Here is a 56,901-nt window from a genome sequence, read left to right as displayed (position 1 = left end):
GTCCAGCCATACCGTGAGTTCGCCTTCCAGTACGAAACAGCCCTGCTCGGAACGGTCACTCAGGTACGCCTCGCCACTGGTGGCGCCTGGTTCGAGGTGGCTGTCGAGCATGGCGAAGGCACCGGCGATGGTGGGCGAAGCCAGCACATCGGTAATGCCCGACTCCAGGTACAGCGTGCGCCGCTCGTGGGGGCGCGTGACCCAACCAATGCTGCGGGGCTTGCTGAGGTTGTAGAAGTACGCGGTCGACACGCCGAGCGCTTCGCTGATGGCGGTGAGGTCCGCCACGGTAGGGCGCGAAACACCGCGTTCGACCTGAGAGAGGAAGCCGACCGAGCGGTTGATGCGCTCGGCCAGCTCGCCCAGGGTCAGGTTCTTGAATTTGCGCAGGTCGTGAATAAGGATCGCGAGGGCTTCAACCTCTTCGTGCATCTTCATCGATTGGGCTGCCGTGAAATTTTTAGAGTTATTTTTCATGAAAAAATACAGTAAATTTTTCACGAGTCAAGCAGGACGATGGAAATGCGCAGCAGCGAACCGATGCCCTGCGGCCCAGGGATCTGGGTTGATAAAGGTGGGCCGGGTTTCTTTAACGGTGCTCAGGGAGTAGCCTGCGCGGTGAATCTTCCCAGCCCGGCCATTGCCATCGTCATGCCAAACGGTTTCCCTGAACTGCCCCCGCTTAACGCGCTACGCGTGTTTGAAGTGGTTGCCCGCCACCTGAACTTCCGCCTGGCTGCCGAGGAACTGGGTGTGACCCAGGCGGCAGTTGCTCAACAGATACGTGGGCTGGAAGCGCACCTGAAGCTTCGTTTGTTCGAGCGCCTCCCGCGGGGCCTGGCGCTGACCGATGCGGGCCTGGGCTACAGCGCCAGCATCCGCAGCGCCTTGGCAATGATTGATGAAGCAACCCGGCTGCTCCGGCCACAGGCGGCTCACTTGACCGTCAGCGTTACCCCGACGTTTGCCTCAAAGTGGCTTATCCCCAGGCTGGGCAACTTTGCGCAAAAACACCCGGATATCGATCTGCGTGTGCTGGCCACGGACCGGCTGTCGCACTTCAGCACCGATGGCGTGGATATCGCAGTGCGCTACGGCAAGCCTGAAATCGGCGCGGGCTTGAACAGCGAACTGCTGATGGATCAGCGCATTGTCGCCGTGGCCAGCCCAACGCTTTTTGAGGGCACCCGTGTGCCCGCCAGCTTTGCGCAGCTTCAAGATTTCATCATGCTTCACGATGCCCATGATTTCTGGCCTCAATACCTGGCCGCAGTGTTCCCGCAACACGCGCAACCGACGGCCAAGAACCTGCGGTTCAATCAGACCTCGTTGGCTATTGATGCGGCCGTCAGTGGTCAGGGCATTGCGTTGGCCAGCCTGGCGTTCGTCAGCGATGAAATCGTTGCGGGCAGGCTGGTCCAGGTCTTCGCTCAGCAGCTAGGGCTCGACAAGTCGTTCTATCTGGTGTGGCCACGCAAGCTGCAGCAGCCTGAATCGCTAGGCGTTGTGCGGCGCTGGCTCAAGCAACAGGCTGACAATAGTTAATCTACTGCCACGGTAAAGTTTGGCTGCCTCCCTCCCCGCTGGGGCTACTGCTAAGGTGATTGCACCTAAGCAATCAGCCGTTCACGTTGGAGGCAGCATGTCAGTAGAAAAAGTTGCGATTATCACAGCCGGTGGCAGCGGCATGGGCGCGGCACGCCTGGCCGCTGACGGCTTCAAGGTGGGCATCCTTTCCTCTTCGGGCAAGGGCGAAGCACTGGCTGCCGAACTTGGCGGCATTGGCGTAACCGGCAGCAACCAGTCGGTTGAAGACCTGAAACGCCTGGTAGATGCCGTGGTAGAAAAGTGGGGCCGCATCGACGTGCTGGTCAATAGCGCTGGCCATGGCCCGCGCGCGCCGATCCTGGAGATCAGCGACGAGGACTGGCACAAGGGCATGGACACCTACCTGCTCAATGTCATCCGCCCTACGCGCCTGGTAACGCCTTACATGCAACGCCAGAAAGGGGGGGTGATCATCAACATTTCCACGGCGTGGGCGTTCGAGCCGAGTGAGTTGTTCCCGACCTCTGCTGTTTTCCGCTCGGGCCTGGCCGCCTTCACCAAGATCTTCGCCGACAATTTTGCCGGGGATAACGTGCGCATCAACAACGTTCTCCCCGGCTGGATCGACAGCCTGCCGGCCACCGAACAACGCCGCGACAGCGTGCCGCTCAAACGCTATGGCACCCGCGAGGAAATCGCAGCCACCATCGCGTTTCTCGCCAGCGAAGGCGCTGCCTACATCACCGGGCAAAACATCAAGGTTGACGGCGGCCTGACCCGCAGCGTGTGATTGGGTATGGCCGCAGTCTGCGCTGCTGCGGCCTTCGGTTTCTGCAACAGGGGTGCTCGCGTGCTCGACGCGCTCCCCCGCAAGCCAGCCAGTCGTGGCCGTTTGACCTTCAAGGTTAATAGTTCTCGTAAGCCAATATGAATTGAGCCAAGGCCATGTCACTGATAGCTATGTCTGGATGGGAGTGCCGAAATTTATCCATCGCAGCTTCAAGGTAGACCCCCTTGATGTTGCCATCGCTCGCAACATAGCTGCTGGCATCATCTCGCGTTGCGGCTATCAGCTTTTTATCCCGCGAGGTCAAGTAGGTGGTTGCAGTGCTCGTGCTGGAGATGAGGGTTTCGGCCCAGAAATCATTCATCGCCATCGCAGGGCTGGAAAAAACCAAAAAACAATAAGTGGACAAGGAAAATATAAAGCGCATTAATAAACCTGAATAAAGAACACCCGAAGCAGCGTTAAAGCCGTTATACCATCACTTCAGCAGACCCGTCAGCGAGCCCTTTACTGGCATCACTCAACAAAATGGCTCCGCTTCATCCGCATCGCCGCCTTATTCGCGCGCTTCAAGCGCGCAGTGCGCTGGGCTTTATTATAATCGTCACGCCCCTGCATGACACCGCCCGCCACTTCAACCCAATCACTCGCGGTACAACCGGAAACCAGAAAGGAAAATAAAAGCGGACACATACACATCAATGACTTCATTAAACGCCCCGTTGACCACCGATCAATATAACAATGTAACTACCTTTCTTCCCCTGAAACCCTGCGCAGCCGCTCCTGCGCTTGCTCCAGTTTCCCCTTGTATCTTTCAACCATTCTGGAAGACCCGGACGCTATCGCAGCTTCCAGCTGGTCCTCCCTCCGGTGAACGTCTTTCAGTGCGCGAGACACTTGTTCGCCTGGTTCGCTCGGTTCATCATCACGGCAATACCGCTGAACCCGAGACAACGCAGCTTCCAATCCTCTCTGCTGGTATATATTCCCATACCGTATTGCCTGATCCCTTTCGTGAGCAATCTCGTCTCTGCGCTGTTCACAGCGCTTAACATCTCCTGCCAAAGACAGGTCACACACTGCAAACACAGCGAATACAACCAGTAAAAAAGGCGCTGCCCCCACGCTACGAATACCGAGCGCGTGCTTCCTGTACGGATACCCTGCTAACTGCTTACCCACAACACGTCGACCCTGCATACCTGAAAGCCTTGTAAAACCATCGAGCACCATGCTCAACCTGGGCAGCACAGTACCTCGCGATGACGCGACCGGCTTTACGTCGACCTTACTTGGCCTTACTTAACCACCTCAACAGGCGCCTGACCCTTACTTTTTCTTACCAAACGCCTGTACACCGCCTACCCTGCCCTGATAACCGCATCCCCCGGGCAGCGGACGAGCGCCTACTCAAACAGCGCAATATTCACTAACGCGGCACGTGGCACACCCCTACCACCAGGTTATTCACATTGAAATAGTACTCAAAATCCGAGAAAGCATTGAAGGTCATGATGCCGCCCTGAAAACCACGGGCCATGAATGGAATATGACTTCCCGCCGTATCGCCATCGAATGTTGAAATAGAACGTGTCTTGAAGAGATATCGCGAGGTGTCCAGGTGCGTCAGCGACAACTCGAAGCGTCTGTCATACACATATTTTACACCGCGCGGGCTTATCACATGATAATAGGCATAGATCGCACCCTCATTGGGGTCGATCGTCATATCTCCGACGCCGCGCCAAAGCCCCTCTCCCTCCTCCACATGAACAAAGTCAATGGAGGCGCTGCACGGGGCCCGAGGACTATCTCGGTAGACCGATATCAGGTAATTGCTTATCAAGCCCGCAAAAATAAAAACCGAGAGAAGTGACGTAAACCCAATCACTTTTTTCCAACGCGAAGATAATTTACGCACAATGCCTCCCCGTGGCTTTCTGGCTTTACACAACTTACCAGCAACTGACTGAGAGGCTTGCGCACATAATAGTTGCTGTCTTTCAAGACCAACGCCGGCTCGAACCCGGCCATCGCCGCCAATACATCATCCTTAGACATATTTTCACTCTGTTCGGCGTACAGCGTTGCCCCATCACGCTCCCAGACACGTTTCCACGCTTCCAGGTCCGGCGGCTTGTGAAACATCAGGTAGGCATAAATAACGGGGAGCGACGCGCCTAGAAAAGCGAGAGCCGGTAAAAACAAGTGACTATTTCTTCTTATCCATCCGTCACGCAATGGAAGGGGGGCCATGACAGCGTTTTGCCTTTCTTCAGCGAGCTCCGCCTTGCCAGCTACAGTCTCACTCGAGCCGCTCCGTTTGCTGTCATTGCCGACGGGTTGCTCATTGGCGCCCGATGATGCCCGAGGCCTGTCTTGCTCGAGGTGCAATGGCATGTCACGTTCAACTGCAACGTCCGCGGAAACCATGGTGATTTCACACAGCAGTATCAAACCTCGCTTAGGCAATGTTTTCAAACTGTCTCGAGGCACACCAACATCAACCAGCTTCGAACGAAGCGCATGCACTGTTTTATAATAACTACTGTCAGAGACAACCAAGCCCCGAGCACCCCATACTTGAGAGATTATCGCCTCTTTATCAGTAATGCCTGCTATCAGGGCAAGCAACAGATCGCTTTCGTTACTGCCTAACGTTGTCGATAAGTTAGCACGACTCAGTGTCATCCGTTCAGCGTCGTAACAAACCTCCATCAATCCCCTCCACTGCCAATGACTTGCGCCAGCACGATGACAACCTTCCGGCTAGCCAACTGCTGCTTCAGCACAGTGCCGCTGCGTCACGCATACTATCATTTTGCGGGGCCTGACCTGCCCCAAGGGAGCGAAGGCTTACTTGCTGGCGACCGATTGATTGGGCAGCGCACAGCTCTGGGCGTTAAGAAAGCGCGATTTCTTCAGCCAGTCTTGCTGAGGATAATAGGCAAATACGTAACTGCCGCGTTGCAGCGTCTCGATCAGCTTGCCGGCAATTGCTGGACGAACGGCCGGGCAGCCCTGGCTGCGCCCCAGGCGCCCGAGACCCGGTACTACCTTGGGGTCGGCATACGCAGCAGCATGCATAACGATCGCCCGCGACATGCTGTTGTCGTTGAACCCCGGTTCCAGCCCCTGCAGGCGCAGCGAGCGGCCGTGCTTGCCACTGTAGGTCTGCCCGGTCTCATACAGGCCGATGGAGGACTGGAAGCTGTTAGGCGCATTGGAGAACGTGGTCGGCACATCCGCGCCGCTGTTCTTGCCATGGGCCACCCACTCCTCAAACAATAGTTTCCTGGCGCGCAGGTCGAACACCCACAGGCGTTTGTCACGCGAGGCTTTGGAATAATCGATCACCGTCAGCAGCTTGTCCGCGTTGCTATGACTCGCGCAGGTATAGGCGCTGAGTGCCAGTGCCAAGGTCGAGAGACTGGCGTTTGGCGCCAACTGCTGCAGCTCGGCCGCACTCGGCAGGGGTTGCGCATCGGCGGCATGCCCGGTGCTGAGAAAACACAGGCCAATACCGGCCACCGAAAGCCGTAAGGCCCCCCGCAATAATTGGAAAATCGACATGGAATACCCTGTGAAAAACTGGCTTTTCTTGCCTTGATTGCAGCCAAAATTGGCTACTTTGCTTGATTATCTCAGCAATGCCGATCACTTCTTGACCAATGGTTTGGATGCTTCACTGCCTTCGGTGCTGATCACCGTGAATTTTCCGTCGCTGCGGGTATCCCGGGTCGATGCCCAGTCCGTAATCACCAGCATCGTGCCAACGTCCATCGCCGCACGTAAATGGCGGCGGAACGCCGGGTTGATGTTCAATTGCCCCAGTTGTTCATAGGGCGTATTCCCGTACTCCGGGTTGCTCAGGCCCACCACTGACCAACGCAGGGGCAGCCCGTCATCGAGGGCAAGGGTGGATGGCTTTTGCAGCAGGGAATACACCGCCATGCCGCTACGATGCTGACGGCTTTCAAGCGAAAGTGCAGGTGCCGAACCGATCAGTTGCCCACCGCGATACACGTAGGCGCGCATATCGGCGCGGCTGATCAGGATCGACAGTGGCCCTGCCGTCGGGTCTGGGTCGTCCCAGAATTGCTGGTTGCTCAGCACCAGCGGGCCCTGGGCCTTGCCATCACTGACCGTCGGCGCCAGCACGCCGGGGTGGTAAACCTCCACCGGGGCACTGTTGGTATCGGAAACGATGACTGTGGTTGAGCTGAAACCGGTGACTTCATACAGCTTCTTTGCAAAATCCATCGGCAGTCGAACACATCCATGCGAGGCAGGGTACCCCGGTAGATGGCCAGCGTGCAGGGCGATGCCATCCCACGTCAGGCGCTCCATGTAGGGCATCGGTGCGCTGTTGTAGAGGCTGGACTTGTGCTCGACCTTCTTCTGCAAAATGCTGAATACCCCGGTGGGGGTTTCCCGGCCGGCCTTGCCGCTGCTGACGGTGCTGACGCCAATGGCGATGCCATTGCGATAGACGTAGGCTCGTTGCTCGGTAAGGCTGACCACAACGGTCACCGGCCCCACCGGCGAGACCTGCGGGTACCAGAGAAACTGGCCAGGCTTGAGGCTTTCAAGCTGGCTCCTGAGTGCGGCCGGCGTGGGCACCTGAAAGGGAGCCGCTTCGACCATGGCGGCGGCGAGCAACAGACTCAGCCCAAGCGGTACACGCAACATCCAATAGCCCCCATATATCCCTGCCCCCAGCTTAGTCGGAACATCATCCGCAAAGCCACCCGCTCAATACACCGGGTAAAAGCTGCCGGCCCGGCGCACGGCCAGCCGTGGTGCGAGTGGTAACAACCTTACCCAAAAAATGTGCACAAAATTCCCAATTACAGCCTTGGATCACCTGCTGACTATGCCGAATGAAGGCTATAAAGCAGTGGGAGCCACCGAACGCATGGGTTGGTACGAATCTTGTTTGTATACAAGACCAAAAATAAAAGTACACAACCATCATGGAGTTCCGATGGCGTCGATTTCACGTTCCGATGTTGACCAGCGCGATGCTCTCCCGGCCGATACGGCTGGGCCCAGTCAGCTGGCGTTGAGCCCGCGCCTGTACAGTGCCGACCTTGCCCCGACACGCGCGGCAAATCGCACTTGGGGGCGCTACAGCCTGTTTGCGCTGTGGACCAACGATGTGCATAACATCGCCAACTATTCCTTCGCCATCGGCCTCTTTGCCTTGGGCATGAGCGGCGCTCAGATCCTCGCCGCCTTCGCGCTCGGCGCGATGGTGATCTACGGCCTGATGAACCTGTCCGGCTACATGGGCCAGAAGACCGGCCTGCCCTACCCCGTGTTGTGCCGGATCAGCTTCGGCATTCATGGGGCGCAGATTCCGGCACTGATCCGTGCGGTGATCGCCATCGCCTGGTTCGGCATCCAGACCTACCTCGCCTCGGTCGTGCTGCGCGTGCTGCTGACCGCCATCGCTCCGGACCTCAAGGCCTACGACCAGAATTCGATCCTCGGCCTGTCGACCCTGGGCTGGCTCACCTTCCTTGGTATCTGGTGTGTGCAGGTGGCGATCTTCGCCTACGGCATGGAGATGGTGCGCCGCTTCGAGTCGATCACCGGGCCGATCATTCTGGTCGCGTTCGCCTGCCTGGCGGGGTGGATGTACTGGCGCAGTGGCCTGTCGATAGCCTGGTCCAGCGGCAACGCGCCAACCGGCTCCAGCCAGTGGCTGAAGGTGCTCGGCGCCGCTGCGTTGTGGGTTTCGCTGTATGGCACCATGATTCTCAACTTCTGCGACTTTACCCGTAACTGCCCGGATCGGCGCACCATCAGCGTGGGCAACTTCTGGGGCCTGCCGGTGAACATGCTCGGCTTCGCGCTGATCGCCGTGGTGCTGGCCGGTGCGCAGTTCAGCATTGACGGCAAGCTGGTGCAGGGCCCGACCGACATTGTCGCCGCCATCCCGAACACTGCCGGCCTGGTGCTGGCCTGCCTGGCCTTCCTGATCGTCACCGTGGCGGTGAACATCATGGCCAACTTCGTCGCGCCGGCCTACGTGCTCGCCAACCTGGCGCCGAACCTGCTGAACTTCCGCCGCGCTGGCTTGCTCAGTGCCGCAATCGCGGTAGTGATCCTGCCCTGGCACCTGTACAACAGCCCATCCGTGATCGTGTATTTCCTCGGCGGCCTGGGCGCCCTGCTCGGCCCACTGTACGGCATCATCGTCACCGACTATTACCTGGTACGTCGCAGCCGGGTGAACCTGCCGCAGTTGTATAGCGAAAGCACAGAAGCCGCCTATCACTACAGCGGCGGGGTCAACCTGCGCGCCGTGGCCGCCTTTATCCCGGCTTCGCTGATCGCCATCGTGCTGGCGCTTGTGCCGGCGTTCGAGACGCTGTCGCAGTTCTCCTGGTTCTTCGGTGCAGGCCTGGGCGCGTTGATCCACTACGCCATCGCCAATCGCAGCATCAAGCACCTGGAAGTTTGCGGCGAAAGCATTGCGGTAGAGAGCGCGCAGCACTGACCGGCGCATTTTTGAATCGGCGCATTTCGCCGGTCACGATGGACCAGCCCTCAGCTCCGCTGAATAGTCCTGAAACCAAGGCCAGCGGCATGCCGCCCCTTCTCATGGGTATCCTGTGTTGCGGGTCGGCCGTTCACGGGCCTTTATCGCCTGTCGGCGCAAGGCCTGGATGATGAGCTCATCAGCCAGGCCGGCCAGCGACCTGGCGGCACGGCTGACAGTAACCAGCAAGCGTCGCCCAGCCGATTGGCGCAGGCTTGCAACGCCTCATCGAGCCGCGTGAACGGCTCACCCGCGCAGATCTCCCAATCCCAGCGCCAGTGCGCAGGGTTTCACTTTACCGAGCTGAAGCAGCGTCGCATGCCGTGCTGACGGTGTTCGCCCAGAGCATGATGGGTACCGTTGAATCCACCTAACCTGCCACCTGGCCAAAGGGGTAATCCTTGAAAATCAAGTACCCGATCCCATGGGAGCACCGCACATGCTTATCGACTTCAGACCCGCTCATGCCTCGGATGCGCAAGATATTGCGCGCTTCTTTCAACTGACATCGGAGGGCATGGCCGATTACATATGGAGCAAGCTTGCAACACCTGGAGAAGCATTGCTGAGTGTCGGCACGTCTCGCTATGCCAGGGAACAGGGCGACTTTTCCTACAAGAACTGCCTGATGGCCATTTTCGAAGGGCGCGTCATCGGCATGATGCATAGCTATGCTTTGCGCGAGACCCCTGACAGGCCTGTCGAGACCGACCCGGTCCTCGCGCCGTATTCCGACATGGAGATACCCGACACCTTATACATATCCAGCTTGGCCCTGGATGAAGCCTGGCGCAGCCAAGGGCTGGGCGTCCAGTTTCTTCGCCACGCTCAGCAACGCGCTGAGGACGCTGGCCTTGATGGGCTATGCCTGATTGATTATGCCGAAAACCACGGTGCACGCCGCTTCTACGAACGTCACGGCTTTCAAATTGTTAAAACCTGCCAGATCGTTCCGCACCCGATGCTGAACGTAACCGGTGAAGCCTATTTGATGTATCGCCCTACCCACAACGTGCTCGAGAAAAAACCATGAACAAGAAGCTGACCGTATTCCGCGAACTGGATATCCAACCGGTGCGCGACCTTCCCTTTTTCGAAGCGGTCGTGGAAGGCACGCCTCATACGCTGACGTCCAAGTATTATCACGATGAACAACAAGGTCGCATTTCCGGAGAATGGGAAGCCAGCACCGGCGCGTGGCGCATCGACTATAAAGTCTGGGAGTTCTGCCATGTCCTGAGTGGATGCTGCGTCATCGAGCTTGAGGGTTGCGCCCCCATCACACTGGCCGCTGGCGACACGTTCATTATCGAACCGGGCGCCAAGGGCAAATGGACCGTACTGGAAGACATGAAAAAGAACTTTGTGATCCTCTTGCCCGCGAACTAGGCATGGGGTGGCGGTTCATCGAGCGCAAGGCCGCTTTGCATGCTTGCCTGCTGGCCGCGCTCGAATGTTCTTCGGCAGGCCACAGCAGCCCTCTACCTCATGGCTGCGCTGTCGCGCATACAACCAGGCGTTCGGCGAAGCAACCTATCAACCGAGACTTACATCTAGCCCTCTTCCGTCCACTCCAAAGTGCCAGGGAACCTCGCTATGAAGCGCGTGCCGTCCTCAGGCGTAGAGGTTACCGATAGCGTCCCGTTGTGACCCGCTACGATCTGAGATGCGATATACAAACCGAGCCCCAGCCCCTCCCCGCGCCCCCCTGCCGCTCTTTTGAACGGCTGAAACAGTAGCGGTAACAAAACGTCGGGGATTTCTGGGCCATGGTTCATCACTGACAGCACTATATGATTTTCTTGCATGCTTGCGCTCACGTCTATCGGACAATCACGCGCCCCATGAGCAACGGCATTGCCCAACAGGTTTGAAAGCAATTGCCCCATTCTCCCAGCATCACAGAACACCCCAGGTGAAATGACCACCTCTTGACGGATTGTGACGTTGGGATGACTCATCATGATTTCATTGATGACGGCAGTAAAAACGTCACCCAGGTTATCCACTAAAGTCCGTTTGACCGGAATGCCTCCCCCCAACTTTGCTCGAGAAAAATCCAGGACATCCTCAATCAAGTGATTCATCCGCTGCGAGCTTTGTCGTATTGCAATGGCAAGCTGCTGCTCGCGACCGGCGGGAAGCTTGGCCTCCAGTAGATCAGCGCTCATTCTGATAGCGCTCAGTGGCGAACGGAGGTCATGCCCCAGTACGGCAATGAACTGCTCACGGACAATGCCGGTCTCGGCTGCATTGGCCAGTTCAATCGTTTTGGCCTCAAGGTCCGCCAAAACGTCGAGTTGAACAGCTATCAACTGGGCGAAAAGCGTTAGTGTTTTGCACACCGCATCTTCATCAAAACGTGCTGGAACCTCATCAATAGCACAGAGCGTTCCGAAAAAATCCCCGTTTGTCCTGATGATAGGTATGGAGACATAGCTTTCTAAGCCGTATGTCCTAGGGGTGTGGTGGGCTGAATACACCGGGTGCTCACTGGCATGCTTGAATATAACGGGTTTGTGGTGCTGACGAATTTCGTGGCAAATCGTCGTTTCCAGCACCAACTCGCCGCCCGGCATGAGCCCAAAATCAATAGAATCATCGACGGCGCAAGCCACCCATCTCGTCTCGGTGACACGCGCAATTGCCGCAAAGCGCATGCCGGTGACATGCTTCACCATATTGAGAATGAGCGGGACGGCCTCGACCTTGGCAATCGTACTGATGTCATATGAAAGGTCAGACGGATAAGGCATCAAGTCGCCGATTGTTTGAATGGTAAATTGGCATTAAAGCGTATGCTCCAGCGTTTGACAACGAACCCGTGCAGGGTATGCGGCCGTCAATCCGGGCATGTGGTTTCGATCAATACAGGTGGCTGACGGGCAGTTCCAGTTATGGGGAAGGCGTTGGTCAAGTCAGGTGATTTGAGCGTTCCGAAGGGATGCTCCACCGTCTGCCGGCGAACCTTCATCTTTCTGGGTCGTGCTCCAATCGGATCTGCACGGCTTCGACTGTAATAGCCTCGGCTTCAATGTCCTTGAGCTTCGTCATCTGCTGTTTCACTTTTTCTATTTTTTCGCTCAGCCGTTCAGCCTTTGCCCCGGCGACCTCGAGCGCTGCCCGATCCGCCGAACCCATCGCCGCAAGAGAGCGGTCAATGCTCTGCTCGATCTGCTGCATGCGCGCCTTGATCTTGCCCTGGGTAAAGTTGCGGTCGCGGTTATTTACGGCTTTGAATTTGCTGCCGTCGATGGCAATGATCGACTGGGATAACAGATTGAGGTTGCGGCAAAGCACTACGAATTGCCGGCAGATGCTGCGAATGGCTTTGCCGTTGTCTCGGCGAAAGCCGGCAATCGTTTTGGATTCAGGAACCAACCGGCCCGTTAACCACATCAGCTCGACATTGCGCTCTGCTTCGCGCTCAAGCCGGCGGCTGGACTGAATCCGGTTGAGGTAGCCATAGATGCAGATTTTCAGCAGGACTGCTGGATGGTAGGCCGGACGACCCGTTGCCGCAGGATCGACACCCTCGAAGCCGAGTGCTCCAAGGTCGAGTTCATCGACAAAAACGTCGACTACCCGAACTGGGTGTTTTTTGGTGATGTAGTCGTCCAGGCACTCCGGCAGCAACGTAACTTGTGTCCGAGACTCACCTTCAGTGAATCGCTTCATGATCGTCCCCGCCACGATCTCGACGATCAAAAGGTTGGACAATTGCAGGCGTTTTCACACAGCCGGGGTCGTAAGCTGCCACACGCGGACGGCAGCTATCGACCCATAGCTGCCCTCCGCGAAAGGCAGCTACCGGCCAATAGCGGCCGTTCTGGAATGGCAGGAAACGACCGATAACGGCCTTCGATACGCGACTTTCGCCCGCCAGCGGCTCGATTGTAAGAATATGGCGGAGAGCTGCAAAACCGCCTACGCTTATAGAATGATTCCTCGAACGCCTTGCCCATCTGGTGGTATAGAACCGAGAGATCTGACTTCCTTTGACCGTCCGCTTAACACCCACCCGGACCACCCGCGCCTATCGCCAGCAACTGCCCCCTGAGTCCGGTCCACACGACCAGCAGTACGGCGCAACGGGTAAAAGCCAGACCCAGTCCCCCCACTGCCGTTCAAAAGCGACCGATGCCGCAGCACCTCTGGAAACGGGGGCGCTGTTCACGTTCTGCCATGAGGTCAATCCGTATGTATCGGCCGAGCACGATTCCTTACCAGAAGCATCGAGGGTTCAGCCGAACCTTCACTCAGGGGCATTTGAGCCTTGGATTATTCTTTCCCATGGAGGCGTTCGACGGGGACACTCCGAGCATGCTCAGCCAGGTCACACTGGCTAAACAAGCCGAGGCGCTGGGCTTCTGCGCGCTCTGGTTTCGCGACGTGCCGCTTCGCGACCCTGGCTTCGGCGATGTCGGCCAAGTCTTCGACCCCTGGGTTTACCTGGGTTATATGGCCGCCCATACCTCGGAGATTGCACTTGGCACCGCCTCCATCGCCATCCCGCTGCACCATCCCCTGCACACGGCCAAGGCGTCAGCCAGCGTAGATCAGTTGAGCACTGGTCGCTTGATTCTGGGGGTTGCTTCGGGAGATCGGCCAGTGGAGTTTTCGGCGTTTGGCGTCGATCCAGAAAGGCGTGGAGAGATCTTTCGAGAACACTACGAAGTGATTCGCCGCGCCCACAGCACCAGTTTTGAGCCCATCCACTGGAGCACTGGTGAAATGCAAGGTGCAGACCTGATTCCGAAACCGACCACCCAATTCATTCCAATGCTCGTGACCGGCAACAGTCGCCAGTCACTGGATTGGATCGCGCGTGAGAGCAACGGATGGATCAACTATCCACGCATTCCGAACATGCAGCGGCTGGTCGTGGAAGATTGGCGACTGGAGGTCACGAAACAATGTGGTTCTGTGTATAAGCCCTTTACTCAGTCGCTGTACATCGATCTCGATGAGAATCCGTCAACGCCACCCACACGTATCCATTTGGGGTTCAGACTTGGACGTTACCATCTACGTTTTTTGCTGGAGTCGCTTGAGGAAATCGGCGTGGACCACGTCATTCTCAATCTCAAATACGGCAAGCGCCCTGCGGTGGAAGTTATTGAGGAATTGGGTACGCACATCGTTGCGCAGTTCGGAGTGCAGCCGCGTCAGGCAGCTCATTGAACATCGGTCACTGCTACGCCGACGAATGCTCACTTGACGAAACCATAAGGTGTCACGGCGCGGATGACCTCCGGTTCTATATCAATGATGGAGATCTTCGCGCCATCAGCGACCGGTGCCCGGCAAACAATCTACCCTACCCAGCCTAAACCCGTGATGAGCACGTTGCCTTGCAGATTCTGTGCGGCTTCCACGCCGTCCCTGGACACGATTTGCGCGCGTATCCTTTCACTTATACCGAGCGCGCAAGCATGGCATGAATCCTGGACACGGCACTTTAGCCATGACATTTATCTTCAATACAAGTGTTTTGATTGATCACCGCCCGGAACAGCAGCAGGCCCAAGCTATCCTGATTTTCACAAAATACATCGTGGGCCTCCCAGTACTGACTGGAGCTTCCTATTGGGTTTGCTTAGCCGGGTAGCTTGGCCGCAAGGACGTCAACCTTCTCGATTGATGGCGGTTCGGCAAATAGCTCGGCAGCGTTTGCCATAAGCGCCGCCGCGACCTTGCCCGAAAGATGAGCCTGCCGGCCCGCTTCATCCGGGAATGCGTCAAAGATGCCAAAGGTGGACGGCCCCAAGCGGATTCCAAACCAGGCTGTAGTGGCTGGCTCCTCCTCCACTAACGGAAGGCCACCCAAAAGAAAGCTCTCTACATCCTTTTCTTTCCCGGGTTTTGCTTCTAGGCGAACGAACAACGCTACTTTGACCATGATGTGGCTCCTGTTGTTACGATGCGGCTGGCGCTATCAGATCGCGATAGCTAAGAGGGGCATCCGAGACTCTTAACTATGGTCGACGATACCAGATTACAAACCCAAATAGACCAAGGGTAGCGGCGAGTAGCGCACGAGCAGTGAGAACGACGTAGTGGGCAGCATGTAACCGCAAGTCAGCCACTTGCTCACTTGGTCCCACCCTCTGGTCTGATAATGATGATTCAACGATATCTGAAATTTAGAAAAACATAAGAGATCATGGTTGCTGTCAGGCCGACCAATATGTACTCGACGCGGGGTAAAAACACGACTAACCCGCCCAAAGAAAACACTATCAACGTGTTTTGTAGGATGTATTTCCTTATTCTACTCACGGCTATGAAATAGCCATATTGCTTACCTAGGAAAAACAAGGCCATGCCGGTGATCGACATAATCTGGAAATCGCGTATCGCAATGTCGTTCAGGATCGCATGCCTAATCAAATTTGCCAGAAGTGCCAGCCCCATAAAAAGAAAAAGGTGCGAGTAGATTAAGGCGTGTCCACTCATACTGCTTTGATGTTTGTTCAGCAAGTAAAAACTATCAAAATAGATCCACCAGATACTGCAAATCATGATGAATCCGGTGATGGCTGCCATCACATTATAATAACCCCATTGAATGTTAGATAAGCCTCCGGAAAGGCTAATAATTGACTCCCCCAATAAGATTAGGGTGAGTAGGCCTATGCGCTCAACCAAGTGCTCTGTGTGTGCTGGCAACGGTTTTAGTTTAGTCCAGAAAAATACAGGAAACAGAATATCAAGAATAATCCCAATATAAGCAACAAGGTAACGCAAGGGCGGGTCAAAAATAACGGATGAAAGGCTAATAACTGCGCTAACTAATAGGGCGAAGCCAAGCCTTGAGGAAAGTTCGCCGCGAGAATCGAGTTTACTAATGGATGAAATATACATAACACTGATGATTGCACGTATACCAAAATAGCAGGCAATAATGAGCGGGTAGTTCACTTCCAAGTCTTCCCCGATCCGTGCCGATAGCACAATGAGCAGGAGCATTATGAATAATGTTGCCAAACGGTGAAGATTGCTGTCTGTATCGAACCTGTTGGAGTAAATCGTGTGACTGGACCAGATCCACCACAGCGGCACAAAAAGCAGTAAGAATGTCCATAATTGCTTATGTTCAAAGTGCCCATCATGAACATGTCCGAGAGTGTGCGTAACTTGGCCTATCGTAACAACGAAAGTCAGGTCAAAAAACAACTCCAACCATGTGGCGTGTCGATTTTCTTCATAATACTTCAAAGATTTCATTAGTTGCCGGCTCCGTGCCCACCTCTTTAATGTAAAAGGAAGCTAACGTTGGTTTTTCCTCGGCTCCGATGTGGGTGATGCCAAGCCGATTTGGCTCTCTAGCGATTTCGTCCACGCACTAACAAAAGCTCAATCATCTGACTCATCCCGATGAACTCTGGAACTCCGTCATAGCGAAGCCCGTCAATGTAAAACGCTGGGGTGCCATTCACGCCGCTGCGTACACCGCCATTGAAATCGGCTTGTATTTTGGGAATGTAAGTATCCTCTTGCATTGCAAGATCGAATTCCTCCCTGGAAAGGCCGTGTTTGAGAACGATGGCGCGATACAGCGGCAGGCCCAATCGATCCTGATTTTCGTACAATTCGTCGTGGGCCTCCCAGAAGAATCCTCGACTCCCGGCATACTCAGCGGTGACCGCTGCACCCAATGCATGGGGGTGAGCGGTGGTCAGAGGGAAGTTACGGAACACAAACAGCAAGTCATCGCGAAAATGCTGTTGCAGATTCTTGACCATCCAATAAGCTTCACCGCAATAGGGACATTCATAGTCGCCAAATTCGACCAAGGTGACCTTGGCATGCGCACTTCCCTGGCGATGGTCGTTGGCACTTACCGGGACTTTGAGAGTGGCCATCTAATCACCTGTTAATTTTTGGTTGGCGTGCTTTGTGGCGAATTCGCCAAAGCATCCAGCGCATCCAGAATACCGTCCGCACCAGGGTTGATTGCCATCGGGGAGACGTAGCTCCAGGCAACCACCCCGTCCTTGTCAATCACGAACAGCGCACGCTTACAAACCCCGAGCTGGGACTGGTACGCTCCATACTGTCGTGCCACAGCCCCTTTGGGCTCGAAATCGGCCAGCAGGCTGAAGTGAAAATTCCGATCTTTGGCAAAGGCCTGATGACACCAGGCGCTGTCAACCGAGATACCCAGTAGCGCCGCACCGTATTCTCTGAATGTGGGTAGCAACTGGTTGTACAAAGTCAGTTGGTCACCGCACACCGAAGTCCAGTCAGCGGGATAAAACGCCAATATCACGGGATTTCCCTTTAGCTCACGCAGCGACAACTGTTGATCAGGGGTTGCGTGAAGAGTGAAGTCGGGCGCGACAGTGCCGGCCGGCAGCGGCCCCTGAACCAGGTCGCCATTGGTTTTTTGTGCATCATCGAACTCTAAAGTATTCATTGCTTGAACCTTGATAGATGGGTGGTTGGGACGTGCTCAGTGGGATGCGACGTGCCCGGTGGGATAACTCCATCCACCATCAAGGGGTTCAAAAAAAGACAACGCTGCCTCGATCTCAGCCTGAGCCTGAGTGATTTCGGCAGCGAAACGTTCACGTTCCGCATCAAGGAACACAAGAAGATCCGCCGTGTAATCGCGGAATTGGATTAGGCCAGGTTGGCAGGGGAATGGTCAGATTCGCTCTGGCTCACCAATGACTATAGTCGTTGATGACGCTTACCGTAGTAGCTGAACGATTTTTCGCTACCCTCCAGTGCCAACAACACTCACGCGCTTATCTTGCTGCCATTTCAGGCGGCGTTTTAACACGATGATTTTGGCAGCTATTTCGCCACTTCAGACAAATTTACATCTGCTTTCTGGACGACAACTGCTACCCCTTACGACAAGCAGAAATCGACCAGAGGCAGACACTGAAACCGCCTTCAGGTCTACAGAGTGAAGGTTGATATGGGAAATGCTCTGGACAAACGAGTCGTTGTCATTAGTGCCGGCATCGTGGGCGCTTCGCTGGCGTAACACCTGGCTGATAAAGGCGCGAATATCACCTTGGTTGAGGCTGAAGGTATCGCGTCGGGAGTGTTTGGAGATTCACTCGCATGGAGCAACATCCTATACGGATAACGTGACCCCATTGCAGCACTGCGCGGAGCAGCAGTCAAAGATGCGGCTCGCGCAGCGATGGTGCTGTACCTAACGAATAGTCGAGATCGGTCTTCGGGAAGCTGAGCGGCAGACTTTGCGAATATTGTCACTGACCGCTTTTGGCCGTTAGCTGCCCTCCGCCAAGGGCAGCTATGGGTCGAAAGCGGTCGTGCGCGACCGGCAGCTGCCGCCCCCTAGCGGACCATCACCGTCGCCTGTTATCCCCCTCAAGCAACGCCGCGATAATGAACGGCCCCTTCTTTTCCAGATACTCAGCCATACCGCCGGTATTGGTGGCTTCCAGCTCAATCTTTAGGTCTTGATATCGCTGCCGAAGTAAGCTGTCGTTCCTGAGCAGATCTCTGAACGTCAGCATCTGGATGACTGATTGATGGCCACACCTGCAAATGTGGATCTTGTGGGTTCGCACCTCGCCAACATTGCGGCGGTAGAAATGGTGCCCTTGCGACAGGTCACTGCCGCGTACATACCCCAGCGTCAGCAGAACCTCGTCCCGCGCTGCCTCATTGCGATGCTCCGAAACCTCGATCAGCACATCGATTTCAGGCTTGGCTGCAAGTTGCGGGACAGCTGTGCTGCCTACATGGTGCATGGCGACAAGCTCATCGCCGAATGCCAAGGCGAGCAGCAGTTTGTCCGCTTCGTACCGTTGCGGCCATGCGGGGTTGTGGGTCGTGATCTTGCTGGTCAGCGCCATGGGCCATCCTTGGGCAGGTAAGAACGTTCTAATGCGCCGTTTCGGCAGGCGCCCGCCGCCATCTAATGACCTTGCACAACCCCATCAGGCTGCGTGCCCATGCTTGCGAGAAAAATCTCGGTCTCCCGATTGGACCGCAGGCAGACCACGCGACACCCCGACGGCACCGTCGCCACGAATCGCTTCATTGCCTTGCGAGACGAGGTTTTCGTCCGCCACATGAACCTGAAAAACTCCGGCAGGGTGGCCAGCAGTTCCGGGCAGTCATCCGGCAAGTCTGGCCGGGACCGACCGCGGTTCAGCATCGTTCTGAGGAGCACGCGCCAGAATCGAAGCGGCGCCGAGCGATCGATCCATATCACCATGTCAGCGCGGGCCAGGCGGTTGCTCCATGTGGCCGAATGGCCGCCTTCGAAGATCCAGCGCTCACGAGCCTCGACCTCGTGGCATAGACGCGTCTTCTCGTCCCGGCTCCGCTCCACCCAGCCTGGCTGCCAATGAATCGTGTCGATATGCACGACCGGCAAGCCCGTGCGCTCGCCCAGCTTGCGCGCCAGGGTACTTTTCCCAGAACCCGGCTGACCAATGATCATCACCCGTTGCATTGAAGCTCCCTCTCGCCATGCTTGTTGAAATTGGGGCGCGCGATTCTACGGCAATGGGCGATGCGGTCAACTGCACCGCCCTGGTCAGCTGACAGGTTGAATGACGCGCCCTCATCTGCAAGGAAGCGCCGGTCGACATACGCTTCAGAGCCCCGTCTGCTCTTTCTTGGGGGCAGCCCACTTTGTGGGAGCGGGTTCAGCCGCGAACACCTGCACAGCCGGTGCCATCCACCGCACCGCCTGCTTTGCGGGTAAACCCGCAGCCACAGGTATTGCCAGTCCTCACGCTCACAAACAATAATAAGAGCAATTCCTATTTGAGATAGCCTCCATCTCGGCCGACTCGTCTGTTTCTGCCTCCGTCGGCACGCTCTACGTCGAACACAGCCCTTGGCTGCTCGGCTGGTTGCGCAAGCGTATGGGCAACCACTGCGATGCTGCGGACCTGGTGCAGGATACGTTCCTCAAGGTACTCAAGGCGCGTACCGCCGATGAGATCCGCGCCCCCCGGCACTACCTGTCGAAGGTGGCCAAAGGCTTGATGATCGACCTGTATCGCCGTCGCTCGTTGGAGCAGGCTTACCTCGAAGCACTGGCCGCTTCGCCTGAGACCCACGTGCCCAGCTCCGAAGCCCAGGTGATGGTGTTCGAAACCCTGATCGAGCTCGACCGAATGCTCGCCGGCCTCGGCGCCAAGGTGCGCGAGGTGTTCGTGCTGGCGCAACTCGAGGGCCTGCCCCGCGCCAGGCCGTTCGCGAGGCGGCACGCTGGTATGCGCAGTTGTCCACCCAGTCGGCCAGCACAGAGGAGCAAGCGCGCTGGCAGGGCTGGTACGACAGCGACCCGCTGCACCGTGAGGCGTGGCAGAGGATGCTGGCGGTCAGCGACCGCTTTGCCGGCTTGCCTGGGCGCCTCGCCGCTTCGACCTTGCTCGGCGCAGGGCAGGCCCGCCGCCAGGTATTGTATGGGCTGGCCGTGCTGTTGGGTGGTGGTGTGCTCGGTGGTGTCGGCTGGCGCAGCGAAACCCGGCAGGTCTGGGCCGCCGACTATCGTACGGGTGTCGGTGATCAGCGCACGGTGCAACTCGCCGATGGCAGTCGGATGCTGATGGACACCGACACGGCGGTGGACGCGTTTTTCGATGGCCAGCAACGGCGTTTGCTGTTGCGGCGCGGCCAGGTGCTGATCACCACTGCACGCGATCACGCTGCCCGGCCGTTCATGGTCGACACCCGCGATGGCCGTGTGTTCGCCCTAGGCACGCAGTTTCAGGTCAGTGTCGACGACCACCGCAGCGAAGTGGCCGTGCTGGAGAAAGCTGTCGAGGTTTCTGTCGGCAGGTTTTACGAAATGCGCCTGGTAGCCGGCCAGCGCGCAACGTTCAACGCCCAAGGCATTGGCCCGCTGCGTGCCAATGACGCCAGCGTCGCTGCCTGGGCGCAAGGCAGCGTCGTGGCCATCGACACCCCGCTGGTTGAGCTGTTGGCGGATTTGTCGCGCTACCGGCCCGGCTTGTTGAGCTGCGACCCTGGCGTAGCGCGCTTGAAGATCTCCGGCGCGTTCCCGATCGCCGACACCGACCTGGCGCTGACCGCGCTGGAAAGTGCATTCCCGCTCAAGGTGCATCGGCGCACGCGTTACTGGGTGACCGTGTTGCCAGGCAGCTGACCGCCGCACGCGGAAAAAAATGTTCGCCACCTTGCACTTTGCTGGCAGCTCGTTCGGCTTTTCCTCCCACATGTTCAATCGAATGTTCCTGGGGAGGGAAACATGAGCAACACGCGACAGTCGCATCCAGCATTGGCATTGGCCGTACACCTGGCTTTGGGCGCAATGTACATGGCAGGGGGCAATGCCGTTGCCGCATCGGTGGCCCAGGAGCAAACCCGCAGCTACGATATTGCACCGGGTTCGCTGACCGAAACCTTGGGTCAATTCGCCAGCGCCGCGGGCGTTACACTGTCGTTCGACGGTGCCAGTACCGAGGGCCGCCGCTCCGCTGGGCTCAGGGGCAGCTACAGCGTCGCGGGCGGTTTTGCCACGCTGCTTGCTGGTAGCAACCTGCAGGCAGTGCGCCAGGCCAACGGCATCTATTTGCTGGTTGACGGTGGCGATGGCGCGGTGGTGCTGGGGGCCACCAGCATCACCGGGCAGGCTCTTGGCAGTACCACCGAAGGCACTGGTTCATACACCTCCAGCGCCATGCAGAGCGCCACCAAGCTGCCTTTGTCCATACGCGAAACGCCGCAGTCGGTAACGGTCATCACCCGGCAACGGATGGACGACCAGGCCATGCGCAGCCTCGATGACGTGGTGCAGGCCACCCCCGGCCTGCGGATGTCGGCAGCACGCCCAGCCAACAGCGAGTATTTCTCGCGTGGCTTTCCCGTCACCAACCTGATGTTCGACGGCTTGCCGACAACCTACAACGCCGACTGGGTCGCCGCAGCCGATATGGCCCCGTATGACCGGGTCGAAATCGTGCGCGGTGCCACGGGCATGATGCAGGGTGCAGGCAACCCGTCGGCGGCGATCAACATGGTGCGCAAACGGCCCACCCAGCAGTTCCAGGGCAGCGTCACAGGTTCCGCCGGCAGTTGGGACAACTACCGCGGCGAGCTGGACCTCAGTGGCCCGCTCAGTGACAGCGCCAGCGTGCGCGGGCGTTTCGTGGGCGCCTACCACGACAAGGACAGCTACCAGGACTACGCGGGTCGCGAGCGTGGCCTGTTCTATGGCATCACCGAGTTCGACCTGACCGACAGCACCACCCTGAGCCTGGGTGCCTCCAACCAGAACGACAATAACAACATCAACTGGGGTGGCCTGCCGGTCAACCGTGATGGCAGCCACGTCGGTTACTCCCGCTCCACTAACGTTGGTTACGACTGGAGCTATCAGGACATCGACAACACCACGGCTTTCGCCGAGCTCGACCACAGCTTTGGCAACGACTGGCGCCTGCACCTGGCCGCTTCCAAGAGCTGGTCGGACTTTGCCATGCAAGGGGCGGTGTTCGAGCGCACCGGCACGCCGGCTGCAGAAGTTCTCCGCCAGCGGGTGTTCAACCAGCGGCGTGACTATGACCAGTCCACCTACGATGTGTACGCCAGTGGCCCGTTCAAGTTGCTCGAGCGCCAGCATGAGCTGGTGGTCGGTGCCAGCAAGCGTGAAGTCAAGACCAGCGCCCACGGCGGTACCGTGTTCCTGCCGGTCGACGATCTGTTCAGCGTCAACCCAAGTGGTGTGAGCAAGCCTTCTGTGGCCGACATCTACACCCTCAGCGAGCACGTCGAGCAGGAAGGGGTTTATGCCACCACCCGGATCAACCTGGCCGACCCGCTCAAGCTGATCGTTGGCGCGCGTTTGGACTGGTATGACAACCAGTCGGTGTACAGCGAGATCAATGATGGCTACTACACCAATGCCGACTACAAGGTAACCCGTAACGTTACCCGTTACGCCGGCGTGATCTACGACCTCGATGACCATCACTCGGTCTACGCAAGCTACACCGATATCTTCATGCCCCAGTCGGCACTGGCCCGAGATGCCTCGATCATCCGCCCGATCGAAGGCAAGAACTACGAAATAGGTATCAAGGGTGAGTACTTCGACGGCGCGCTCAATGCCAGCGTGGCTGTCTTCCAGATCGATCAGGAAAATCGCGCGGCGGAAACTACCGACCAGGCCGGTTGCACCAACTTTACCTGCTACGAAGCCTCCGGCAAGGTGCGTACCCAGGGTATCGACCTGGAGTTGATGGGGGCATTGACCCCGAACTGGCAGGTGGGCGCTGGCTACACCTACTCGCAGACCCAATACCGCAAGGACGCCGACAAAACCAAAGAGGGCACGAAGTTCGACACCGACCTGCCCGAACACCTGTTCAAGCTCAGCACCACCTACACCTTGCCGGGCGAGTTGCACAAATGGCGTGTCGGCGGCAACGTCTATGCCCAGAGCAGCATCTTCAACAAAGGTTCCAATGCGTTCGGCAATTATCACATCGACCAAGGTGCTTACGCGGTATACGGGTTGATGGTGGGCTACAAGGTTAGCGAGAAGCTCGACACGCGGTTGAACGTGAACAACGTGTTTGACAAGAAGTACTACCAGGGAATCGCCAGCAACAACACCTGGAGCCCGTACGACGTCTATGGTGATCTGCGTAACTTCACTGTCACTGCCCGGTACAGCTTCTGAAATAGACGCGACAATAGATGCACGACTGGCATGCCTGGTTCACGCCTGCCAGTTACAGCGCCCCGAGCAACCTGACGGCGTCGGTGACCTGGAAGTACTGTGCTGGCCTCTGGCTTTCGCAGGGGTGTCACCAGCTTTCAGGCCAGCACTGTACCAGTGGGAGCCGGGCTTGTCGGCGATGGGGCGCGAAGCGGCCCCGATGCAGATGGTGCCCGCTCAGGGTTGAAGTCAGCCGATCGCAGACTGCTATCGACCCGAAGCTGCCCTTTGCGGAGAACAGCTGTCGGTACAAACAGATACCCGTTCCCTCTAGCTCTTATCTGACTTTACCTGCCTGGGGTTTCGGGCAACGACCTTGCATAGGTATAGGGGGTATGCCTATCATAGGCGTAGATAGGTATAGGGGGTATCCCATGGGTCATATCGCAGCAAACAAAGACGATCTTCTCAAGCGCGTAAAACGCATCGCCGGGCAAATCCAAGCCGTTGAACGGGCATTGGAATCAGACCACGATTGCGCCAAAACACTTCACCTTGTTGCCGCTACTCGCGGAGCCATCAATGGCTTGATGGAGGAAATCATCGAGGACCATGCACGGGAGCATGTCGCTAACCCAGCACTCAGCGAAGAAGAGCGTAGCAAGGGTGTCGAAGAGCTACTGGAAGCCATCCGACGCTACTCCAAGTGAACACGTCCATGAACAGCATCAACATCAACCACACACACGACCACATGTTCCTTGGCTCGGCCCACGACGAAAATGCCAAGCGTACGCTTTGGGTTGTGGCCCTGACTGTTGTGATGATGATTGGCGAGATCACCGCCGGCTATCTCACAGGCTCGATGGCGTTGCTCGCCGACGGCTTTCACATGGCAACCCACGCCGGGGCGCTGGGCATCGCCGCAGTCGCTTACGGATACGCAAGACGTCATGCATCCAGCCAGCGCTACAGTTTCGGCACCGGCAAGGTTGGTGACCTGGGCGGGTTCGCTTCGGCACTGATTCTCGGCCTGGTCGCCCTGGGCATCGCAGTTGAGTCTGTCATGCGCCTCTTGCAGCCAACAGATGTTCAGTTCGGTACTGCTACGCTCATCGCAGTTGTCGGCCTGGTCGTCAACCTCGTCAGTGCGCTGTTGCTGGGTCACGGGCACAGTCATGGGCACGATCATGATGATCACGGCCATGCCCATCACGGCCATGACAACAACCTGAAGTCGGCCTACGTCCATGTCATCGCTGACGCACTCACTTCGGTGCTGGCCATAATTGCACTGCTCGCCGGGCGATATCTCGGCTGGGTGTGGCTGGACCCGGCCATGGGCATCGTAGGCGCCATTGTCATCGCACGTTGGGCCTGGAGCTTGATGGGGATTACAGCTGGGGTACTGCTGGACCAGACAGATATGCACGTTGCCGAGGAAATTCGCGAACTGGTTGAGAAGCCGGGAGATGCCTCCATTACGGACCTGCACGTCTGGCGGGTAGGGCCACAAGCCCATGCTGCCATCGTCAGCGTCCTTGGCGACGCCACTGCGAACGCCGACAGCATTCGTGAGCGGCTCAAACCTGTTCACGAAGTCAGTCACCTCACAGTAGAGTTTCGACTATCAGATGGCAGCCGGTAAATCGCCTGATTTACTCTCGCGCAACTAAGATTACTGACAATCGCGGCCTGAAAAATGGCTGCCGTGCAAAGGGCGCATGTAAGCTTGAAGTGGTTAAGAAAGCTCACGGATAGATACTTCCCGGGCCGGACGTGACCGTCCGTGAGCGGCAGATATGGGTCGAATCGCGACGGTCATTCCTCGACCGTCGCTGGACGCTGTCAGACCTCCGTGTGCTCTGCCATCTCCAATGCGTCATCGACTTCAATGCCCAGGTATCGCACCGTGCTTTCAAGCTTTGTATGGCCGAGCAGGAGCTGAACTGCTCTCAGGTTCTTTGTCCTGCAATAGATCAGCGATGCCTTTGTACGTCTCATCGTGTGGGTGCCGTACCTAGCAGGATCTAGCCCAATAGACTTTATCCACGCTTTGACGATTCGGGCGTACTGCCGGTTGGAGAGATGCGCTGAGGCGTGTAGCCGGCTTGGGAAAAGACAATCCTCGCTGTGGAGTTGGGCTTGATGTATCCAGGCCTGTAGGGCCAGCCGCGTTTGCTCTGTAATTTCAAACTGTACGGGACGTTGGGTTTTCTGCTGAATCACTATCGCCCGCGATGACACGTGCTCCCCATGAGCAACGTCGCGTACGCGAAGCTTGGTCAGATCGCAGGCTCGTAGCTTGGCTATCGATGGCCAGATCGAAAAGGGCTAAATCACGAGTTTCCTCCGCGATTTGGAGCCTTACCCGAATGGCCCAGATATCTTTCAGTCGGAGCGGAGCTTTCTGCCCGACCAATTTTGCTTTGTTCCAAGGCTGATGGTTGCTGGTCGTAATGGCGTTCATGGCTTGTCCTCCATGTGAGGTAGGACAAGGATGGTCAACCCAATCCAGAGGCGCTAACCGGCCCGTTGCGGACATTCACCAGAGGCTACAATACAGCCCCAAACCACCAGCAACTGCCTGCCCTAACCAAACGTAGGCTCATGAAAAGGAAGTCAGGCACATGGACGTACGTTGCACCTCTCTGGACGAAGTCCGCCAAGGGATCGATGAAATCGACCGCAACCTTGTTTCGCTTCTCGCCAAACGGGGCCGGCTTGTGACCCAAGCGGCTGCCTTCAAGAAAACCACCGATGATGTGCGTGCGCCTGCTCGGGTCGAGCAAGTGATAAGAAAGGTTCGTGAAATGGCTGCCGAGAATGGTGCCTCGGCTGAGGTCGTAGAGCAGGTCTACCGGGCAATGATTTCGGCCTTCATCACTGAAGAACTGGCCACCCATGCGAAGCTGGCCAACGATCCTTCAGTTTCTTGATGACAACGCGGGGCTCATTCGAAGCTCCGCCGCTTTCCCCGAGCCAGAGCAGATAGCCGGCAGAGCTTGATCACCGCGGCCTGCATCAGAAGGCGCAGCCCTAACGAAGCGGCTGCGACGTGGAACAGAATGCCCGCGCCTGACGCCATGCCGGATTATTTTTCAGCATTTTCAAGGGTCGATAGCGGCCAACGGCACCCTTTTACATCCGCTGAACGGAGCGGCCTGGCGACTCAAGTTGCTTGGCCACTTTCATCGCCAATTCGACAAAGGCCCTGGCTGCAGCCGTTTGGTAAACCCCTTTTCGTTGCATCAGAACAGCAGTGCGTTGCAGGCGCTGCGGGTCTAGCTCGATAGCGACCAGCTGCTCGTGAGCCTGGGCGATGGTGGCCGGCAACAAGGTCGAGAGCGTGGTCCTGCTGACCACTTCGATAAGCGCACTGATGGTATTGGCTTCCACTTGTACGTGAGGGCGAATGTTGTGTTGGCGGCAGTAGCTGTCGATCTGCTCACGCGTGGCGAATTCGGCGCTCAAGAGTATCAACGATTCTGAGTTCAACGCCTCCAGGCCAATACTGCCCGTCGTGGCTAGAGGATGATGCTTGCCGACCACCAGCGCGAGGGTTTCGACCAGTAGCGCTTGGGCCTCCAGGTCCAGATGATGGCCGTTGTCGAACGCAATGCCCACATCAACCTCGTCGGCCAACAACAGTTCTTCCATCGCCTCTTGAGCGATCTCACGCACCACCAGCGTGATGTTCGGGTACCGCCCATAGAACGCTTCAACCAGCGGGCCAACGAGGTAGCTGGTGAATGTTGGTGTTACCCCCACCCGAAGTGACCCGCGACTCAGATCGCCGAGGTCATCAATCGCTCGTTTTGCTTCCTGCAGTTCCTGCGCAGCTCGCTTGGCATAACGCAGGTAAACCTCGCCGGCATCCGTCAAGCGCGTGGTCCGGCCAGAGCGATCGAACAACAGTGTGCCAAGGCTCTCTTCTAGCTGCCGGACCTGCTGCGACAAGGCCGGCTGAGACACATGCAAGGCCGCTGCGGCGCGCGTGAAACTGCGGTGATTTGCCACTGCGATGAAGTACTGGATGTGCCGGGCAAGCATGAACGCACCTATAAGATTATCTGATGGACTAGATCATAAATCAGACTTTTACCTTATTGAAGGGGCTGCGTAACCTTTGCTTCAACACATCGCGTCATTCAAGGAGTCAACCATGAAAGACATCATCGACGGGTTTCTGAAGTTCCAGAAAGAGGCCTACCCCGAGCGCGTCAAACTGTTCAAGGATTTGGCCAGCCAGCAAAGCCCACGTGCACTGTTCATCTCATGCTCCGACAGCCGCCTGGTGCCCGAGCTGGTCACCCAGCGCGAACCCGGAGACCTGTTCGTCATCCGCAATGCAGGCAACATCGTGCCGTCCTACGGCCCCGAGCCTGGAGGTGTATCGGCCTCGGTCGAATACGCCGTGGCGGCCTTGCAGGTTTCTGACATCGTCATCTGCGGCCACTCCGACTGCGGTGCCATGACGGCCATCGCCACCTGCAAATGCCTGGACCACATGCCCGCAGTGGCCGGTTGGCTGCGCTACGCCGACTCGGCCCGCGTGGTAAACGAAGCCCGCAACCATTTCGGCCCGCAGGCCAAAGTCGAAGCCATGGTGCGCGAAAACGTGATCGCCCAGCTTGCCAACATCCAGACCCACCCCTCGGTGCGCCTGGCCCTGGAAGAAGGCCGCGTGACATTGCATGGCTGGATCTACGACATCGAAAGCGGGCTGATCGAGGCCTTCGATGGCAGTACCGGCACCTTCGTATCCCTCGCCCACAACCCCGAAGTACACGCCGTTTCCCATCAACCCAAGCGTGTTGCCTGAACATCTTTCAACCAAGGAGAAACACCATGATCCAATCGCAAATCAACCAGAACGCCCGCCTTGCCCTGAGCGAAGTCATCCTTCTGGCCAAAGCCCGCAAAGACCTGTCGTTCTCCCAGATCACCGAGGGTACCGGCTTGTCCGAAGCGTTCGTCACCGCTGCACTGTTGGGCCAGCACCCGCTGCCAGCGAGCGCTGCCCAGGTGGTGGGCGACAAGCTCGGCCTCGACGCGGACGCCATCGCACTGCTGCAGACAGTGCCACTGCGCGGCAGCATTCAAAACGGTATCCCGACCGACCCCACCATCTACCGCTTTTACGAGATGTTGCAAGTGTACGGCACCACCTTGAAGGCGCTTGTTCATGAAAAGTTCGGCGACGGCATCATCAGTGCCATCAATTTCAAGTTGGACATCAAGAAAGTCGAAGACCCCGAGGGTGGCTCGCGCGCGGTAATCACCCTGGATGGCAAATACCTGCCCACCAAACCGTTCTGATTTGGCTGACACATGGGTTCGGCCGCAATTTTGCGGCCGAGCCACAACCTGAAGGTGATCAAATTGAAAGCGTTGTTCGCATTGATACTAAGCGGGCTGTGCAACGTGGCCATGGCTGCCGGCGTTGAGCAACAGGTCGACCCGCTGCCGGTTGAACAGTACAGCTATGGCCAGCACCTCGATATCGCTCGCGTCATTTCCATGAGCGAAGTGCCGGATGTTTGCCAGGTAGTGCCTGCTCGCATGACGTACGAAGACTCCCAAGGCAAAGAGCATGTGCTTGAGTACCGCGTGATGGGCAATGGTTGCTCGAATAATTGAGCCCGGCCTTCGTAGCGCAACAGCACTCACTATGAGGACTGAAGTTGATGGACCTGATATTTCGAAGTGTACGCATTGACGATGCCCAGCCACTGGTAGATGTGGCTGTGCGAGCAGGCAAAATCGCCGAGATCGCGCAACACATCGACATCACGGCAGAGCACGAAGTGCAAGGCCACGGCAAAGTGCTGGTTGCCGGGTTTGTCGAAGGCCACCTGCACCTTGAAAAAGCTTACGTCATGCAGCGCAAAGCCAATCGCTCCGGCACCTTGAAGGAAGCGATAGCCGTCACTGCCGAACTGAAGCCCACACTGACCCGTGAAGATATCCGCGAACGTTCGATCCAGGTACTGCGCGCACTGGTGCAGGCCGGTACCACGCACGTGCGTGCCCACGCCGAATTCGACCCCGCCCAGGGCTTCACGGGGCTCGAAGTGGTGCTGGAGTTGCGCGAGCAGTTCCGCGAGGTGATCGACATCCAGGTCGTAGCCTTTCCGCAAGAAGGCATTCTCAAGCTGCCTGGCATGCAGGCCATGATGACCCAGGCAATGGAGATGGGGGCCGATGTGGTGGGCGGCATTCCCTACAACGACGAGTCACCGCTGGAGCACATTGATTTCGTCTTTGATTTGGCCAAGCGCTATGGCAAAGACATCGACTTGCACCAGGATTTCGCCGATGACGCCGAGCACATGACCATTGAATACGTGGCACGTCGAACCATTGCCGAAGGCTACCAGGGGCGGGTCTGCGTGGGGCATCTGACCAGCCTGGCCGCCGTCTCGCCTGCGCGACAGGCGCAGGTCATTGCGTTGCTACGCGAGGCCGACATCAGCGTGATGTGCCTGCCTGCCACCGACCTGCACCTGGGAGCCCGGGGTGACAGTCACAATGTAAGGCGCACCCTGACACCTGTACGTGCGCTGCGCGACGGCGGTGTGACGGTTTGCCTGGCCACCAACAACATCCGGAACGCCTTCACCCCGTATGGCACAGGCGACCTGCTGCACATTGCACAAATGGCCATTCCCGCGTGCCACTTGGGCGGCGCGGATGATCAAGCCACCGTGTTGTCGATGCTCACGACAAACCCTGCCAAAGCCTTGGGCTTGAAACACTACGGTTTGGCGGTGGGCAATGATGCCGACCTGGTGATGATGGATTGCCGTGCTGTGGCCGATGTCATTCTCGACCTGCCGACACGGCTTATGGTGCTCAAGCGCGGCAGGGTGGTGGCAACGGCTGAGCATCGTCGGTCAGTCGCATTTTGAGGCCATCGGGGAGATTCCTATCGCAGCCTCACCCTGCGTCTCCCAGGCCATTACGCGAAGCCTTTTCTATCCATCTCCGATACTGGCGAGTACGCACGGCCATGGAGAGCTGTTGCAGGATCAGCGCGCCCGCTGATCTTCGCCAGTTCACCTATCCTCGTAGCCCACTTGGAAAATGCTAGCGACCTTGAGTTGACTTTAAACCTGGAATCATCGGTCGGCCAAGCCACTGCGTATCACCTGTGCCCTGTCTGGCTCATATTACCTTCACCGCGCGGCCAATGAACTTCACTGGGCCCGTTGGTGCACCCGTGGGTGAGCCCCCCGCCTTCTCAAGGGTCAGCTCGAACAACTGGTTGGGCTCAAGCTCAGGCAAACGCCTCAACGGCACGCGGTACTGCTCGCCAGGTTTGACCAGCCCCAACGAAACAGGTGCGCGCCACTGCTCGCCCTTGGTCCAGAACTGCAAGGTCATGCCTTCGGGCACATCGTCCAGGCCAAGCGGGATCAGTTCGATCATGCTCGCATCGTTGGCTTGCACGACCCACCCCGGGGCCTGGCCCGACGGCGCTACCAGCACCACCATGTAGGTGGTCACAGGTGGCGCCTTGGTCAATAGCGCAAAGGCCAGCAGCAAGCTCGCCGCAAGCCCCGCAGCGCTCAGCCCCTGCCACAGTCCAAGGCGCTGCCAACCGGCAGTGCGTTGGCGCCTGGGCGGGTTGGCCTGCGCCAGGCTTCGCTCGATTCGGCCCCACAGGCGGCGGCTTGGCGTGACGGGCTCAACCCGCGTAGCCAGTTCGAGCAGGCGGGCCTCCCATGCGTCCACTGCGGCACGTACGGCCGGCTCCGACGCCAACCGCACCTGCATGGCAGCACGCTGTTCGCCGCTCAAGGTGCCCAGTACGTACTCGGCTGCAAGGTCGTCCAGCTGCTCGGCGCTGTCATCACCAGGGGTCGGCTTCATGTCATGCACTCTCGCAGGGCCTTCAGGCTTCGCTTGATCCATGCCTTCACAGTGCCCAGCGGCGCCCCCAGCAGGGTTGCAATTTCGGCATTGCTGCAACCGTCCACATACGCGTGCAGGATGCAGCGCCGGGGAGCGGGTTGCAGTCGCTCAAGGCAGCGATAGATTTTCGCCGAGCCTGACCACAGTTGCAGGTCGTCCAATTCCGGGCTTGCAGTTGCGATCATGCCAGGCTCGTCCAGCTCGGTTTCCCAGCGGCTGTCTCGCACGCAGTTCAGCGCCAGGTGACGGGTGATGCTGTAGACCCAGCCCCGGGCAGACCCGCGCGATGGGTCATAGCTGGCTGCATGTGTCCAGATACGGACAAAGGCATCGTGAACGATATCCTCCGCGCTCGCCTGGTCGCGGGCAATGCGCCGCGCCACACCCAGTAAACGGCCCCCCTCCTGCTCATAGAGCGCCTGCAAGGCGTGGCGGTCTCCTTGAGCACAAGCAGCAAGACAGCCCTCGAAATCAAAGGGAAGCACAGGCGAATTCAAAATGGGGTCGTTCCTTCGTCATGAAACCTGGACGGTGCCCTGGCTTACCAGCTTGGGGCACCTCCAGCAGCGTAGATGATCAATCGCTGGTGTGCTGCTCAAGCCCTGATCATTTGGCTGACCAGAACACGTAGTCCGCCTGGTACTTGACGACCTGCTGCGCCCCTTTGCTCTGCGCTGTGCAGTCCATCGAAGGCGCTACTCCCCCGCGCGTCGCCACGCGCTGGATGTAACTGACCCCTTGCATTGCACCCTTGCCCTCGGCAGGGTTGGCCTTGACCAGTTGATACGGAATGTCCCCTTTGGCGGCCGGGGCTACGGCAAGCTGGGTACCGGTCACTTTCGAACCGTCCTTGGCCTGCCAGGTGGCCGGAGGACCAAAATAGTCACCCACAGGCTTGCCGCTACGATCGCTCAGGACCGCCTTGGGGCCGACGAAAACCCACTCCATCTGGCCTGGCGCACTGGCCTTGTCGCGGCATTCGTAGGTGATCTCACCGACACCGACGGTTTCCAGCATGATGGCGTGGCCGTCGGGAACCTTGATTGCGTCCGGGACGCCCGACTGGGCATGGGCGGCGCCAGATGCAAGTACGAGGCAGGCAGCGAGCAGGGAGAAAGCGGGCTTGATGATCATGGGGCGAACTCCGTAAGGGTCTGGGGTCAGGCAATCATCGACTGCCTGATAAGAACTACCCATCGGGTGCCGTTCTGGATGCACCGGCTGAAAAATAATTTTGCATGCTCATTATCGATACCGTGCGGACACCGAAGCAGGTGTGCAGGCGTGCCACGGTCGACTGATCCCGCCGGGGCGGTTACGCTGGCGTTTTCCACCTGCACGGAAGCGCCAGTGAAAGAGGCATACCAAGGAAGCTGCTTGTGCGCAGCGGTCAGTTACCTGCTGCTTACCCCGCCAAAAGCTGTGAGCCACTGCCATTGCAGCCAATGCCGCAAAGGGCACGGGGCAGCATTCGCTTCATACGGCAGTGTTCCGCGCAGCATGCTGCGTATCCTTCGTGGCGCCACCAGTATCAAGACCTATGCGTCTTCGCCGAGGGTGATGCGGGAATTTTGCGTAGAGTGCGGCTCGACCTTGTTCTGGTCACGCTCCGAAGGTGAGTTTGCCGACTGGGTTTCGATAGCCCTGGGCACGCTTGATACGCCATTCCTGCCCAAGAAGCAGCAACACCTGCACGTTGATTCTGCTGCCCCTTGGTACGGGCCCTGCAGCTCAGCTCCTCAAAATCACTGACATTGCAAAGCATCCTGATAGCCCTATAATTGCGATCAATTCTTATCCGCACTTTATAATCAGGAAGATCCAGGTGCCCTACCCGCAGCCGCCCGCATCAGCCCGGCATGATGAGATGCATGCCCTGTACCGCGACCACAGCCAATGGCTGCAAGGCTGGATTCGCCGGCGCCTGGGTAATGCAGACCGGGCGGCCGATATTACCCAGGACACCTTTCTGCGTCTGATCAGCAGCGCGCTACGCCAGCCGTTGGCAGAGCCTCGCAGCTTTCTGGCCACCGTGGCGCGGCGGGTGATGATCGACCAGCTGCGCCGACGCAACCTTGAGCAAGCCTACCTGGAGTTCCTCGGCAGCCAGCCGGTACTCGAAGAGTGCTCGCCCGAGCAACGCCTGCTGATGCTGGAAACCTTGATGCAATTGAACGCCATGCTCGACGGGCTGGGCCAGAAAGTGCGCGATACCTTCCTGTACGTGCAACTGGATGGCCTGACCTACCCAGAGGTCGCACAGCGCCTCGGTGTGTCTGTCAGCTCGGTGACGAAGTACATGGCCAAGGCCACCGAACGTTGCCTGCTGTTCGCTTTCGATGCGCAACTGTGAGCCCCTCCGACCAGCGCCAGGCCCTGCGCGAAGCGGCACACTGGCATGCGCGCTTTCTCGCCGCACCTGACTGCCCGCAAAACCGGGCACAGTGGCAAGCCTGGCTCGAGCAGTCACCCTTGCACGGTTGGGCCTGGGGGCGCCTGGAGCAGTTGCAGGCAGGCCTGGCCGGCGTGCATGGCCCGCTGGCAAGGCACACCCTTGCCGCAGGCCAGATCGGGACGGGACGGCGTACGGTGCTCAAGACGCTGGTGCTGGGTATGGGGCTGGCTGGGGTAGCCTGGACGGGCTACCGCAACGCCCCTGTCTGGTTGGCCGATGTGCGTACGGCGACCGGCGAACGCCGCAGCCTGACCCTGCAGGACGGCACGCGGCTGACGCTCAATACCGCCTCTGTCGTCGATATCCGCTGTAGCACAGAGCAACGCCTGATCGTCCTGGTCGGGGGAGAAATCGCCATACGCACTGCCAGCGACCCGCGTCCGCTGCGCGTGCGCACGGTGCATGGCGAGATGCGTGCCCTGGGCACTGATTTCACCGTGCGCCTGCGTGCCGACTGCACCGAGCTGTCCGTTATCGAACACGCCGTGGCGGTGCGCAACGCTGCGAGCGCCCGCGAGGTGCGGGTTGACGCAGGGATGGCCCTGGCCTTCGACAACGGCCCGCTGCCCGAGCCACGCCCAGCCGACCTGGCTCGCACCGCGTGGCGCGAGGGGCAGCTGGTGCTCGACGGCTGGCCGCTGCGCCGCGCCTTGGCCGAACTGCAGCGCTACCGCCCCGGCGTGCTGAGTTGCAGTGACGACGTGGCCGGGCTGCGCCTGGCTGGGGTGTATCCACTGGACGACACCGACCGCGCCCTGGTGGCGATCGCCGAGGCGCTACAACTGAAGATCAGCACTTGGACGCGCTACTGGGTCAGGCTGATGCCTGCCACGTAATGGCGACGGGTGAAAATATTATCAGCCGCATTGTCGGATTGGCCTCTCTCGTTCGAGCTCTCCTGCAAACCGCCCAAACAGGCATTTGAAGGAGCTGTCATGCCTATAACAACAAGCTGCCCATACCCGCGCCGAAAACACCTCACGTCCCTGCTGCTTGGCAGCGCCATCGCACTGCATACCGGGCTGCTGGCCCCGCTGCTGTCGACGAGCGCCCAGGCCCAAGCGCAACAGGCCAGCCGCGTCTACGATATCGCCCCAGGGCCGTTGATGACGACTTTGAACCGCTTCGCCCGCGAGGCCGGGGTGCTGCTGTCGTTCGATGCGGCGCTAACCCAGGGTCGGCAGAGCAGCGGGCTGCACGGCCGCTTCAATATCGAACAGGGGTTTGCCCAACTGCTGGCCGGTAGTGGGCTGCAGGCCCAGCGGGTGGGCAACGACTATGTGCTGGTGAGCCAGGTGGATGCTGGTTCGGCACTGCAACTGGGCGCAACCAGCATCACGGGTGAAGGTTTGGGCCTGACCACCGAGGGAAGCGGCTCCTACACCACCGGCGAAACGGCCGCCGCCACACGCCTGAACCTGAGCCTGCGCAAAACCCCGCAGTCGATCAGCGTGGTCACCCGCCAACAGATGGACGACCAGAACCTGCAAAGTGTTTCCGAAGTGCTGAAGCAAACGCCCGGTGTCACGGTCAACCAGGAAAGCTCCGAAGCCTTTACCTTCTACTCGCGCGGTTTCAAGCTGGATAACTACCAGTTCGATGGTGTGCCCAGCCTGTCCTCCGACGGCGGCTCATTGCGCGACAACTACAGCATCGGCAACAGCCTGGTCTACGACCGGGTCGAAGTACTGAAGGGCGCAACCGGCCTGGTCAACGGCGCCGGCAACCCCTCTGGGGTCATCAACCTGGTGCGCAAGCGCCCCACTGCCGCACTGCAGGGCCGTATCGGCGCAGGCGCCGGGTCCTGGGACAAATACCAGGCCGACTTCGACCTTGCCGGCCCGTTGACCGACAGCGGTAATGTCCGTGGCCGCATGGTCGCTGGCACCCAATCCCGGCACAGTTACGTCGAGTACCTGACCGGCGAGCAGAACACCTTCTATGGCGTGCTGGAAGCCGACCTCAGCGAGAACACCTTGTTCACGCTTGGCTACGACGTGCAGAAAAACTACGACAACGGCAGCACCACCGGCGCACTGCCCGCGTTCTTTCTCGATGGCCGTACGGTCAAGTTCGACCGTGACACCAACGCCGCCGACCGCTGGACCTGGCGCAATCAGGAAACCCAGCGCGCCTTTGCAGAACTTGCCCACACCTTCGATAACGACTGGGTACTCAAGGGCGTACTCAGCAGCCGTGATTACCGCTCGCGCGAGCTGATCTCGGGCATCAGCAGCGAGGCCATTCAGGCAGACGGCAGCATTTCTCATGGCTTTGTCGGCGGCAACATCGACCCCGAAACCGGCGCCGTGAACAACAACGGCACCGCGAGCAAATTCAACACCACCAGCAAGGAAAAAGGCCTGGACCTGTATGCTCGCGGCCCGTTCTCGCTGGGTGGACGCGTGCATGAAGCCGTGTTCGGCTACAGCATCGCCCACACCAAATCAACCTCCAAGCGTGATGATGGTGTGACCAATGGCGTCATCGACGATGTATTCCAGTGGGACGGCTACGGCGATACCCCAACCAACTTCGAATGGTGGTCCACCTTCGATATCGAGGCGCGGCAGAAGGTGGGCTTTGCGGCAACCATCCTGAAACCTACCGACGCGCTGGCCGTTATCCTGGGGGCACGGATCGTCGACTACAAATGGGACATCGACACGATCAACGCCATCGGTCGCCGCCTCCCGGCCAGCGCCACCAACTCCAGCGAAATCGTGCCTTACGCTGGCGTCACCTACGACCTGGACCGGTACCACACCGTGTATGCCAGCTACACCGACGTGTTCAAACCCCAGGCGTATAGCCTCGGCGCGGACGGCAAGCCTATCGACCCACTTACCGGTGCAAGCTATGAAATCGGTATCAAAGGCGCCTACTTCGAAAACCGCCTGAATGCCAGCCTGGCCCTGTTCGAGCTGAAGCAGGACAACTTCGCTGTGCTCACCGGCGGCACCACGCCAAGTGGCGGCAGCGCCTACCGGGCGGCGCAAGGCGTCACCACCCGCGGCGTCGAGCTGGAAGTAAACGGCGAGCTGATGAAGGACCTGCAAGTGATGGCGGGCTACACCTTCGCCGAATCCCACGATGCTGATGACCAGCGCGTGGCAACCAACCAACCGCAGCATCTGCTCAAGCTGGCGACCAACTACCGCCTGCAGGGCGATTGGCACAAGTTCACCGTGGGCGGCAATGCATATTGGCAGAGTGCGACCTTCTTCAAGCCAAGCGATGAGGACTGGTACGCGATCGACGACTCGGCTGCCAAGTTTGAACAGAAGTCCTATGCGCTGGTGGGGTTGGTGGGTGGCTATGACTTTACCCGCAATCTGAAGGCAACCCTTAACGTCAACAACCTGTTCGACAAGCACTACTACAGTGGCATTAGCAACTACGGGACGGTTTTCTGGGGGGCGCCGCGTAACCTGATGGTCAATGTGAAGTACAGCTTCTAGGGAATTGCCTGGCACCTCACGAAGCCCCGGCGCCACCACGCCGGGGACAGGGTCTATCTAGCCAGCGCTGCTGGCGCCGGACGAACTGGGTATCGGCGGCGGGTCGGTAGGCAGTGCCGAGGTCGTGCGCCTTGGCCTGCCCGCTTGATGCGCCCTAGCGCAAGGACAACATCATTGTCAGCGGAGACAAATCGGGACACGGCGACGGTTCCGACACATATAGCTAACGTCCACACGCGTGTATTGGGCCTCAGACGGAACACTCGGCCTGTTTCCAGACGGATACCAAGCTCTCTTGGTAAACTAGCCGACACCCCGGGCAAACGCAGATCCTTTTTGTTGCCAGCATTTGCTAATGCCGCCCCTGCAATTTGCTGCTACGCCCTAAAATCCAGCATTCGGTACCGAAAACGTTGAACGATATGACCGCTAATACAGGCTCTAGCCCAACAACCACGCGCCCTGAGCCGTCACGCCGCTTCAGCGTTGCACCGATGATGGATTGGGGCCACTCATCCTAAAGGCCTTTAATTGCAAGGCCTACAGAGCGCCCTTCAGCTTCTTGTACCATTTTTGTACCATTCGTTTATGCCCGAGCTGCTCATTCCCCCAGGCAGAGCAAGCGCAGCCCTACTGAGGGCATAGGGATTTGAACCCGCCCAACCTGCGCAACAGGCCGCATCCGACCAGCAAAATAGGCATTTTTAGCAGGGTAACGCGGCCTGCCGTGGCTTATAGAGCCCCGAATCTGCCCTAATTTTGCCCTAAAAGTACTGAGGCCTAGCAGCTAGCCAACGGTTGAAAATCCTCTCATAACCGTGCATCGTCCGCCGTCTACAATGTCTCCACAAGCGCAGCTACGTCATGCACGGACAGCACATGAAAGCAAGAGATATTTTCACCCCAGGCCGCTTCCCCAGCTACACGTTTGTAGATGATCATCTAGTGACCAAACGGGAGGCGTTAGAAAACGCCCTTGACACCGGATCGCTGCTGATATCTGTCTCCGGCCCCTCGAAGTCAGGAAAGACCGTCTTCATTGAAGAGGCGATCGGCAAGGACAAGATCGTTCAGGTGACTGGTGCAGGCATCAATTCCGTAGATTCGCTATGGAAGCGCGTTTTTGATCTGCTAGGCACTGAAATACCTCTCACCCAGACAAAATCTGCCTCTTCGACCAATGGTTTTTCAGCAAAGGGAAGCGCTAGCGGTAACATTTTTGTTGCCAAAGCGGGCGCCGAACTGGCAGCCAACCATGCCTCAACCGATTCAGACGCCATCACTACGAGCTTGGCGGTTGACTATCTGCAGTTGCTGATCCAGGAATTAGCAGACCAAGACTTTACCGTTTTCATTGACGACTTCCACTACATTCCCAGAGATGTGCAATCGGAAATCGCGAAACAGATCAAAGAAGCTATTCGCAGCAACGTAAAATTCATCGTTGCATCAGTTCCCTACCACGCGGACGATGTCATACGAAGCAACCCTGATCTGCGCGGTCGCATCGTTTCCATCGATTTCGGTTATTGGGACACCAAGCTTCTGGAGAAAATCGCGCAGAAAGGCTTCGCGGAGCTTGGCATTACATGCGACGCATCCATGATCAAGGTACTGGCCGACCAAGCTGCCGGCTCACCTCAACTGATGCAGTATCTCTGCCTGAACTCTTGCTACGCGACAGGTGCAAGAGAAAAGATGGACACGACTCACATAATTCCCAACGATCAAAGCCTGCTTGAGCGTATCTGTAAAAGCACTGTCCTCTCAACCGATTATAGCTCTGTCGTTGATAAGATGATGGAGGGACCACGGGTACGTGGATCTGACCGTATCAGTCACGCACTGAAGGATGGTAGCCACGGCGACGTTTACTCATTGCTTATCAAATGCCTTGCCATCGACCCTCCTCAGCTGACCCTACGTTATGATGATCTTGTGCTACGGGTCAGGTCTCTATGCGTGTCTCAAACTCCAAGTGGATCGAGCATAACGGGTGCATGCAGTCACATGGCGAAGATCGCTAATGACTCCGCCGGGGAGAACATTATTGAATGGGACGGTGAAAACGACGTACTAGACATCCGGGATCCTTACCTTCTTTTCTACATTCGATGGGGTGAGATTTTTAGCTGATAGGACCTAGGACAGGTCATGCTCATACATACCCCGATCGTGCTGCAGTAGGAACAGGAAAAGGCGCCCAACCCCTTAATTACTGGGGATCGGGCGCCTTTTCGCCTTCGAGCGCGGGCATTTGCATTGGCATAGATTGGTATTAAATGGCGTGCGGTTTGCCCCATTCTTGCCCCAAGAACAGAGCCAGATCCGCCCACTGAGGCCGAGCCGCGAACTGCACTAAGCCTACTTACACTTGGGATAGGGATTTGCCCCCCGAGAATCTCAATAGGCATCCAGGAGGCTAGCATCAACGGCTTCTACTGAGTTGACGGATGCCTGCATAGGCCTACCGCGCCCCAGGGTTTGCCCTAAATTTACCCTAAAAATCTCCTACCGAGGATGCGCATGGATGAGTAAGCTCAACCATACCTGACATCCTCGGACTGTTGGATCAGAACTCACTCTGCTGAGGAAGGAAACAAAACAGTTTCTAGACCGCTTAAAAAGCAATCCAGTGACTTTGAAATACCCCGAACGGAAAGATACATATTTTCATAGTTTATATATGAAACCAACCGGTGCGTATCCCCTTCCCTCTTTCGATAACGAATATCGGCGAGAGCATATATTTCCTTCAACTTGCCAGCCGGATGCCTAACTTCAGTCTCGGCACTTTCCTCTTCAGGATTGAATCCCGACTCCTTACTTATGTAAGAAACACTCAACTTAGAGTCAAGCTTTTCGAAATGCGTGAACTCATTCAAAAACCAAGCCTCTACCTCTCCCACAGCCAAGAATATCTTGATATTCTCCCCTAAGTCAGCCAAACCTTTATCCAAGCCAGCTTGAAACCTATCCAAATCCTCAATAGGCTTAGGGTATAAATCTTGCAAACCTAGAATTGCTTCGAAACCTTTCGCAAACAACAGCGACTTACGCTCAAGAATAGAGGTTTTAACTCCATCTCCGCAGCAGTTAACCAGCATAACAAAGACATCTGCGACTTCAGGTGAGGCGCCTTCTTCTCGCAATTTGCTGTAAGCCCCACCTCGGTGCAACCATAATTCTATGGCAACGTTACCATAACCTGCCACTTCCGTTATCAAACGACTAACAAAATGAAGTTCCGTTTGTCCTTCGACAAAAATTGCAATCTTCCTCATCAAGAATCTTCCTTGACGTAATGATCACCCGAGAAGAAATCGAAATTGCTTAACCCCGAGTATGAGAACTCATCGAAGATATCCTTTGAGTTTTCATAGTTAATCGAAGAAACCAATGCTCCTTTTCGCGACAGAACAGTCCAGTGCTCTAGCGGCACGTAATTCATTACATACCTATCATTAGATGACATAATGATCTGAATTTTATATTTCTTAGACTCTTCCACAAGCAACCCGATGAGCTTTCGTGCTCGCTCGTGATCAAGCCCCTCTCCAATGTCATCAATTAATATTAAAGGAGAGTCTCCTAACTGCACATCCCTGCCAGCACACGCATGTCTAGTCCAAAGTATATTGGCATAAAACTGAATTAGCAAAGCGAGCGCCCGATACATCCCTTGAGACAGGCCGGCCTGGTTGACGAAGCATCGTACACCAGTTTCCTTTACCGCGATTGCCAGAGGTACCATACCGTTGAAGTTGAACTCAGAAATTGGCGACAACTGAATATCATCAATCTGGTAACCGATATCGCCCATGCCATCAATGACAAGTTTCTTGAATTCTTCTTTAAATTTCCCGGCGGTATTCAGGTATACGCCAGAAACGTTGTCTGACATGACGCTACATTCAAGCTTCATCGTTGGATCATCAGGTACCGTCGGCCCACCTGTAAAATTCGTCTTACCAAACTCCGATCCAAACCTGTAAATACATACCCCTTTAGCCCAACCCTGCAAAGCTCCAAATTGTGGATGCTGAATAGGGTCACTCCTCACCACCGCCATTAGTTGATTTTGATCAACCTTGTAATTTACTTTGGCGCCATTTTTTTTGACTATAAAGCCGTTCCCCGATTCATCTCGCTTTAAAATAGTTTCAGATTTTATTCGGAAAAACTCATTTTGAATTACGCCATCCTCTATATGCAGATGATAATCCTGTTTTTCCTTGGACGCCCCAACCTCCCTGACAAATCTAGCCTGCCAATGACCGGCTGAAAATATACCAACACGACCTGCAAGCTGAGACGCCAAGGCGTGGATTATACTTATAACCCGCGATTTTCCGCTAGAGTTCTTTCCAACTATTAAATTAATCTGACCAAACTCAATCTTTTCAACCTCCCAACTAGCGGGCTTAAACTTTAACTCTTCGTAACTTATAGATTTTATATACATTTGACCCCTCCTTGTCCCAAATACAAACGCTATCATAAAGCCATCACGACTTCAATATTGACTCACTCATCCGCATCTTGAGCATATAGATTTCAATCGCTTTAGCAAAAAGTCCTAGCGTTTATGGGAGTGCTGGCAGGCTATGCCGATCAAGCTGAGCGCCGCTGCACGCTCCCAGCTCATTGAGTCTCACCTGATAACTTCACGCACGTAGGCCTGACAAGCCTGCAACGCGATTAGTCCTCTATCGCCGTAGTCGGTGATGCTGATAATTCTCCGAGCATGCGCTCCGTCAAGTTTGGCGTGTACGGCTCCATGAACCACACCTCCGGTGCCGGTGGTTTCTCGCAGCCCACCGTCACAACCCTGGGCGGCAAGGGAGCTGGCGTCGAGAAGGACTGACAAGCGCAGGTCAGCAGTAGCAAGCTGGTCACGCAGGCGATCCTGAGTGCTTTTGGCATTTTTCATTTCCTTCCAATAGGTCTGCCCCTGCTCCTGCAGGCGGCTTTCCAGGTCGCTACGCCGATTACGTTCGGCCACCAGTTGCTCAAGCGCCGCATCTGCAGCAGCCTCACGTTCGCGGCCATAGGCACGATCTTTTTCCGCCAACTGCCGACCATAGTCCGCAGCTTGGGTTGCCAGCTGGCCCCCGTAGGCGTTGGCCTGCCACAACCAGGTACCGCGACTTCCCAAGGCGAAGCCCAGCAGCAACGCCAGACATGCCAGACGCCAATCCAGCGTCATCACTGCAACACCTCAAGTGCCCGCTTGTAGATGGCCTTGCGATCATCCAGGCCATTGGTACCACCGTTGATGCGCTTGGTGATGGTCAAGATGTCGCCCTTGTCGGCCAAGCTGTTGAGGCCCTCCTTCTGCCAGAACCAGCCCGCCGACATCGATGCGTAGACCGGATGCTCGAGCAGCTCAGGAGTGTTGAGGAGCCGGCTGTCTCCGAACAGCGCTTCGCTGCAGGCTTCGTAATTGGACCGCCCCGTTACCTGGATGAGGCCGCGTCCTCGATAAAGCTGGCCATCTCCATCAGCAACAGGCGTATTGCCCAATCGCTCAGCCAACCGGCCGATGTCGTACTTCGACAGGTACTTGTCATTTCCAAGCTCGCGCACGTACTGCAGCTGGCCCGACTCGTGCCCGATCTGGGCAAGGAACGCAGCCATGCGCAGGCGCGTGACGATGGCGTACTTGCCCATGGTTGCGTTGAGGGCAGGAACAAAAACGCCGGCTTTGCGGCCGGCGTTCGGGAGGATCTGCAGCAGTTGCCGCTCTGTAATTGGCATTTAGTCTTCTCCAGGCACAAAAAAGCCCGCACTGGGCGGGCTGTCTACAGGAATGATCACGCTGCTGCCGCAGCCTCGAAGAGCATGTTTTCAAACGCCGTGAGGTCTCCACCCTCCAAGGCCTTGTACTCGAACGCCGCGAATGCGTTGGTTGTGAACGCACGCGGAACTACGTCGCGCCCGGTACCAGCCACTCGCACCGCGCCCATGGTCAGCTCCTTCAGCAGCTTGATGGTCTTGACCAGGTTGTTGGTATACGACCAAACCTCGGTGCCGTTGTAGCGGATGCTGATTTTGCCTGCGACCCGATCAAAGACGATGACGATAACAGTGAGCCTGTCGGCGGCAAGCCGTGTTGGCCAGGTTGCAGAAACAGTTTCTGCTACGGCAATGGTGCCGAAGTACACAGAGACGAGCCCGGTACCGCTGGAATTGGAGTAAAGGCCCCATGGCGCAGGTACCGAGGTGTTTGCAGCCGCCTCGCTGATGCTGCCGAATGAGGCGTGCAGATCGAATACGCCGCCAACAGTAAATGAGCCGTCAGTATCAAACCCTGGCATGTTCAGGGCCTGAGCCAGGGCTGTGATTTTGTAGCCCTTCTTACCGTTGACCATGTTGACGAAGTGCGCCCCAGGCTGCGATACCCCGTAGCTTGGAATGGTTGCATCTGTCACTCGGTCACGCACTACACCCTTGGAAACGTCCCAGTCGAACAGACCCGGCCAGTGCTTGAGCCCCTGAATATTGGAAACGGCAATTTCGGCCTCAGACACGTCGAGTTTTGGCATGCCTGGAACCGAGGCGGAGCCGGGGAAAATCAGAATCGAACGAGCCATATTTTCAAATCTCCAAAGCGGTCGAGAAAGCGCAAAGCCAGTTGTAGAGCGGCTTCATGTCATAGCGCGAGAAGTCGCGATGATCGTTGTCACGGATGCAGCCACGTCGCCCGTTGCCGGTTTGCGGCGACCCCAGCGTTGGCTGCAGGGCGTAAGTCAGGACGGCGCCGGCGGCAATGGCTGCAGTCGCGGTGATCACGATTGAAACGCCGTCACGACCAAGAGCCACGGCGGCGATGGTGCCGGCCGACAGCTGGAACCCGTAGTTGCCAGGGTCACTAACGATGGTCGTGTCGATCGCCAGATTCCCAATGGGGCCGGACGTGCCCGCATTGCCGTTGGGGAGATTGTTCAGCTGCAGCGTGATCGTTGCCCCCGACACGGCTGCCGAAATGACCTTGAGTGGCTGCCACTTGCCGCTGATCTGGGTCAGTCGCTCGGCGCGGGCTTCCAACTCACCCATCTTCATGTAACCGGGTCCTTGCATGTGGTAGGTGTCGAAGTAGGGGTAGGCATACTTCGGCCCGACCATCACAACGTATGGGTTTTCGTTATGGGCCTGCAGTTGCGCTAATGGAATCGCAGGGATAGTTCCGGTTTCACCGGTCAGCATCTGCGAGATAAACGCAACCGGAGGCACCGCCTGCGCCGTGATCGCGACGATGTCTGCGCGGTAGTCGCTGATCCACTCGCCCAGCATCGCCACGTACTCAGCCTGGGTGGTGTCGCGCTGGCTTTCTCCGTGCACGATCGAGATGCTCGGCACCACATAGTCAAGGCCCATCGCAGTAGCGATGGCTTTGGCGGTCGTAATTTGCGACATCGCATCGGTGTAGGTCTTGGTGCCCTTCTTCACCCCGGCGTATGGGGTACCGCCCAGCGCTGACACGCTGTACAGCATCTGCGGGGCCACCGATGTCATCCGTTCGTGCCATTTTCGCATTGCCAGCATGTAGGAGGTTGCGGGTGTTTCTGCGGTAACCCCAGCCACGTACTCGCGTACCGGCTCAAATGCCGTAGTCCCTTCCCATGCGGCTGGACGAGGACCGCCGCTGAGCGTCCACAGCTTGTCGGCGTAGCCCGGCGGCGCCAGGGGAGAGAACAAGTTTCCGCGTATGCCGTTGATGACATACTCGCCGTTAGGGTCGGGAAAAATCCCACGAGAGCCAAGGGCAAGACTCTGGCCGGTGGACAGCTTGTGGATCAGCACCTTGCCATCGCGGAAGATTCGACCATCTTGAGTGATGGTATAGGGCACCAGCCCGCCGCTGGTCAGCTTGAGCGCCCTGATAACGTCGAAGTCGACGCACTGCGCAGCGAACCACTCGCCATCCTGTGTGACCTGCTTGGCACCGTCCGGGCCATAGGACCATACCTGGCCGGCACTGATAGCAGCGTATCGCTTAGGTGCAGGCTTCTGACCCTGCTCATCGATCAGCTTGGCGTCATAGGTTATGACGGGAGCTTCCGGGGTGACCGATGCACGCGACTCCAGCATCACCGAGTTGCCAGAAACCAGCACCACGTCAGAGTCGTAGTTTCGGCTTCTTGGCCGCACCAGCGAGAGCATAGGAACAATGGGCGTTTTCCCAAGCATCGGCACCGTACCTTGGCTCTCTGAAGGGCCACGCGGTAGTTTCTGGTGTACTCCGAATAACACCTGAGCCTCCCCCGCTCCGAAGATCAGCGGGGCATCGCCGCTGATCTTGCCGCGCGGGCGATTCTTTCGGCTGACCAACATACGCAGCATGTCGATATCGGTATCCAGAGCCATCTGCCGAGATGGCTTGACCCAGGCCTGCTCTGCCGCAAACCACCGATAGAAGCCATTCAGCGCTTTGGTGGGATCATTTTGCACCCAGGCGAGCGTGCCATCATGCTTCGGCTTCACTGCTACCATGAGGGCGTAGGTCGCAAAGTATCGGTTGCCAAACCCATCAACGACTTCGACCGCGAGCTGGGCGCTACTCGCAGCTGCTTCTGCACTGGTACTTGCCAAAGACGTTTTATCTGCCACCTGTTGGGCCAGAACGCTGACAGTCTCGGCATGCTCGGCGGTGACCTGCTCCGAGATACCGGCAGCGATCTGGCTTTGAGAGGCCGCTTGCTGACTTGCATTGGCCGACACCCGACTGGCCTCAGCAAACTCCGCAGAGGCAGCAGCGGAATCCTTGGCGCCTTCAGCAACTGCGCTATCGGCGGCGACTTGCTCACGCGCTTGCTCAACCGCCAGAGCGCTAACAGCGACCAGCTCCGATTTGGCAGCCACGGATGCCGATTGAGTTCCAACCTGGGCGGCGTTGGCATCCACCTGAGCAGCCAGGGACCTCACCTCTACCAGGTCGTCTTTGGTGGAGTCTCGGGCCTCTTGGATTTGCCCCATCATCTGTACTGCTGCGTCGATCTCAGCCCCTGTATGGGCACTATTGAAAGGCATGGGATTTCTCCGGGCACAAAAAAACCGCCTTCTGGCGGTTCTGGATGAATTGTCTTGTCAGGACACTGTGAGAATCAGGTTTCGCTCGTCCCCTGATAGGGCGTCGACTGAAATGCCCGACACCAGATGGGGGAAGTCGATATTGGCGGAGTACACCTGCATCGCAGGAGCGTTGCTTCGTCGAACCCGCTCTACAGGCTCTGCTCCATTCATATGGACTTCCCAGCCACGGGTCGTCTTCGGCGTCACGCCGATGCACAACAGAAGTTCGTTCTGCATGCTGGTCGTCACGCTCAAAGGCGCTGCAGGCGATACATGAGCCTCAAGCTTGATCGTTGACCAGCCTTGAGCACGAAATGCCAGCACAGTGATGAAGATCGAGTTGGAAGCCGATCGCACGTACACGGGCGACGCGAGATCCGGGGTGTAACGGGCTGCGCACACATAATCCTGCCCGCCTGAAGACAGATGCTGCCAACCTGGAGCGGACATCCTCGTTCCAACCCCCTCGCTCAGCGGCGACATCAGGGCCACAACCAGATCACCCACCTCGACTCCTTCGGGCATGGCGGCCGCCACGGGGAGCAGACCGCTGGCCAGTAAGCTGGCCGAGCCGACGAACTCCCAATTTGACCAGGGGCCTGGCAGTGCTCCCCCCATCAATGCAGCTTCGATCATGCGCGCGCCCCCACCGATCCGACCCAGCCTTCGCCGACCCAGATCAGAATCACAGTGGTCCAGGCATTCCCCAGTACTGGAATCTGGTTGTTGTTCCATTGAATGCCTGCCGGCCAGGTAATGTTGGATTTGCCGGTGATGTGTATCACCACAGTCATCGCCCGAGTGGCCGCAGGCGTACCAGTGAAGGCCAAGGTTCGAGGGACGGCTGCGTCCACCCTGAACACCTGACTGGCCTCGAGATTCAACGTCGAGTTGGTCGCAGCCAGGTCCAGATCGTACCGCCTCAGGCTCCCGGAGTAATCCACTCCAGACTCGTCCTGCTTAACTACCAGGGGGAGCCCGCCCTTGCCCGCGAGCGCGGGTAAACCAGCCGCAGACTGGGCAGCCGCTGCGGCGGCCTGAGCGGTATCACGATAGGCCTTGCTGTTGTCTGCATGGGTTTTCGACGTAGAGGCCTGCTGGGCCGCCGCCTGAGCACTCTGCGACGCTGAGGTTGATTTCTGAGCCGCCAGCTCAACCTGAGCCGCACCGTTGGTCGTTGCCCTCTGAGCACTTTCAGCCGCAGCCCCTGCCTGATCCCCGACATAGTCGATAGCCCGGTTCATTTCGTCACCGAACTGAGGCAGGGCCGCCATGAAATTGTCCGCCTGTGTGGCAAAGGTGCCGGCAGAGTTCTGCCGGCTGGGCGCCTCCGGCAACGGCGTGATCGTAGGTGTAGCCATCAGATGAGTCCTTCGACAGAAATGGAGCAGTCCGACGCCGTCGGCCCGCTGATCACCAGGTTGAATTCCTTGTAGTAGCCGTACAGGATGGTGGATTGAAAACTGGCTTCGCCGATCCAAACCAGCGGCCTAGCCCGGTGCTTGCTGAGCAAGCGCTGCACCTGCGAAACCATGCTGGTCGGGACCATCACGTCGAAATCAGCACGCTTGGAGTAATCGCGCTCAACGATGACGGTGTTGCCAAAGTCATCCCGATCCTTGCGGCTGTAGTCAGTGATGCCCACCGACGTCCCATAAAGAGCCTCGCCAAGAACAGCGGCTTTGCCCAAGATGAGGGCCCCGACCTTGGCTATCCCGGCAGGCTTGGCCACTTTGATCTCGATGGAGCCGTAACTGCCGACCGGCACATCCAGCAGCACGAAATCCTCGTTCACCTCGACCGGGGCAAAGAAGTACTCATACCAGTCGTTTATGCCGTCCGTGGAGACCGGCGAAACGCTCGATTCGTAGACAATGCCTTGGTAGGGGTCGACAACCCGGACGTATATCGAGGCCGCGTCAAGCCCAAAGAAGGCCAGAGAATCGACCGCCCGCCCCGGAGCGATGGTCAGTGAGATGCTTTCAGGGTTGGTGGTGACCGTCCCAATCTTGTCATCGAACATCCGCCATCGGTTTGTCGGCCCAAGATCCAACCAGGTTGGCGGGTCCGTTGCCGTCCCAGAAGGGGCCTTATTGTTGTTGGCTACGAGTGCTTCGTAGGTCCGATGCTCGAGCATTACCCGATCGCCGATCGCGTAATCCTTGCTCGAAACCCAAACGTCGTAATCCGCTTCAGGAACGTTGGTCAGCAGCGATGCCACCTGAAAAGCCTGCCCGACCTGAACCACCAAGGGCTCAGCGTTGGGCTCGACCAGAAACGCCTCCATCACAGCCATGCCCGGGGCGATCTCGACGGGTTCAATGATCCTCACGGATGCAGCTCCTGTTCTAGTTTCTGCGGCAGAAGATCAGTGTTCTTCGCCGCTTTCAGGGTGTTCTTCGCAATGGCGAACAGGGCCGATCTGAGTTCAACCCGCAGCTCACGCACCTCAGCAGCGGTGACATCACCCGAACCACCGGCGAGCATGGCTGCGGTCTGATTGGCACTGTAAATCCGGCTCGGCCCGGTTACCTCCAGCTCAGGCCCGCGCTCGCCAACCAGGCGCAGACCACCGCCGAAACTGCCGCCACTGGCGAATCCGGGGATTTTGATGGTTTCACCATTGGCCTTGCCTGATGTGGCAATGGCCTGGACGAGCTGGTCATATGTCAGCGAGCCACCGGCCAAGAGCTTGGTCCAGTTTTCAAGCCCCCCTGCTTCTGCCTCTCGGCCGAGCACCGAGCGATAAACAGCCCGCACAATTGCAGCGTTGTTGTCGTAGGTGTTCTGCTGAGCAGCTCCAGCATTTTGCACCGCCAGTGCAGCCATTACGGCCTGACTGAGGCTATCGACAGCAGCGGCTACCGACACGACCGAATTGTCCACACCGTTCAATGCGTCGATCTGCGCTTGCGCCAAGCTAAGCTGTGCGTCGTACTGCGCAATCTGCAGGTCATAGGACTTCTTGGCCTGCTCGATCCTCGTTTGCAAGCTCTGCACGGACTTCTCGGCAGCGGTCAGTTGCTTGCCATTTGCAGATTCCAGCTGGCTGACGATGTTAGCCGTGCGGCCCTGGTCCCGGCTGTATGCCTCAAGGGATGCATATGCATCTGTGGTGTTCTGGCTGACGACATTCAGCGCATCCTCAAGCCCGGTGATGCTGGAAAGGGATTTGCCGGCCCGCACCGCAGCCAAGGCGTTGTCCAACGTTGCCATGGCCTGGGCACGAAGCATTTGCACAGCAGCGTCAGAATCACCGCGCAGTGACTTCAGGGCACCGCTCAGGCTGTTACCAACAGAGGTCAAATCGCTGACACTTTGCTGTGCCGTCTGTGACATATCGTTCAGCGAGGCAATCTGAGCGTTGTATGCCTCGGTGATCGCGGCTTTTTGAGCGTTGACCGCCCGCTGAACCGATCCCAAGGCGGCATTCACTGCTGTTGCCACCTGGTCCCGAGCAGCTTGCGACTGGGCCTCGAGAATGTCATAGGCCTGAGACGCCGCACCGGCAGCACCGATTAACGTCAGATACATCTGATGACCGGTTTCTGTGGTGAGGTCGAGTGCTTCCACAACCTTGCGGTAACCCTCCCGGGTTTCCGGCAGCGTGACGTTCATGTCCTTGAACTGTTGTCGCACCAACTCCAAAGCGGTGTCGGCTTTCTCTGCCTCACTGAAGAACGAGCCGAGGTAGTTACCCAGGCTGTCGCTGAACGCCTGCGCCGCCGCGTTCGCCCTGGCCTCAAGGATGTCGTATGCCTCCGCCGCAGCCCCGGCAGCTCCGATCAAGGTCAAGTACATCTGTTGACCGGTCTCGGTGGTAAGGTCAAGCGCTTCGATGACCTTCCGGTAGCCCTCGCGGGTCTCCGGCAAGGCGACGTTCATGTCCTTGAACTGCTGCTGCACCGCCTCGAGCGTCTTGTCCGCCCTTTCCGATTCGCTGAAAAACGCACCGAAGTACGTGTTCAGGTTTTGGCTGTAGGCCTCCAACCCGCCAGCTGCCGCCACCATGGCGTTGGCCAGCTCCATAGACTGCGCGGACAGCCCCAACATCGTTACGTCAATGAGCCCCAGCGACTTGTTGAAGCTCTCGAAAACTGCGATGCGCTCCCCCAGCTCGGCGAAGCTGTAGCCGAAACCGCCGACGCCCTGGTCGATAAAGGTGATCATCTGGTCAGCGAACCCGCTGAACAGCTTGGCGATCTCCTCCTGGATCTCTGCTTCGGACTTGCCCTTGGTCGAGATCTGCTGCTTGGCGATGTTGAGCCCTGCGAACGCCCCATCCCCAACGGAGACACCGATGCGTCCAAGCAGATCGACCACCGACTCCTCCGTGGCGTCATAGGTCGCCTGCAGGGCTGATGCGACTTCAGGGTCGAGGTCCGAATAACGGGTGCGCTTCTTGTTCTTCCCGAACAGGCCGCCCTTCTTCTTCTGATACTCGTACTGCTGCCCAGTGAACTCGCCGCCCGTAACCCCCAACGCAAGGCCGGTGTCCTTGGTTTGCCAGCTACCACCGAACAGAGATCCTCCCAGGAAGCCGCCCAAGGCCGAGCCAATGACGCCGCCGATCAAGGTGCCAAGGCCTGGCACAATCGAACCGATAGCCGAACCGAGGTAATAGCCGCCCACGCTACCTGCTGCCCCTGTGGCGGCGCCCTTCAGACCGGACTGACCGTAGCCATACAGCGCGCCCCCGATACCCGCTAGCGTTCCGTCAAGGGCAGTGGCACCACCCGCACCGGCGGCGTAGGTCGCACCTGATCCAGCTGCGGCCCCACTTGAACCCACACCACCGGAAACCAGCGACTGGCCCAAGCCAAAACCAACGTTGCCGGCCCCCGCAGCCGTTCCAGCGCCACTAAAAAGACTGGTGATTCCGTCGCTGAGGAAGCCGTAGCCACCACTTATCGCGCCCTGCAGACCACCAAGGAAGCCCTCGCCCGCACTCCAGCCGGCAGAGATAGCTGAACCGAATCCAGATGTCAGCGCACTGTAGGCACCCTTTCCCACCGACCAAAGGTTGGACAGGCTCAGCCCTCCCCCTCCGGCCGAACCGCCTAAAAGACCGCTCGTTTGCGCTGACAGCCCACCCACGCCCAAAGCGGCACCGATCTGCATCACGATGGGTTTCGTGATCGCCATGTGCGCCAGTTCGGCCAGCAACTGCTTGAACCCTTCCTTCAGGCTCGTCGCAAAGCCGTCAAAGCCATCGCCAATATTCTTCCAAGCGCTTGCAAACGCGTCATCCACCCGGTCGACGGCACCCTCCGTGAACTTGCCCCAAGCCGTAGCAGCATTGCGGTTCTGCTCGTACTCAAGCCCCAGCAAACGCAGGGCATCCTGATATTCGGAGGCTTTATCGGGAGCCAGCTCCATCGCCTTGTTCAGGGCCTCCTGCGCCTCCGTGTATTCGCGCAGCAGCTTTTTCTCGGGATACAAACGGTCCATGATGCTGCCCGCATCCGCCGCCTGTTTTGCCACCTTGACCGCAGCCTGTTGAGCTTTGGTAGCGGCCAGGAGCTGGTCATACTCTTTGCTACCCGCAGCAATGTTCTTGCCAATGAGAGCAACCTGCAGTGCCTTCTGCAAGTTGTAAGCCTCCAGCGCCGCAGCGCCCTGCAACGTGGCACGCGCCTGCGCCAGGAGCTGCTCGGTTTCCTCTGCGAGATCAAACGCAGACTTGGCGACTGAAAGCCGATCTTCTGCGTCAGCCTGTCCACGGATAGCGGCTTCCACTTCCTTCCGAGCACCAGCGCCGGCCCTGAGCAGCGCCTGCTCTGTTTTCTGCTGAATACTAAATTCACGCGATTTGTCAGTGCCGGCCAAGTAGGCCGCAGTCAGGCCCTGCGCACTCTCCACCGCGATCTTGCTCTGCGCCTGGAGATCAGCGAGCGCCTTTGCCTGATTCTTGGTCTCGGTGGCCGCTTCCTTACCAGCACTGGACGCAGCCTGCGCGGCTTTAGTTGCAGCATCCTTGGCTTCCCGCTGCTTATCAGCGGCCGCAGCCTCCTCCATGATGGCCTTGCGACCTTCCTCAGTGACGTTCTTCTGCTCACTGAGCCAGCGAGTGGCCTTCTTGGTCTCGCTGTTTCCGTCCGCCAAGGCCGCGTTGCGCTTTTGCAGCGCCTGCAGGTAGGTGTCTTCGGTCGCAGACATGCCGCCCTTGGCAGCATTGTTCTCGGCGGTGGCAGTGGTGTTCTGCTGGAGAGCACCAGTCAGCGTATTCAGCACCTGGGTCAGCAGGGCTGTCTTTTCGGCGGCCGTGCTGACTTTCCCAGCCTGCTCCACCCAGGAATCAGTCACATCTTTGGGAATGCGGAACCGGGACTGCAGGTCTGCGATAATGTCTACAAGAGGCACACCCGATTCGTAGGCAGCATCGATGTCGGACTTCAATCGCAAAAATAAGTCAGACCCGAACTGCTGCCGGAGCAGGCCCAGAAACTCTTCGTAAGCCGCCGCTTGCTCTCGAATGGCCTCGACCTGCTTCTTGCTGGTCGCCACCTGCTCAGCCGCCTGCTGATCGCGGGTCAGTTGCTTGAACTTCTCGGCAACCTTGTCCAGGGGTTGCTGCATGTCGAGCATAGACTGGGTTGCGTCATCAGTGCTATCGCGCATGGTCAAAAATGCGATGCCAGCACCGACTGCCAACGAAGCGATACCCGCAGGACCGCCAAGCAACCCTAGAAGACCGCTACCGGCGCGAGCAGCAAGAGACGAAACCTTTGCATAGGCTTCTTTAGCAGCAGTGGCGGACCTGGTTGCTGCTGCATCCTTGGCCATAGCCACGGACTCACCCGCCAGCGCGCCACCCAGTTGCCTCGACGCGGTGGCGGCAGCTTTTTTGGCCGCCGCAAGCTCCAAGTCCATGGCTGCCAAGGCCGCAGCATAACGAGCCTCTTCCGATGCGCCCTTGGCGAGCGCCGCGCTGTAGGCCAGTTGCTCCCGTGATGCCTGCAGCGAACGAACTTTGGCTATCGCTTCTGCTTCAGTGGATCGCGCATTGGCAGTCCTCGCCGACATCTCGGTGGCGTACGCCGCTGCGGCGGTAGCCGAGGCCTCCGCTTGCGCCAGTTTTGCAGCGGCAGCACCCTTGGCCCCCAGCGCCTCGCCAAGCGTTGCCTTCGTACTGGCCAACACCTGCTGCGAATACGCGAGGAAACTGGCAGAGGCTTTGACGCCTACCGCAGCAACCAGGATGTTCACGTTCTCGGCAAGGAAGCCAATGGCCTGGCCCAACGCTTCAGCAGCGCCACCTCCCGAGAGACGATCGAACAGGTCCGCCAACCCCTCCATGCCGGGCAGCATGCCCGTCACCAACTGGCGGGAGGCACCATCGAACGCCCCCTGCAGGTTGACGATGGACTGCCGCACCTCGACCAACCGATCAATCTCAAGCTGACTCAGAACCCGGCCAGCCTTCTCGGCCTGCTCCCCAAACTCACGAAAGCCCTGGCCGTTGTTCCTCAGCAGTGGGATGAGGCCCGTGGCCTCGTCCGCGACGGCCTCCATATAGGTGGTCATGCTTTGCTGGCTCAGACCGGCCTTTTCGAGCGAGCTGTAGTACAGCTGCAACGCTTGTGGGCCGGAAAGCTTGGCGAACATCTCGGCAGTGACACCAACCTGTGGCGCGATTTCATTGAAGAAATCGGCCATCTCACCGCCGCCGCGGGCGATAAACTCGCCCACGCGGTCGTTCATGTCCTTGTAGATATCAGACAGCTTGTCCTGCTCGATACCAACAGTTTTAGCGCCTGCAGCCAGGCGCTGGAAGTCATCCACAGACGTGTTCGACAGCGCTGCGAGGTTCTTTACCTCCTGGGCATACTCCGTTGTGCGATTGGTGATCGCAACAAGCCCCGCGACTGCAGCAGCAGAGGCAACGCTGACGCCGGTAAAGGCCCTGCTGATTGCCGCCTGCAGCGACGTTGCATTCTGCTCGGTCCGATCAAACGCACCGTCGATCCGACCCAGGTTGCCGTCGATCTTGCCTGCGGCGGTGGCGACGGCTGATTCTCCCCGCGCCATCTCCTGTCGGAGCTGCGCCGTAGTGGCTTCAATCCGTACCAGCAAGCCCTGAATATCGCCGTCTGCCATATCCCCCCCTTAAACGCGGAAACCCGCCGAAGCGGGTTCTGTCCCATCATGTCTTGCCCGGTCGGCCCATCGCCGCCACACGCAGCCCCATCCGCAGCTCTTTGGCCGCCGCCACCTTATTGGGCTTATCCGGCTCAGCGCCCCCGAACGGGTTTGTTGCACGCAGAAACTTCACTTTGGCCTCCCAGGCCATGACGATCTCAACCACGGGCGTTTCCCAAGCATCGCGGGGCGACCAGCCGAGACAGCCCGTGGCCAGCTCATAGAGCTCATCGACATAGCTGCCATTGCCGTCCCGCGATTTCAGTTTCCCTTGCCGGCCTCAGCCTCAAGCTCGGCCTTGGTTTTCCCGGCCGGGTTCAACAGGGCCACGACATACGGGACAACTTGGGGATTCACATCGGAGATGCCCGCTTCAAAGACCTGCTCTTCCAGAGCCTCGATGTCCTTTGGTTTGAAATCCTTGCCGGAGCCGATCAGCAGCACGGCTGCGATGGCACTGAGCTTGAGCTGATTCAGCTCCCCGATCGCCGGGGCGATACCGCCGAAGCGAGCCTCGATCCCGCGTACGGCCTTGAGGGTCGGCTTCAGCTCGAAAGTGTCGGCGCCGACGGTAATAACGGTGGTGCCATGGGCAGTTCTGGACATGGGTGGGTTCCTTAGATACGGGTGATATGACAACAGGGGGACGGCGTGCAGTCGCAGGAGCCGCACGCCGGATCAAGCGCGCACCGTTAGGGCGCGTCGACCTCGTAGATTTCAGAGTTGATACCGAGGGAAACGTTACGCTTGAGCACGCCCTCGACCGTGATGCCTGCCTTCTTGTTGCTCATCACCTTGGCGGCAAAGTAGTCCGTTTCGCCGTCGATATAGGCCACCTTGATCGGGTAGTCGAAACGAGAGCGGTCCAGAAAGGCCTCAACCAGCTTCAGCTGGCCAGCATCGCCAGAGTCGAAAGCGACCACCAGGTCCGAAGTGCCCGCATCCGCCAAGCCCTTCAGGTGCTTGGCACGCCCCTGGGCGAGACCGGCAAAGGTCACATCGTTGATGGTGTCGCCGTAGTCGCCGATGCTTTCGACCTCCCCGATCTCGACGTAGGTCAAACCGGACAGAAGCGTGAGCGCCGCAGCACGGTCGGTCGGCAGATCGGCAGTCAGGCGCGGACCAATGTAGATCCGCGTACCGGCGCCTGTATTGATAGACATAGAGAGTCCTCCCGAGGACAGGTGAATAAACCGCAGGGCGGTAGGGTGGAATTAGTGTTCGGTCAAAACTCGAAGCGTGACGCTGCCTTGATACGTCTCTCCGTCAGCATCGCGCTGGGCGTGCTTACGATCCACACGAATGGAAATCACACGGCCTGTTTCAAGCGGTAGAGGCCTTTGGTGCACAGCGGCATCAATCTCCGCCATGATGCGCTTGACCTCTTCCTGGCCTTTGAAGCAGCTCCAGACGGACAGGTAGATCAGCCTGGTATCGCGCCGCTTGCTGAGAATGTCGCTGGGAACCGAGACCTCGGAATCCAGCGACACATAAGGCATGGCCTGATTCATCGGCGCCCCATCGAAAACGGGACAAGACACCTCCGCCTCCAACCTTGCGAACAGAGCGACCTGCAAGGCGAATGATGGATCCGACATCCGTTAGCCCTCACTTGCACGGCGCAACGTACCGCTCACCGCAGCACGGATGTCGGCAAGCACGAACTCGCGGTTCACATCGAGCGCGGGGCGAAGCCATGGGTGGGCAGGCCGAGCTGGGATGTCCGGGTATTTGCCGAAGAAGTTTTTCCCATCCGTTTTGACTTTCGTATCGCGGGCCCGTAGAGCATTCCGTCGCCCTTTGAGCTGCGACTTGTCGCGGTTGTTGGTGTGACCATCAATGGCATTGCTATCGGCGCGGCGATAGATGGTGCCGGTGTAACCCTTCGTGCCGTACTCCAGAAAGCGAAGGTAGAAGAACCGCTGGTTGTTGCGCTTCCCGCGTAGGCCGATCTGGGCATCGAGCCCCGACTTGCTGACAAACGCCTCAAGCGCTCCCGCGGCTTGGCCGGTATCTCGCGGTATATGCTGCTTCATGCTCGCCAGGATCTTGTCAGCACTCTGCTGCATCACCGGACGCAGTTCGTTGTCGATCGTCTGGTGGATGTTTCGAAGGGTTCGGCGAAGCTTGAAATCTCCCGACATGCGGGACCGGCGAACGCCCATGGTCACTCTGTCTCGGTGGGTTTCGGCGGTTTGACCTGGGCAGCATCGACTGGCTCAGCCAACTTGCGCTGAATCAGCTCAGCACCGAGCGCCCCGGTCACGCTGACCTCTTCGCCCTTTTCGAAATTGCCTGCAGGGCCAGACAGCCTTGCCAACGTAC

Annotated in this window: 55 protein-coding genes and 5 pseudogenes (2 of these 60 running past the window's edge); 22 read left to right on the top strand and 38 right to left on the bottom strand. The window is 58.0% G+C overall.

The genetic code is table 11. The features are described 5' to 3' along the window. On the bottom strand, positions 1–438 hold the 5' portion of the coding sequence (locus tag OZ911_RS09055; RefSeq protein ID WP_016485773.1) for a helix-turn-helix domain-containing protein. Its footprint begins 117 nt before the window's first position; the window shows 438 of its 555 coding nt (coding positions 1–438); it begins with the start codon at positions 436–438; its stop codon lies off the left edge, out of view. 213 nt (positions 439–651) lie between these two features. Between OZ911_RS09055 and gcvA the strand changes: the two genes are divergently transcribed. Next, positions 652–1,545 carry a transcriptional regulator GcvA gene (gene gcvA, locus OZ911_RS09050; protein WP_031311687.1) on the top strand — a complete coding sequence of 298 codons (894 nt, stop codon included), beginning with the start codon at positions 652–654 and terminating at the stop codon, positions 1,543–1,545. Between the two features lie 97 nt (positions 1,546–1,642). Beyond that, the gene (locus OZ911_RS09045; protein ID WP_268968638.1) at positions 1,643–2,338 is read left to right on the top strand and encodes an SDR family oxidoreductase; all 696 of its coding nucleotides are present in this window, start codon (positions 1,643–1,645) and stop codon (positions 2,336–2,338) included. Between the two features lie 115 nt (positions 2,339–2,453). On the opposite strand, the gene OZ911_RS09040 is transcribed toward OZ911_RS09045, so the two are convergent. The 7 genes from OZ911_RS09040 to OZ911_RS09015 form a co-directional block, all read right to left on the bottom strand. After that, a complete protein-coding gene (locus OZ911_RS09040) occupies positions 2,454–2,762 on the bottom strand; it encodes a DUF2388 domain-containing protein (protein ID WP_016485770.1) in 309 nt (102 codons plus the stop codon). Positions 2,763–2,851: 89 nt separating this feature from the next. Beyond that, the gene (locus tag OZ911_RS09035) at positions 2,852–3,046 is read right to left on the bottom strand and encodes a hypothetical protein (RefSeq protein WP_033731210.1); all 195 of its coding nucleotides are present in this window, start codon (positions 3,044–3,046) and stop codon (positions 2,852–2,854) included. 39 nt (positions 3,047–3,085) lie between these two features. Continuing rightward, entirely contained in the window at positions 3,086–3,538 is a 453-nt protein-coding gene (locus OZ911_RS28870; RefSeq protein WP_060518344.1) for a DUF1090 family protein, read from the bottom strand. Between the two features lie 229 nt (positions 3,539–3,767). After that, entirely contained in the window at positions 3,768–4,259 is a 492-nt protein-coding gene (locus tag OZ911_RS09030; RefSeq protein WP_024717329.1) for a hypothetical protein, read from the bottom strand. Continuing rightward, complete coding sequence (locus tag OZ911_RS09025; protein ID WP_023047145.1) at positions 4,226–5,056, bottom strand: winged helix-turn-helix domain-containing protein; 831 nt, start codon at positions 5,054–5,056, stop codon at positions 4,226–4,228. The genes OZ911_RS09030 and OZ911_RS09025 overlap by 34 nt, the downstream gene beginning before the upstream one ends. 138 nt (positions 5,057–5,194) lie before the next feature. Continuing rightward, on the bottom strand, positions 5,195–5,911 hold the full coding sequence (locus tag OZ911_RS09020; RefSeq protein ID WP_016485765.1) for a murein L,D-transpeptidase catalytic domain family protein: 717 nt from the start codon (positions 5,909–5,911) through the stop codon (positions 5,195–5,197). Between the two features lie 84 nt (positions 5,912–5,995). Next, positions 5,996–7,030: a L,D-transpeptidase gene (locus OZ911_RS09015; protein WP_016485764.1), complete on the bottom strand. Its 1,035-nt coding sequence runs from the start codon at positions 7,028–7,030 to the stop codon at positions 5,996–5,998. 295 nt (positions 7,031–7,325) lie between these two features. Between OZ911_RS09015 and OZ911_RS09010 the strand changes: the two genes are divergently transcribed. From OZ911_RS09010 to OZ911_RS09000, 3 genes are all read left to right on the top strand, one after another. Next, entirely contained in the window at positions 7,326–8,846 is a 1,521-nt protein-coding gene (locus OZ911_RS09010; protein WP_023047146.1) for an NCS1 family nucleobase:cation symporter-1, read from the top strand. 481 nt (positions 8,847–9,327) lie between these two features. Beyond that, a complete protein-coding gene (locus OZ911_RS09005) occupies positions 9,328–9,921 on the top strand; it encodes a GNAT family N-acetyltransferase (protein ID WP_023047147.1) in 594 nt (197 codons plus the stop codon). Then, entirely contained in the window at positions 9,918–10,277 is a 360-nt protein-coding gene (locus tag OZ911_RS09000; protein WP_023047148.1) for a cupin domain-containing protein, read from the top strand. Before OZ911_RS09005 ends, OZ911_RS09000 begins: the two co-directional genes overlap by 4 nt. Before the next feature lie 164 nt (positions 10,278–10,441). Here the strand turns inward: OZ911_RS09000 and OZ911_RS08995 are convergent, their stop codons facing one another. Both OZ911_RS08995 and OZ911_RS08990 read right to left on the bottom strand, forming a co-directional pair. Continuing rightward, positions 10,442–11,644 carry a GAF domain-containing sensor histidine kinase gene (locus OZ911_RS08995; protein WP_023047149.1) on the bottom strand — a complete coding sequence of 401 codons (1,203 nt, stop codon included), beginning with the start codon at positions 11,642–11,644 and terminating at the stop codon, positions 10,442–10,444. A gap of 220 nt (positions 11,645–11,864) precedes the next feature. Continuing rightward, a pseudogene (locus OZ911_RS08990) lies at positions 11,865–12,566 on the bottom strand (transposase); the annotation flags it as partial. Positions 12,567–13,088: 522 nt separating this feature from the next. On the opposite strand from OZ911_RS08990, the gene OZ911_RS08985 reads away from it, so the two are divergent. Next, positions 13,089–14,072, top strand: coding sequence for an LLM class oxidoreductase (locus OZ911_RS08985; RefSeq protein WP_023047151.1), 984 nt, complete (start codon positions 13,089–13,091; stop codon positions 14,070–14,072). Between the two features lie 415 nt (positions 14,073–14,487). Here the strand turns inward: OZ911_RS08985 and OZ911_RS08975 are convergent, their stop codons facing one another. From OZ911_RS08975 to OZ911_RS08960, 4 genes are all read right to left on the bottom strand, one after another. Next, positions 14,488–14,790 carry a putative quinol monooxygenase gene (locus OZ911_RS08975; RefSeq protein WP_023047152.1) on the bottom strand — a complete coding sequence of 101 codons (303 nt, stop codon included), beginning with the start codon at positions 14,788–14,790 and terminating at the stop codon, positions 14,488–14,490. Positions 14,791–15,017: 227 nt separating this feature from the next. Then, complete coding sequence (locus tag OZ911_RS08970; RefSeq protein WP_023047153.1) at positions 15,018–16,118, bottom strand: low temperature requirement protein A; 1,101 nt, start codon at positions 16,116–16,118, stop codon at positions 15,018–15,020. A 98-nt stretch (positions 16,119–16,216) separates the two neighbouring features. Then, on the bottom strand, positions 16,217–16,756 hold the full coding sequence (locus tag OZ911_RS08965; RefSeq protein ID WP_070086726.1) for a DsbA family protein: 540 nt from the start codon (positions 16,754–16,756) through the stop codon (positions 16,217–16,219). Positions 16,757–16,767: 11 nt separating this feature from the next. Further along, entirely contained in the window at positions 16,768–17,310 is a 543-nt protein-coding gene (locus OZ911_RS08960; protein WP_019751018.1) for a redoxin domain-containing protein, read from the bottom strand. A gap of 510 nt (positions 17,311–17,820) precedes the next feature. On the opposite strand from OZ911_RS08960, the pseudogene OZ911_RS08950 reads away from it, so the two are divergent. Next, positions 17,821–17,991, top strand: a pseudogene (locus OZ911_RS08950) (FAD-dependent oxidoreductase); the annotation flags it as partial. Positions 17,992–18,220: 229 nt separating this feature from the next. On the opposite strand, the gene OZ911_RS08945 reads toward OZ911_RS08950, so the two are convergent. Continuing rightward, entirely contained in the window at positions 18,221–18,733 is a 513-nt protein-coding gene (locus OZ911_RS08945; RefSeq protein WP_023047155.1) for a GrpB family protein, read from the bottom strand. Positions 18,734–18,795: 62 nt separating this feature from the next. Further along, a complete protein-coding gene (locus tag OZ911_RS08940) occupies positions 18,796–19,338 on the bottom strand; it encodes an AAA family ATPase (RefSeq protein WP_023047156.1) in 543 nt (180 codons plus the stop codon). A gap of 418 nt (positions 19,339–19,756) precedes the next feature. Here OZ911_RS08940 and OZ911_RS08935 point away from each other — a divergent pair. The 5 genes and pseudogenes from OZ911_RS08935 to dmeF all read left to right on the top strand — a co-directional run. Further along, positions 19,757–20,017 (top strand): annotated as a pseudogene (locus tag OZ911_RS08935) (sigma factor); the annotation flags it as partial. A gap of 101 nt (positions 20,018–20,118) precedes the next feature. Further along, on the top strand, positions 20,119–21,006 hold the full coding sequence (locus OZ911_RS08930) for a FecR domain-containing protein (protein ID WP_070086727.1): 888 nt from the start codon (positions 20,119–20,121) through the stop codon (positions 21,004–21,006). A gap of 102 nt (positions 21,007–21,108) precedes the next feature. Next, on the top strand, positions 21,109–23,544 hold the full coding sequence (locus OZ911_RS08925; protein ID WP_375341493.1) for a TonB-dependent siderophore receptor: 2,436 nt from the start codon (positions 21,109–21,111) through the stop codon (positions 23,542–23,544). Between the two features lie 413 nt (positions 23,545–23,957). Beyond that, a complete protein-coding gene (locus OZ911_RS08920) occupies positions 23,958–24,233 on the top strand; it encodes a metal/formaldehyde-sensitive transcriptional repressor (RefSeq protein ID WP_031311694.1) in 276 nt (91 codons plus the stop codon). An 8-nt stretch (positions 24,234–24,241) separates the two neighbouring features. Beyond that, complete coding sequence (gene dmeF / locus OZ911_RS08915) at positions 24,242–25,171, top strand: CDF family Co(II)/Ni(II) efflux transporter DmeF (RefSeq protein ID WP_023047161.1); 930 nt, start codon at positions 24,242–24,244, stop codon at positions 25,169–25,171. A 200-nt stretch (positions 25,172–25,371) separates the two neighbouring features. Here the strand turns inward: dmeF and OZ911_RS08910 are convergent. Then, positions 25,372–25,993, bottom strand: a pseudogene (locus OZ911_RS08910) (tyrosine-type recombinase/integrase). A gap of 160 nt (positions 25,994–26,153) precedes the next feature. Here OZ911_RS08910 and OZ911_RS08905 point away from each other — a divergent pair. Beyond that, positions 26,154–26,462, top strand: coding sequence for a chorismate mutase (locus tag OZ911_RS08905; RefSeq protein ID WP_023047163.1), 309 nt, complete (start codon positions 26,154–26,156; stop codon positions 26,460–26,462). A gap of 37 nt (positions 26,463–26,499) precedes the next feature. Here the strand turns inward: OZ911_RS08905 and OZ911_RS08900 are convergent. Both OZ911_RS08900 and cynR read right to left on the bottom strand, forming a co-directional pair. Further along, a pseudogene (locus tag OZ911_RS08900) lies at positions 26,500–26,617 on the bottom strand (LysE family translocator); the annotation flags it as partial. Positions 26,618–26,664: 47 nt separating this feature from the next. After that, complete coding sequence (gene cynR, locus OZ911_RS08895) at positions 26,665–27,576, bottom strand: transcriptional regulator CynR (protein ID WP_023047164.1); 912 nt, start codon at positions 27,574–27,576, stop codon at positions 26,665–26,667. A 112-nt stretch (positions 27,577–27,688) separates the two neighbouring features. On the opposite strand from cynR, the gene OZ911_RS08890 reads away from it, so the two are divergent. From OZ911_RS08890 to OZ911_RS08875, 4 genes are all read left to right on the top strand, one after another. Then, positions 27,689–28,348 carry a carbonic anhydrase gene (locus tag OZ911_RS08890; protein WP_031311695.1) on the top strand — a complete coding sequence of 220 codons (660 nt, stop codon included), beginning with the start codon at positions 27,689–27,691 and terminating at the stop codon, positions 28,346–28,348. A gap of 26 nt (positions 28,349–28,374) precedes the next feature. Further along, the gene (cynS, locus tag OZ911_RS08885) at positions 28,375–28,845 is read left to right on the top strand and encodes a cyanase (protein WP_023047166.1); all 471 of its coding nucleotides are present in this window, start codon (positions 28,375–28,377) and stop codon (positions 28,843–28,845) included. 63 nt (positions 28,846–28,908) lie between these two features. After that, positions 28,909–29,166: a DUF2790 domain-containing protein gene (locus OZ911_RS08880; RefSeq protein ID WP_031311697.1), complete on the top strand. Its 258-nt coding sequence runs from the start codon at positions 28,909–28,911 to the stop codon at positions 29,164–29,166. A 47-nt stretch (positions 29,167–29,213) separates the two neighbouring features. Next, positions 29,214–30,437, top strand: a complete 1,224-nt coding sequence (locus OZ911_RS08875) for an amidohydrolase family protein (protein WP_023047168.1) — start codon at positions 29,214–29,216, stop codon at positions 30,435–30,437. A 256-nt stretch (positions 30,438–30,693) separates the two neighbouring features. Here OZ911_RS08875 and OZ911_RS08870 read toward each other — a convergent pair whose 3' ends face one another. From OZ911_RS08870 to OZ911_RS08860, 3 genes are all read right to left on the bottom strand, one after another. Next, positions 30,694–31,401, bottom strand: a complete 708-nt coding sequence (locus OZ911_RS08870; protein ID WP_023047169.1) for an anti-sigma factor — start codon at positions 31,399–31,401, stop codon at positions 30,694–30,696. After that, positions 31,398–31,940, bottom strand: a complete 543-nt coding sequence (locus OZ911_RS08865; RefSeq protein WP_031311700.1) for a sigma-70 family RNA polymerase sigma factor — start codon at positions 31,938–31,940, stop codon at positions 31,398–31,400. The genes OZ911_RS08870 and OZ911_RS08865 overlap by 4 nt, the downstream gene beginning before the upstream one ends. Positions 31,941–32,049: 109 nt before the next feature. Beyond that, positions 32,050–32,577, bottom strand: a complete 528-nt coding sequence (locus OZ911_RS08860; RefSeq protein WP_023047171.1) for a DUF3455 domain-containing protein — start codon at positions 32,575–32,577, stop codon at positions 32,050–32,052. Positions 32,578–32,793: 216 nt separating this feature from the next. Here OZ911_RS08860 and OZ911_RS08855 point away from each other — a divergent pair, with 216 nt between their 5' ends. The 5 genes from OZ911_RS08855 to OZ911_RS08835 all read left to right on the top strand — a co-directional run bounded on the left by OZ911_RS08855 (position 32,794) and on the right by OZ911_RS08835 (position 39,495). After that, entirely contained in the window at positions 32,794–33,195 is a 402-nt protein-coding gene (locus tag OZ911_RS08855) for a GFA family protein (protein WP_082422023.1), read from the top strand. A 73-nt stretch (positions 33,196–33,268) separates the two neighbouring features. Next, complete coding sequence (locus OZ911_RS08850; RefSeq protein WP_019472810.1) at positions 33,269–33,796, top strand: sigma-70 family RNA polymerase sigma factor; 528 nt, start codon at positions 33,269–33,271, stop codon at positions 33,794–33,796. Beyond that, positions 33,793–34,734: a FecR domain-containing protein gene (locus OZ911_RS08845; RefSeq protein WP_070086728.1), complete on the top strand. Its 942-nt coding sequence runs from the start codon at positions 33,793–33,795 to the stop codon at positions 34,732–34,734. Before OZ911_RS08850 ends, OZ911_RS08845 begins: the two co-directional genes overlap by 4 nt. A gap of 99 nt (positions 34,735–34,833) precedes the next feature. Next, the gene (locus OZ911_RS08840; RefSeq protein ID WP_023048481.1) at positions 34,834–37,359 is read left to right on the top strand and encodes a TonB-dependent siderophore receptor; all 2,526 of its coding nucleotides are present in this window, start codon (positions 34,834–34,836) and stop codon (positions 37,357–37,359) included. Between the two features lie 879 nt (positions 37,360–38,238). Beyond that, on the top strand, positions 38,239–39,495 hold the full coding sequence (locus tag OZ911_RS08835; protein WP_268968637.1) for an ATP-binding protein: 1,257 nt from the start codon (positions 38,239–38,241) through the stop codon (positions 39,493–39,495). A 443-nt stretch (positions 39,496–39,938) separates the two neighbouring features. Here the strand turns inward: OZ911_RS08835 and OZ911_RS08830 are convergent, their stop codons facing one another. The 16 genes from OZ911_RS08830 to OZ911_RS08755 all read right to left on the bottom strand — a co-directional run. Further along, the gene (locus tag OZ911_RS08830; protein WP_268968636.1) at positions 39,939–40,643 is read right to left on the bottom strand and encodes a hypothetical protein; all 705 of its coding nucleotides are present in this window, start codon (positions 40,641–40,643) and stop codon (positions 39,939–39,941) included. Further along, on the bottom strand, positions 40,643–41,824 hold the full coding sequence (locus tag OZ911_RS08825; protein ID WP_268968635.1) for an AAA family ATPase: 1,182 nt from the start codon (positions 41,822–41,824) through the stop codon (positions 40,643–40,645). The genes OZ911_RS08830 and OZ911_RS08825 overlap by 1 nt, the downstream gene beginning before the upstream one ends. Before the next feature lie 189 nt (positions 41,825–42,013). Beyond that, positions 42,014–42,568: a lysis system i-spanin subunit Rz gene (locus OZ911_RS08820; RefSeq protein WP_268968634.1), complete on the bottom strand. Its 555-nt coding sequence runs from the start codon at positions 42,566–42,568 to the stop codon at positions 42,014–42,016. Continuing rightward, positions 42,568–43,119 carry a glycoside hydrolase family 19 protein gene (locus OZ911_RS08815; RefSeq protein ID WP_268968633.1) on the bottom strand — a complete coding sequence of 184 codons (552 nt, stop codon included), beginning with the start codon at positions 43,117–43,119 and terminating at the stop codon, positions 42,568–42,570. The genes OZ911_RS08820 and OZ911_RS08815 overlap by 1 nt, the downstream gene beginning before the upstream one ends. 56 nt (positions 43,120–43,175) lie before the next feature. Next, positions 43,176–43,955 (bottom strand): hypothetical protein, encoded by a 780-nt coding sequence (locus OZ911_RS08810; RefSeq protein WP_268968632.1) that lies wholly within the window; start codon positions 43,953–43,955, stop codon positions 43,176–43,178. A gap of 4 nt (positions 43,956–43,959) precedes the next feature. Beyond that, positions 43,960–46,392, bottom strand: a complete 2,433-nt coding sequence (locus tag OZ911_RS08805) for a hypothetical protein (protein WP_268968631.1) — start codon at positions 46,390–46,392, stop codon at positions 43,960–43,962. 57 nt (positions 46,393–46,449) lie between these two features. Further along, positions 46,450–47,070 carry a hypothetical protein gene (locus tag OZ911_RS08800; RefSeq protein WP_268968630.1) on the bottom strand — a complete coding sequence of 207 codons (621 nt, stop codon included), beginning with the start codon at positions 47,068–47,070 and terminating at the stop codon, positions 46,450–46,452. Further along, positions 47,067–47,795 (bottom strand): hypothetical protein, encoded by a 729-nt coding sequence (locus OZ911_RS08795; protein ID WP_268968629.1) that lies wholly within the window; start codon positions 47,793–47,795, stop codon positions 47,067–47,069. Before OZ911_RS08795 ends, OZ911_RS08800 begins: the two co-directional genes overlap by 4 nt. Beyond that, positions 47,795–48,766 carry a hypothetical protein gene (locus OZ911_RS08790; protein ID WP_268968628.1) on the bottom strand — a complete coding sequence of 324 codons (972 nt, stop codon included), beginning with the start codon at positions 48,764–48,766 and terminating at the stop codon, positions 47,795–47,797. The genes OZ911_RS08795 and OZ911_RS08790 overlap by 1 nt, the downstream gene beginning before the upstream one ends. Next, complete coding sequence (locus OZ911_RS08785) at positions 48,763–54,534, bottom strand: DUF4214 domain-containing protein (protein ID WP_268968627.1); 5,772 nt, start codon at positions 54,532–54,534, stop codon at positions 48,763–48,765. Before OZ911_RS08785 ends, OZ911_RS08790 begins: the two co-directional genes overlap by 4 nt. Positions 54,535–54,580: 46 nt before the next feature. Then, entirely contained in the window at positions 54,581–54,742 is a 162-nt protein-coding gene (locus tag OZ911_RS08780; protein ID WP_176393836.1) for a hypothetical protein, read from the bottom strand. A gap of 95 nt (positions 54,743–54,837) precedes the next feature. Then, complete coding sequence (locus tag OZ911_RS08775; protein WP_268968626.1) at positions 54,838–55,182, bottom strand: hypothetical protein; 345 nt, start codon at positions 55,180–55,182, stop codon at positions 54,838–54,840. An 86-nt stretch (positions 55,183–55,268) separates the two neighbouring features. Then, positions 55,269–55,739, bottom strand: coding sequence for a phage tail tube protein (locus tag OZ911_RS08770; protein WP_086975610.1), 471 nt, complete (start codon positions 55,737–55,739; stop codon positions 55,269–55,271). Positions 55,740–55,790: 51 nt separating this feature from the next. Further along, positions 55,791–56,174 carry a DUF3168 domain-containing protein gene (locus OZ911_RS08765; protein WP_268968625.1) on the bottom strand — a complete coding sequence of 128 codons (384 nt, stop codon included), beginning with the start codon at positions 56,172–56,174 and terminating at the stop codon, positions 55,791–55,793. A 3-nt stretch (positions 56,175–56,177) separates the two neighbouring features. Next, positions 56,178–56,741, bottom strand: a complete 564-nt coding sequence (locus tag OZ911_RS08760; RefSeq protein WP_268968624.1) for an HK97-gp10 family putative phage morphogenesis protein — start codon at positions 56,739–56,741, stop codon at positions 56,178–56,180. Positions 56,742–56,743: 2 nt separating this feature from the next. Continuing rightward, on the bottom strand, positions 56,744–56,901 hold the 3' portion of the coding sequence (locus OZ911_RS08755) for a hypothetical protein (RefSeq protein ID WP_186506674.1). 10 nt of this gene lie beyond the right edge of the window; 158 of the gene's 168 nt are visible here — the last part of the coding sequence; the start codon falls outside the window, past its right edge — the gene reads right to left on this strand; the stop codon is at positions 56,744–56,746.

Source organism: Pseudomonas fortuita (genome assembly GCF_026898135.2).
GTDB lineage: Bacteria > Pseudomonadota > Gammaproteobacteria > Pseudomonadales > Pseudomonadaceae > Aquipseudomonas > Aquipseudomonas fortuita.
This window is presented reverse-complemented; position numbering and strand designations above follow the sequence as displayed.

Bases quoted from the DNA above. Each gene is read 5' to 3' on its own strand.
- gcvA (WP_031311687.1), top strand. From the start codon at position 652: ATGCCAAACGGTTTCCCTGAACTGCCCCCGCTTAACGCGCTACGCGTG.
- OZ911_RS09045 (WP_268968638.1), top strand. From the start codon at position 1,643: ATGTCAGTAGAAAAAGTTGCGATTATCACAGCCGGTGGCAGCGGCATG.
- OZ911_RS09040 (WP_016485770.1), bottom strand. From the start codon at position 2,762: ATGCGCTTTATATTTTCCTTGTCCACTTATTGTTTTTTGGTTTTTTCC.
- OZ911_RS09035 (WP_033731210.1), bottom strand. From the start codon at position 3,046: ATGAAGTCATTGATGTGTATGTGTCCGCTTTTATTTTCCTTTCTGGTT.
- OZ911_RS28870 (WP_060518344.1), bottom strand. From the start codon at position 3,538: ATGCAGGGTCGACGTGTTGTGGGTAAGCAGTTAGCAGGGTATCCGTAC.
- OZ911_RS09025 (WP_023047145.1), bottom strand. From the start codon at position 5,056: ATGGAGGTTTGTTACGACGCTGAACGGATGACACTGAGTCGTGCTAAC.
- OZ911_RS09020 (WP_016485765.1), bottom strand. From the start codon at position 5,911: ATGTCGATTTTCCAATTATTGCGGGGGGCCTTACGGCTTTCGGTGGCC.
- OZ911_RS09015 (WP_016485764.1), bottom strand. From the start codon at position 7,030: ATGTTGCGTGTACCGCTTGGGCTGAGTCTGTTGCTCGCCGCCGCCATG.
- OZ911_RS09010 (WP_023047146.1), top strand. From the start codon at position 7,326: ATGGCGTCGATTTCACGTTCCGATGTTGACCAGCGCGATGCTCTCCCG.
- OZ911_RS09005 (WP_023047147.1), top strand. From the start codon at position 9,328: ATGCTTATCGACTTCAGACCCGCTCATGCCTCGGATGCGCAAGATATT.
- OZ911_RS09000 (WP_023047148.1), top strand. From the start codon at position 9,918: ATGAACAAGAAGCTGACCGTATTCCGCGAACTGGATATCCAACCGGTG.
- OZ911_RS08995 (WP_023047149.1), bottom strand. From the start codon at position 11,644: ATGCCTTATCCGTCTGACCTTTCATATGACATCAGTACGATTGCCAAG.
- OZ911_RS08985 (WP_023047151.1), top strand. From the start codon at position 13,089: ATGTATCGGCCGAGCACGATTCCTTACCAGAAGCATCGAGGGTTCAGC.
- OZ911_RS08975 (WP_023047152.1), bottom strand. From the start codon at position 14,790: ATGGTCAAAGTAGCGTTGTTCGTTCGCCTAGAAGCAAAACCCGGGAAA.
- OZ911_RS08970 (WP_023047153.1), bottom strand. From the start codon at position 16,118: ATGAAATCTTTGAAGTATTATGAAGAAAATCGACACGCCACATGGTTG.
- OZ911_RS08965 (WP_070086726.1), bottom strand. From the start codon at position 16,756: ATGGCCACTCTCAAAGTCCCGGTAAGTGCCAACGACCATCGCCAGGGA.
- OZ911_RS08960 (WP_019751018.1), bottom strand. From the start codon at position 17,310: ATGAATACTTTAGAGTTCGATGATGCACAAAAAACCAATGGCGACCTG.
- OZ911_RS08945 (WP_023047155.1), bottom strand. From the start codon at position 18,733: ATGGCGCTGACCAGCAAGATCACGACCCACAACCCCGCATGGCCGCAA.
- OZ911_RS08940 (WP_023047156.1), bottom strand. From the start codon at position 19,338: ATGCAACGGGTGATGATCATTGGTCAGCCGGGTTCTGGGAAAAGTACC.
- OZ911_RS08925 (WP_375341493.1), top strand. From the start codon at position 21,109: ATGAGCAACACGCGACAGTCGCATCCAGCATTGGCATTGGCCGTACAC.
- OZ911_RS08920 (WP_031311694.1), top strand. From the start codon at position 23,958: ATGGGTCATATCGCAGCAAACAAAGACGATCTTCTCAAGCGCGTAAAA.
- dmeF (WP_023047161.1), top strand. From the start codon at position 24,242: ATGAACAGCATCAACATCAACCACACACACGACCACATGTTCCTTGGC.
- OZ911_RS08905 (WP_023047163.1), top strand. From the start codon at position 26,154: ATGGACGTACGTTGCACCTCTCTGGACGAAGTCCGCCAAGGGATCGAT.
- cynR (WP_023047164.1), bottom strand. From the start codon at position 27,576: ATGCTTGCCCGGCACATCCAGTACTTCATCGCAGTGGCAAATCACCGC.
- OZ911_RS08890 (WP_031311695.1), top strand. From the start codon at position 27,689: ATGAAAGACATCATCGACGGGTTTCTGAAGTTCCAGAAAGAGGCCTAC.
- cynS (WP_023047166.1), top strand. From the start codon at position 28,375: ATGATCCAATCGCAAATCAACCAGAACGCCCGCCTTGCCCTGAGCGAA.
- OZ911_RS08875 (WP_023047168.1), top strand. From the start codon at position 29,214: ATGGACCTGATATTTCGAAGTGTACGCATTGACGATGCCCAGCCACTG.
- OZ911_RS08870 (WP_023047169.1), bottom strand. From the start codon at position 31,401: ATGAAGCCGACCCCTGGTGATGACAGCGCCGAGCAGCTGGACGACCTT.
- OZ911_RS08860 (WP_023047171.1), bottom strand. From the start codon at position 32,577: ATGATCATCAAGCCCGCTTTCTCCCTGCTCGCTGCCTGCCTCGTACTT.
- OZ911_RS08840 (WP_023048481.1), top strand. From the start codon at position 34,834: ATGCCTATAACAACAAGCTGCCCATACCCGCGCCGAAAACACCTCACG.
- OZ911_RS08835 (WP_268968637.1), top strand. From the start codon at position 38,239: ATGAAAGCAAGAGATATTTTCACCCCAGGCCGCTTCCCCAGCTACACG.
- OZ911_RS08830 (WP_268968636.1), bottom strand. From the start codon at position 40,643: ATGAGGAAGATTGCAATTTTTGTCGAAGGACAAACGGAACTTCATTTT.
- OZ911_RS08825 (WP_268968635.1), bottom strand. From the start codon at position 41,824: ATGTATATAAAATCTATAAGTTACGAAGAGTTAAAGTTTAAGCCCGCT.
- OZ911_RS08820 (WP_268968634.1), bottom strand. From the start codon at position 42,568: ATGACGCTGGATTGGCGTCTGGCATGTCTGGCGTTGCTGCTGGGCTTC.
- OZ911_RS08815 (WP_268968633.1), bottom strand. From the start codon at position 43,119: ATGCCAATTACAGAGCGGCAACTGCTGCAGATCCTCCCGAACGCCGGC.
- OZ911_RS08810 (WP_268968632.1), bottom strand. From the start codon at position 43,955: ATGGCTCGTTCGATTCTGATTTTCCCCGGCTCCGCCTCGGTTCCAGGC.
- OZ911_RS08805 (WP_268968631.1), bottom strand. From the start codon at position 46,392: ATGCCTTTCAATAGTGCCCATACAGGGGCTGAGATCGACGCAGCAGTA.
- OZ911_RS08800 (WP_268968630.1), bottom strand. From the start codon at position 47,070: ATGATCGAAGCTGCATTGATGGGGGGAGCACTGCCAGGCCCCTGGTCA.
- OZ911_RS08795 (WP_268968629.1), bottom strand. From the start codon at position 47,795: ATGGCTACACCTACGATCACGCCGTTGCCGGAGGCGCCCAGCCGGCAG.
- OZ911_RS08785 (WP_268968627.1), bottom strand. From the start codon at position 54,534: ATGGCAGACGGCGATATTCAGGGCTTGCTGGTACGGATTGAAGCCACT.
- OZ911_RS08775 (WP_268968626.1), bottom strand. From the start codon at position 55,182: ATGTCCAGAACTGCCCATGGCACCACCGTTATTACCGTCGGCGCCGAC.
- OZ911_RS08770 (WP_086975610.1), bottom strand. From the start codon at position 55,739: ATGTCTATCAATACAGGCGCCGGTACGCGGATCTACATTGGTCCGCGC.
- OZ911_RS08765 (WP_268968625.1), bottom strand. From the start codon at position 56,174: ATGTCGGATCCATCATTCGCCTTGCAGGTCGCTCTGTTCGCAAGGTTG.
- OZ911_RS08760 (WP_268968624.1), bottom strand. From the start codon at position 56,741: ATGGGCGTTCGCCGGTCCCGCATGTCGGGAGATTTCAAGCTTCGCCGA.